This window comes from Fibrobacter sp. (genome assembly GCA_012523595.1).
In the GTDB taxonomy this organism is placed as follows: domain Bacteria; phylum Fibrobacterota; class Chitinivibrionia; order Chitinivibrionales; family Chitinispirillaceae; genus JAAYIG01.
Window position 1 is genome coordinate 1 of the sequence record JAAYIG010000222.1, and the last position, 57,671, is coordinate 57,671.

Consider the following 57,671-nt stretch of genomic DNA (forward strand, 5'->3'; position numbering starts at 1 on the left):
ATGCGGACCGCCTCCCGTTTAAAGGAAGCATCATATTTCTTTCTTGTTTTCTTGGACATGAACACACCCTCCATGAATAAAAATATTTTGGTAATAGGTGTGTCCACCAATTCGGGTACAATTCATCTCGTTGTCTTTATTCCCATCCTCATCGCTTCCTTCATTGCCACTTAGGATTCTACAACCGACCAGGGCTATATTAACAATCAGGGTTAAGATAAGGTAAAAGTTAGCACTTTTTTTCATTTTCCATCCTCCTGCCAGCTTAGAAGTATCTGGTTGTGAATTTGAACAGGCAAGCCGGTTGTTGGTTTCCGGTCATGACTCCATCTGTAATCTTTCCGTTTAAATATTAGTTGTATTCTTAATAATTTTTCCGAAAAAATCAACTCTTAACTTTAGGCATTTTCTATTACCATTCCAAAATAATTCATTGCTATCGATCATATTTTCTTATTCTGAATTTTATTGTAACTACTCAGGATTCTCTTAGTCATTTGTTGGAGGTAAACAGGTTGAAATATCATCTACTAATTCGCTACCTGCCCTTTTCTGTTGCCTTTCGTGTCCCAAAAAGGAATAAACGCATGTGCAAGTATAGCAAATCAACAGTTGCCAAGCGAGGCAGCTATTCTCTTATATCAATGCCCATACGTGCTTGCACGTTCGATCACCCTTCCGCTCAGTCTTATTACCGGCTTATTTCCGGAAAACAGTGAATTATCCGGGTATAAAAGGTGACTACTAACCACCCATCCCGGGTACCACCTCTCCGTTGTCAGTTGCCGTAAGGCTACCATCGGAATACAGTTTGTCCCTGCCGTTACCCATTTATGCTTCGCACTTGCTATTATTTGCATTGCATTGTCTTTGATCAAAGCTGTCTGTGATTCCTGTCTTTTTCCGGCGGTTTATTACACTATCCACGGCTCCACTATTGTCAAATTAAGAAAATACCCTAAGGGTACCTTTCACCGGTTACTCAGCATTAAACTACAGAACACATAACAATCCTCTCAAATGGATTGCCCCGGAGAGCTGATAGCATCATATTATCCTTGCCTGCATAAACCTCTGTCAATCTGTTATCATTTGACAACTCTCAATCGCTCGTATTTCGGGCAAAAGGGATTGTTACCTGAAAGGCTCCAGGGTACAAAAATGAAATGGAGGTTAAGCGGTCCATTTGGAGCACTCATTCCGGTTTTTGAAACGAGGGTTGACGGACCCTATTCGTACCTGAATGAAAACAAGTATCTCAGTTCCGATCCTGCCACGTCTGGCGCCGGGGTATCAATAACTTTCCATGAAAGAGAATAATCATGATGATATGGATTAATGATTTTTCTCAGAGATGGTAAGATCTGCTTTATCATAGAGATTTCAGGTGTAGACCATGAAAGAATGCTTATGGTTATTTATCCGGCGCAGTGAAATTCTCTGTTGCCATGGCCAGTTCTCTTGTATGGCTGTAAAGCTCCTCCAGACTCATCTCCTTTAAATAGACAATCCCCCGTGTCGCCCTGATCAGAGGACTGGGGTGCTCATAAAACCATTCTCGACCAAGACAGGTCTTGACAGCATGGTACTGGTCAACCTGGATCTTCTGTGCCAGATCGCAGAAAGGGCCATCATATTCATAACTGGGAAATGGAGCATCTTTCTGAGAAACAAATGAGTGCATAAACGCCGCTTTCATCACAGCAAACATGTTCAAAGAAACCGGAACGAATTTATTGGCCTCTGACGGGTGAAACCTGTACCAGACATTACGGTACCCCCAGACTTTGATCTCTTTACGCCCGGTTTTTCTGCTATACACCCGCAAGGCATCAGCAACAGCCTGCAGCGCCTTGTAATGGGTATCTGGACCGCTTCCCTCAGGATCGAGAGCGACAGTGACTATATCCGGATTGACCTCTGAGAGGAGTGCCGCAACAGGTGCAACGTCCCGCTCCTGTGTGGGCTGCGGATTGAATATGTCACCTGTGTAGAAACCAAGCCTGAGATGATGCACATTTTTGCTGTTCCATCCGAAATACCCCCAGAGGCATTCTGCTTCCCACTCCCTGCGCATGCCTTTGAGCCTCTGTACCTCCTCAGGATCTCTCTTTCCAGGATATGCGTTCCTGAAGTAACTGATAAGCTCCTGTATACGGGCTTTTACAGAGGCCACATCATAGCTGCCGTAAATTTCCCCGAGATCGCGTATAAGGCGTCTGGATTCGCCCTCTGCCTGCATCTGACAGTCTCCTGAAGTTACTCCGTCAAGGTACTGCCAGATATCCCGGTTACGTGCTTTGCGGTTGCTCCCGGTAAAATATCCTTCATCAGAGAGCATTTTGTACTCAGGCAGATCCATAAATTCAAGAGCTCTGGAGAGCTTCTCAAGCATAAACCGGTTGGTTACCGCTGTAAACCCGCTTGTCAGTGTGGCAAAAACATGTCTGTTGGCGGCACTGCGGACATGACGCACGGCTGCAGGAAGATATCCCAGCATGATATCATCATGATGTGGTTCCGTATGAAGAATGCACACATCCTGAGCAACCTTTGCCCCCGCCTCAACAGCAGATTGAAGCCGATCCTTTACTCCGGAGAGAAGGTCATGAAGATCTTTCCCTGAGCGGTGCAAAACAGCCTCCCCCATGATATCACTCTTCAAGTCATCTTCAGTGAGATCTATCACCCGTTTACAATTACGGAGTGCGCAATCTATAATAACACGCTCTGCAGTTTCCAAACCGATTTCAGGGGATTTTGTGATAACCTGGTACTGGCGTCTCTGCAGAAGCCCGGCAGCTCCTTTTGTCAGATAAAATCTGGCATTTGGCATCGAGTGGAAAGCACTTGCCGGTATATCCACACATTTTTGCCCCTCAATGGCCCGCGCAACCACTTCTGCCTTTGATGCACCGGCAGCAATAATTATCACTGTGCAATCGGGGTTAAAAGTTATGGTCCCAAGCCCGATAGTAATAACAAGCCTGTTTCGGGAGATATCGATTCCACCAAGATCGGCGGCTGCTGCGGCCTGTGTCTCGTAATTTGTACCTGTAAGGCGGGTGGTGCAATGATGATCAGAGCCGCGGATATTAAACCCGATGTGACCATCGGGGCCTATTCCACCAAGAAAAAACCCGATTCCGCCAAGAGCGCGGATTCTGTCCTCATGCTCAAGACACCACTGGTCAACTCTCAGGAGTGCCTCTCTTTGGATAATCTCCAAAGGAGTTTCCGGAGTTCTGAACCGCAGACTGAGATCTACCTTGTTATCCGGCCAGATATCATCAGTGGACTGGTCTGGCCCCATTCCAATCCGTGAGCAATCCATGAAAAGACACTTCGCAGGGTCGAGGCCGAGTCCCTTTATGTAAAATTTGTTTACATAGTAGTTGAAACTGTTTACCTGAAGCGGGTTCATTGGATAGAACTCATCAATCTGCACATAGTAGAGACTTTTCAGATCCGGTTTCCTCGAAGACAACTCATTTCCGGCAAGGAGATCCTGTACGCCTTTAGTGTCCCAGTTGCCCAGAATCCACTGCATCCATTTGATGAAATATTCCGGAGTTTTTCCAGTCGGAAGGCTAATCACACCGCCGGGATTCCCTTGGGCCCACTCTATAAAGCGTAATGCGGCCAGACGACCCAGCGCAGGGATATTATCGACCACTATCGCAGGAAGTTTTTCTTCGGGTAAATATTGAAAATCGAAAGCGGACTCTTTCAGCGCAGCTCTTTCGACCGGAGAAATTACCAACTCTGAGTCTCTTCCCATGTCGCCTCCTTCCCGGGTGCATAAGTCAGGTAAAAGATAGTTTGTGGCAGAACTCTGTGATTTCAGATAACAGAAGGATGATAAAAAAGCAGCGCATCCGGAAGGGAATGAAAACAAAAACGGCCGGTGAGAATTAACCAGCCGATTTAATCCATTCAAGAGAAAGCGTGGTGTTATTTGAGATGTACCGGTAGCGACATTGCCTTGCCCCCTGAAACCTTAATAAAATAGAGCCCGGCAGGCCCCCGAAGATCATCTGCGTTCAGATCGCTGTTTTTTTTTAAAATCTCTCCGGTAATCATTGCCTGCAGAAACTGAGGTGTTGATCTTCCCCAGATTTTTTTGAACGTTACAGGAGAAGCCACAATTTTTCCGGCAGGTAATCCGGTTGAAGAATCAAATGGAACAGTGAATTGCATGGAGAATTCAAATCCAGGGATTTTGTCTTTATCTCCATCACGCGGGAACTCACCCTTGAATTCTCCCTGTCCGGAACCCACAACCGAAACAAGGAATTCATAAGAACACAAAACCTGACCGGCATTAAATAGAAGAATAAGAGCCGCCATCACGATCTTAACAGGTAACCTGCAGGAAAGCATAATACCTCCTTAATTAGGAGTTAAATGTGTTTTAATAAAAACTCAGCAGAACCGATTCCTGAATTGCTAAAGGGTAGTACAATGTTAAATTGTTCTATTTGGAAAGATTTTTACTGCGTATTGACGGAGTGCGGCTCAACATCAGGCTATTCATGACTGTGAACGACATCCAGGTGCATGGTGCGGGTGTACTGGCCAGCAAACCATTTATCAAATGGGAAAAGGACAGGGACAAAGATTTTGATTCAAGGATGACAGGATAACGACTATCATTTGACTCTTGAGGAGAAGCAGGCTGGGATATTACGAGAGCACACATGATGCAGCCACAAACTTCTTCTTCTCAAGGCTGAATAAGGGAACTTACGTTTTTGAATATCCGCTTGTAGTTTCACATGCAGGAGATTTCTCAAATGGTATTACCACGATTCAGTGCATGTATGCACCTGAATTTACAAGCCATTCGGAGTGAGTGAGGGTGGTGGTAGGAGGCAGGTAACGAGTCAGAAGCGATAAGTTGTACGAGCAGGATTGAGAATTTTCTTTCCGGTAAACATGTTTATTTAACAAAAACCTGCTTAGACCATACAACTCGCCCATAACGCCCAAAAGTAACGACATAGATTCCCTGCGGCAGTTTTCTGTGGACAAAACGCTGTATCGATTGAGAAGAAAATACACCGCTGAAGGACCCGACTTTTTGACCCTGAAGAGAATAAACTGTAAGTTCACCGGGAGCAGGACTTAACAAGTGCTGTTTTCTATTTCGGGCGTTTTGTTTATTCAATATAATTTCATCATAAAATTCCATTGCCCCGATATCTATCACAGCGCCGTTAATCCGTCTTTTTCCAAGAAGATCGTACTCCGGCAAACCAAGTCCTGAGGTATCCGGGTCCCCACCATTTATTGACGGGTCACCAACACCAAACAGGCTGAACAACTGGAATCCTTCAACAACTGTGTCCGGAATGCCGGAAAGATGCATAGTAGCGACAAACTTTGTATGGTAAACTCTGCTACCTGTAAATACCCCCTGATAGGGCTTTATCGTGTGGTCATAAACTGTATCATACATTTGACAATATCGGAAAGACGGAGTAACGGCACTGTCAAGGAAAATTCCGCAACCGGCACTGTCACGGGTAAGTCTGGCCAGGGTACCATTCCCTCCCTCGATCGTATTTATAAGAACAGGAGATGAGGCTGAAGAGTCATGTCCGAAAAATATTCCACCGCCATAAAACGAAGAATTATTGACAATGGTGCAATTAATCAGCTTCAATGATGCGTCTGAACAATAAATACCTCCGCCCCTGTCGTGAGATTTACAATCAAAAATTATGCAGTTGCGCAAGGTTACATCAGTCGGCCCGAATATCGCCAACGCACCTCCTCTGATATCTCCAATTGAGGCGTTTATTGAAAGAGTTGTATCGCTGTAAAAAACGCAATTGTTGAATTCAACTTTTGAATTCCTGCCGATCCGAACAGCACCGCCAGTCCTGGCGCTGTTACGTTCAAACCTGCAGTTCTGAACAAAAAGAGTCGCAGATCCTTTTTCGCTGGTCATTATTGCACCACCACCGGAAACAGTACCATTTCTGTTGTTCAGGTTATGCGCGAAATAACAGTCTTCAATATCAACTACTGACCCTGAATCACAGTAAACTGCCCCGCCTATATCACCATATGAATCTGTTATGCTGCAATTCTTCAGCGAAATATAGTTACCCGCTCCGCAATGAAGTGTTGTCCCCTGTGTCTTATACAGCACTTCACTGCTGGAAAAAACAGTATTCCTCAAAACACAGAATCGAAAGAATGATGAATCAAGTTTGCCCGATTCACGGGATCGTGGTACTAAACGGATACCAGTCCAGCTATTGGCAGGGTTTAATCTTGTAATCCGGATAGAATCATCTACGGTACCGCTTGCGGTTATGGTGCCCTTTACAGTAATGAATGAAATGCTTTTATTGAAGATGATATGGGTTCCTGAAGCAATTGTCAGACGCGCTCCCTCCTTTATCTCAATGCCTTCTTTATCGATCAGCACCGTATCCACATCCCAGACAGCATCAGCGGTAAGGTCAGAAGTCACCACAAGTGAAGACGCAAAAAGGTTTATTGTCAACAAAAAGGTGATTAAAAGAGTACCGATCGTTTTCATAATGCCACCTCTCTCTTCAATTCGAGTGTCGCTATACCGCGCGAAACGGTCAAAATTCACCCGAAAAGAGAAGCGTGGGCGCGGTAAGTGTCAGAACAGGGCTCTGATTCTATATGTTAAAATAGAAGCCGCAAGTTGCAAGGTGCAAGATCAGGAATGTGTAATGGATGTTTCTGAGGAGCCTGGTTTAAAGTAAGAAGAAATTGTTCCGGGGATTTATCCGGGAATAGTCCCTGGAGTTATGCAGGAATCAGGTCTGAGATAATAAAGAAAAAAGTAAAATCTCTGGGAATATCCTAACCCTGATTTGACAACTCTTCCCCGGAAATCTCCTCCGGGTTATACTCTGTGGTACTCTGCGATGAACAGTCAGGACACTCCTTGTCTCCTGAGAATCCGGCGGCAAAAACATTACCACACTTCCTGCATAACATAAGACGCATCGTGGGATACTTGCTCTCGTTTATCATCACTCTCCCTGCAAATCTCCAAACATCGCCTCGACATAAGCTTTGGGGTCAAAATCCTGAAGATCATCGATCCCCTCACCTACACCGATTTTTTTGATGGGAATCTTGAATTGCCTTGTCATGGCAATCGCCACCCCTCCCTTTGCAGTACCATCCAGCTTCGTTACAATAAGTCCTGTAAGCCCCAGCGCGTCATTGAAAACCTTTACCTGCTTGAGCGCGTTCTGCCCCGTTGTGGCATCGATTACCAGAAGAATCTCGTTTGGCGCATGAGGAGTATTACGCTTTATGACTCTTACGATCTTGTCAAGCTCGCTCATCAGATTTACTTTTGTATGAAGCCTTCCTGCGGTGTCAAGTATAAGCACATCGATATTTCTGGCTTTGGCTGCCTCTATGGCATCAAATGCCACCGATGCGGCATCAGAGCCCTCCTGCTGCGCCACAAAATCACACCCTGTACGGTCAGCCCATACCCTCAACTGCTCTATCGCACCGGCCCTGAAAGTATCAGCAGCCCCAAGCATCACAGATTTACCCTTCTGCCTCAGCTCATGAGCCATTTTGCCGATAGTAGTGGTTTTACCCACCCCATTTACACCCACCACGAGAATCACCCATGGCCTGGGAGGAAACTCCTCGGGAAGCTTTACAACATTCAGGCTTGATGCAAGCACTCGTTTGAGCTCCTTATAGGCCTCGCGGATATCCCGTATCCCCTCTTCATCGATTCGCCACTTTAAATCATCAATAATCTCCTCAGAGAGTTCCATCCCGATATCCGCAGCAATAAGCGCCTCTTCCAGCGATTCAAAAAACTGCTCATCAAAACGATCCTCACTGCCGACTATCGATATCAGTTGCGAGCGCGTTTTGCTCAAACCATCCTTTAACCGCGAAATAAGGCTCATTGAATCTTCCCATGCTTCGGCATTTCACGCCGGTTTGTGTGTTTTTTTACTTTAAAATAGGTAAATTCGGCACCTGAATCAATGTGGCTGATATAAGGGGGAAACAGCTATTTGATTATATCAAAAAATTCTGATGACTTCTCAAGGCTCTGAGCAAGTGTCTCAGTTACCTTCTGATAATCTGAATCGCCAAATCTCAGCACTTCCCTGGCCTTGTCCCATTCCTCCGGCCGCTCCTCATTATCCCATATCGCATTGCCGGACTCATGTGCCAGAACATCTGCTATATGCACCGTAGTCACCAGATCCACCAGTTTATCTGTTGAAAAGGGATTGTGGTGAAAAACCAGAGGAAGACCCAGATCAGGCGGCAGTTCCCACTTTTCCGCTAATATCATGCCGATTTCAGCATGTGTAATTCCAAGTATCTCTTTTTCCGCACTTAAAAGTGGTATACCGTTATTACGGGCATATTCACAAGCCTTCAGATAATCCTCTGTTAAGTACTCATCAAAAATCAGCTTGCCCAGATCATGAAGAATCCCGGCGCAAAACGCACTCTCCGGATCCATCATACGGATATTGATAAAATGACGAGCCAATAGCCTGGATGCAAGCGCTGTGACAATGGAATGCTTCCAGAAACGATCCCTGTCAAAAGACCTCTTCGTTGTCCCTGGAAAAACCTTCATCAACGCCGCACTTAGAACGATAGAGCGAATCGTGCTGAACCCAAGAATAACCACTGCAGTTGACACGGAAGAAATGCTTCGGGGAATTCCATAAAAGGCACTGTTTGCCAGACGGATAATCTTGCTTGTAAGCGCAGGATCCTTCTCAATCAGCTTTGCAGCATCGTCCGCCGATGAATCAGGTGAGTTGACAACCTCTATAAGCCGGGTCACTATTGCCGGCAGTGACGGAAGATGATCGATATTCTCTATGATACGATTATACCGCTCGATTACCCCGGGATCTGCATTCTGATTCATAAATCTTTCCGGTAAAAAGGTTCTGCTATACAATATCTGTAATTATGCGCTTTTTTCAACAGGACTTCAAGCCAGGAATTTCGCGACGCATTTACCTCAGGCACTTTTACCCGTATGTAATTGGATGTAAGCCCTGATACAGGCTCCAGTGACTCCACTATAATTCTCAAAGGTACCCCCACGCACCTGCTGAGAAACTCACCCCTGCTCTCATCTATTACCCTCCGTAGAGAAGCGCTCCTTTCACTCTTCACACTCTCAGGAATCTTTCCGGACATCGAGAACGCAGCTGTCTGAGGACGAGCGGAAAAGCGGAAGACATGACCGTAAGAAAACCCCAGCAAGCGAACATTTTCAAGGGTAGAGGAAAACATCTCCTCTGTCTCACCCGGAAAACCCACTATAAAATCACCGCCAAGTCCGGCATGAGGATACCTTTGACGGAAAGAGAAGAGCTTGCTGAGAAGATTATCCAGCCCCCCACCATCCCTTTTCATCGCCACAAGCACATCAGCATTGAGACTCTGAACACTGACATGCAGATGATCACAGACCTTAGGCTCCTCCCCTATTATCTGAAGCAACTCATCACTGAGATCACGGGGATCCAGAGAACTGAGTCTTACCCTGAAATCACCATCGATACTGATAATTTTCTTGAGAAGCTCTATAAGTGTCCAACCCTCATCTTTTCCGGCCTGCCCGATATGGGTACCTGTCAGCACGATCTCTTTGAAACCGGCATCCACTGCTTCTCTGCATTTCTCCAGAATTTTCCATCCGGGCACAGATCTTGATGGACCGCGAAGACGGGGTACGATACAATATGTACAACTGTAATCACAGCCCTCCTGAATCTTGATAGAAAACCTTGTGCGAAATTCATCCGCCTGAGACACCTCACCGCAATCATCTTCACATACAAGACCATTTTTCTCAAATGAGGAGTGATACACCCCCCCGCACTCATCCCGAAGTATCGAAACTATACTGTTCTTGAAAGTGTTTCCCACAACCCAGTGTATCCCCGATGATTTCAACTGCTCAGGTTTCTGCTGGGCAAGGCATCCGGTGACTAGAATACGGGCTGATGGAGCCCGGGATAAGAGAGTTCTGATCATTCTGGATGTCTTTGATTCGGTTCCAGAGGTCACGGAGCATGTGTTTACTATTAATATGTCCGCATCCTCGGGATTATCCACCAGAAGATACCCCTCTCTGGACAGGCGCACTCTTAAAGCAGCCATCTCCTCCTGATTTGTCCTGCAGCCGATTGTTTTGATATGAACCCTGCGCTTTGCACAGGAGTCTTTATGCATTGGCGATTTCCCAGGCCTCGAGTGCTTCCTGCCTGGAAGGGAAAAGAGGAATTATGGAGCCTACATTGAGAGTTGAGAAGAGGTCATTGACAATATAATTTACAGAGCATATACTCATGCTTCCTCCGGTTTCCCGGAGAAGGTTATTGACACTTAAAACCGTGCCCAGACTCATACTGTCAAAAAAGGTCAAATCTTCCATGTCAAGCAGTATCTTCCTGAACCCGTCCAGAGAGAGAAGTAACTGCTGTTTGAGATATTCTGAACCGGCCGGATGACTCAGCACGCCGGAGAGTTCGAACACACACACATCATCCAGAATCTCTTTTTTCAGGTCCAGACGGATATCCACCGATGTACCCAGCAGATCAACCTCTGCCGGTCTGATCCCCCCGCCCCTATCAATTGTAAATATTCTATCAAGTCCGATATTCTGGAACAGATCATAAATATATTCGTTTAGATTCTTAAGCACCAGCCCGGTATCCCTGTCTTTTGAATCGCGGGCCAGAGTGACAAGTGATCCTATGCCTGAACTGTCAATAAATTCGGTTTCTGAAAAATCCAAAGTTAAATCGACAGGATTTTCACTCCCGATATGCTCTCTGATTTCAGAAACAGTATTCTTGACTACCGATCCGGCAAAATGACGGACGATCTTTATTTCTACTTTACTTCTGGACATCTATAAACCGCTCCTAACGAAGGAATCTTCTGGAAAGCTCATCGATCGAAATCCTGACCAGTGTAGGCCTCCCGTGTGGACATATATAGGGGTTTTTTGCAGAGAAAAGGCTGTTAAGCAACGCGTTCATCTCCTCCTGAGTCAACTTCTGGCCCGCTTTTATTGCCGCCCCGCAGGCAAATGCAGCCGCAAACCTTTTTTCCGGCTCCAGAAATGCCTGAGGATCTTTACCCTCCAGAAGGTATTTCACTATCCCGGTCACAGTCTCCTTCACTGCCCCGTCTTTGAGAAAAGCAGGAATAGCAGAAATCGATACCGCCTGCCCGCCAAAATCCTCAATTTCAAAGCCGAATGACTGAAGATACTTCCGGGCCGATTCAATGACCGCTTTTTCGGTAGCGGTCAATTCGAGGACAATCGGAAAGAGTAACTGCTGTGATGCGGCACGGCCCCTCTTCAGATCCTCAAGTGCCTGCTCAAAGAGCACCCGCTCATGAGCAGCATGCTGGTCTATGATGAGAATGCCGTTTTTTATGGGGGCCAGCACAAAAAGAGAATGGATCTGGTAACAGGGAATCAGATCCCAGCGCTCATCCCGCTCCTCTGACGTTAATTGTACACCGTTCTGTTGAGGAGGGTCAACTTCTTTCTGAGATGGCTCGTAACTGCTCCCGGGGAATGGAAGAATGGTCTGAGAACTGCCCGGAGTCTCGGGCGGCTGCTCCCGGACTGAGAAAGTGGACATCCCCCCCGATGTTCCTGAAAAACAGGTAAGAGGAGAACTGTCCCAGGCTGGAGGAGGCACAGATGAGGGTGTTTCTCCGGTCAGGAATGAACCAGGCTGCACCATAGTAGAGGTGATACTGCTCTTTACGGTAGAGAAAATAAAACCGAACAGATCCCGCTCATTGTCAAATTTGACTTGCTGTTTAGTAGGATGAACATTGACGTCGATTCTGGATGGATCGATGTCGAGAAAACAGAAGAAAGAGGGTCGAAAAGAGGAGCCCAGAAACTGGGAGAATGCCTCTCTGACAGCGAATGTAACAGAGTCGTTGTCTATGCGGCGCAGATTTACAAACAAAGAATTGAACCTGGGACGCTCCTTCAGATCTTCCGGAGAGGAAACATAGATAAGCGCTTCCATCCCCGGCCTGCTCCCGCGGCACTCTATAAGCCTGCGGGCAAACTGATTTCCAGCCACAGCACCGATTCTCTCCAGAGGAGATGATGCGATCGGAAATTCGAGAACCTTTTTGTTGTCGATAGAAAGAGTAAAATGAACAGAGGGAAAAGGTATTGCTATCTGCTCGAAAAAGCGCATGCATGCAAGTTGTTCACCTCTATGGGTTTTCATGAACTTTTTTCGTGCAGGCACATTGAAAAAAAGATCCCTTACAGAAACGGTAGTACCGCGGTTATGAGGACAGGGTAGAAGCTCATGAACCGCTCCTCCATCGGAACTGATCCTGAAACCGAGTCCGTCCTCCGAAGATGAACTCTCGACCTGAACCCTGCTCACAGCCGCGATGCTCCCCATAGCCTCACCCCTGAACCCCATGGTGGCGACAGCATAGAGATCATCGGCACTGCTGATTTTACTGGTAGCATGAGGAAGAAGGCAGAGACGAAGATCCTCTGAGGACATACCCAGGCCGTTGTCGACAACCTTTATCAGGGAAAACCCGGCATCCTCCAGAAAAACATCGATTCTGGTAGCGGATGCATCGATGGAATTTTCGATCAGTTCTTTCAGTACAGATCCAGGCCGCTCAACGACCTCTCCAGCCGCGATCTTCTCCACAACTGTCTGTGGCAGTACTTTGATAGTGGTTGTATGTTGCATCTGCTTTGAGGCCAAATATTAGGAAGGTTCTCTTACATGTTCTGTCTGAAACCAGCAGAACACGCTCTCAAGCACCTAAAAGCCTGAAATTCTTATGCCAATAATATACTATATGTCTTTCTGTGACGGGGGGAGAGGGTGTGATCAAAATGGAGTAATTATGTGGAAAAAAGATGTGCGGAAGGGGGGACTCGAACCCCCACAGGCTTGCACCCACTAGGTCCTGAACCTAGCGCGTCTACCAGTTCCACCACTTCCGCAAAGAGCAAACAGCTAAATATATAATCTTTTCTCTTTTCATCAAAGAAGAATCTTTTAGTGGAACCGGCGAATTGAAAGATCAGCTCAGGTACGTATGATGCTCCTGCTGGACAATAGCCTTAAAAATGTTACTGTAGTCATTTGCAAACTGATCGAAAGGAATCGGCTTTTTGCTTGTGATCTCTTCCACCAGAGCAGTAACTCTCTCGTTTATTCCGGAACGCTGCATTGCATAAAGCTCAAGCATCCCCTCCACCAGCCATCCAGGCGTACCCAGACTCTCCATGATATGTCTGGCAGTTTCCTGAGGGATATTGATATAACCGATATGACTTCCCACAGCCTCCGTCAGAATGTCCGCAACATCATCCATCGAAAGTGCAAAGGGCCCGGTAAGCTCGTAGGTGTTGCCGAAATGCTCCTTCCCTGCCAGAACCACCTCCGATGCCACAGCGGCAACATCACGCACATCGATATAGCTGACTTTAGCACCATTCATGGGGATATAGATAAGCCCTCCTGATGGCTGAATGAAGCGCAGGAAATTCTGCATATAGATGTTAGAACGCAGGACAGTGAAAGCCACAGAACTTGCCTCCAGATACTTCTCCACCCTCCTGTGCCATCTGCTGAACTGTGTACCCGGTACCTGATCCGCACCCATGATCGACAGATACACAATATGACTCACTCCAAAAAGTGAGGCGTGATCGATCATGCGTTTTGCATACTCGACCTGCTCTCTGGCATAAGGAGTAACCAGAAACAGAGTCTCAATTTCCTGAAGAGCACGGTCGATTGTAGCAAAATCTTCATACTCAAGTTTCGCCAGTTCCACTCCGGTCATCTTTACCAAATCGGATTTATCTTCTTTATGAACCCCCGCACGCACATCTTTGCCGCTCCGCACCAGGTTTCTTATAAGGACCCGCCCTACAGAACCTGTAGCGCCGGAGATAAGAATTTTAGCAGCCATAAAAACCTCCCTGAATCTTTCTCTCTGAAGACAAAGGGTCTCATAAAAACTACGCCCTCAGAAGGGGGCATATTGGAGCGGAATGGATGATTAAGAGATATGTTTCAGGCTGCAAGTCTCCCACGGATCTCTTCTGCATAGTCACGGGCAAAATCGATGAATTGAATCGGTTCCGCACGGGCAACCACCTCCTCGGCAGAACTGATAAGAGATGCCTGTCCCGATGAGAGCAGTTTGAGGTATTCAAGAATCATCCCGACCCTCTCACGGGGATAGATTTTCCTGAAATTCTCTGCGGCAGTACTTTCCGGCACATCGACATAGCCTACCTTTACCCCGCTTACCTCTGAGAGCCTTGAGGCAACCTGATGCATGGAGAGAGCTTCTTTACCGGTGAGATTATAGGTTTTGTAGTAGTGATGAGCTCCAGGGAGAAAGATATCTGCAGCCACAATCGCCACATCCCTGGCATCGATAAGACTCACCTTCGCCTCACCCATGGGCAGATAGATCATGCCGGTAGAGGGCTCAATGAGAGAAAGGAAACTCTGCATGAGACAGTTCGGACGCAGGATAGTATAGGGTATCGATGAGTTACGGATAAGGTCTTCGGCCTGACGATGAAGTTTTATGAGGGGGCCTCCACAGGAGGGATTTTCGCCCCCCAGAAGCGAAACATAAACTACCTGCTTGATTGAGAAATCACGCGCCACTTCCATCGATGATTTAACATTAGAGAAGAGATTCTCATTTTCAGGGGTAAGAAGAAAAAGGGCGCTTACCTGGTTAAATGCCCTCTCTATGGAGAGTTTGTCGCTGAAATCAAACGGTACTCTCTCCACAACAGTGCTGTAGTCGCCGGAATGGAGTCGCTGAGGATTATGACAAGCTGCGCGGCACTTAACCCCCATCTGTCCCAGCCGTTCAACAAGGAAATTACCGACAGTTTTATCGGCTCCCATAATGAGGATCTTCTGCATATTGCTCCTTCTTTTCAGGCACTCCTGGTCACATCGTGCAGGTTATTTCTTTCTGGTGGTAGGGAGGGAATATCGTTGATTTTGGGGATGTCTCTCAGAGAGAGTGAAAGATCGTACTCTTTAAGAAACACATCCTCACAGTCTGCAAGTGAGTATCGGACATGGTCGGGAATTTCGGAACCCACAAGATAGCTTCTTACCGGTTTTCCCTGGGCCAGGTGACGACGAACCCAGTTGCGGTATTTCAAGATCTGCCCGCTGGAGGCATCATGGAAATTGTCCCCCTCAACTTTCACCACTACAAAGGTCCCGTTCTTATCCAGAGCCAGGATATCCACGGGACCGAAATCTGAGGGATAACCCACACCGTCATTACCGAACACATCGACATAAAGCTCGAGTCCCTCTTCTATGAGGTACAGATGTTTTGCGAGATAGGCGCGAAGCTGCCTTGCCTCCAGGTACCCTCCGCCTACACTAAGGGGTTCCTTACGGTCGGATGCAGCCTTTTTCACCTCCCGTACAAAGAGCACCCCCTTTTCATCCTGGGCTATCTCCCACTCCCCATGGATACGGGGATCGTACATCTCGAGCTTGCCGGTTGCAGGACGGAAGAGAAAATCGTAGATGTCACAGCAGCGCCTGGGAGTGCTGTTTTCCTTGTAGTGGACACGGGACTGATGATTCACGGTACAGATTATGATCTGGTTGAGAATCGTATTGACATTTACACCCGGATAATGCTCAAGAACCCAGTCCCGAACCGCCAGATTCGTTGTCCTGTTCCCATGAACCTCCACAGCCTCTTTTATCATCTGCCAAACCAAGGGCTTCGGCTGATTTTCCATCTGTTTAACCCCTTTCCTGCCAGATTCAACTAAGCCCCTCAATCGGAAAGACTCAAGAGAGAGGGCTCCTTGAGAGCAGAAACTTGCAAATAGCAGGCCACGAGTGTTGACTCAGGATAGAGTGTGGCAGACATTTTGCTTTATAAAAAGAGTATGAGTACACAGGAAGAAATTATCCTCAATAAGCAGATCTATATAAAGAGCTCTCCTGAAAACATCTATAAAACCTGGCGGGACTTCTCCAATCTTCCCAAAATTCTCGACTTTCTGGATACGGTGATGTTGCTTGATGAAAGAAATTCCAGATGGGCAGCAATTATAGGAGAGGAAAAAGAGAGGCTGGTCTGGGATATAGAGATCACCGATGACCAGGAGAACCGGTTGATAGAGTGGCACTCCGGCAATAATCCCGATATCTTTCATCGGGGACAGATAAATCTCTCCAACCACCAGGATAAAGGAACACTGCTGAGACTCGAGCTTCATTTCTTCTTTCCCCTCCGTGATGACAGCAGGGAAAACCTTCTCGAGGATGGCTTTGAGGAGAGAATTGAGGAAAATCTAAGAAGATTGAAACTGGCTCTGGAGGCAGGCCGCCCCCCAGGAGGAGTAAAGGAGGGGCAGGAGAGCCTCCCGGAGGGTCTGCCTCTATCGGAGAGCCCAAGTCAGGAGTTTCTCAACACCGACAGCACTAAAAAGCATCCCCCCCACAGCACTTTCAATACCTCTGCCCCGGAGGTCTGATTAACGGCCTGCAATAGCACTGTTGGATTCCTGAGAAACAAGCTCCAGACGGTCCACATCGAAGCCCTGACGACGCGCAGAATCCACCAGCATATCGAATTCAGCCTGTTTCATCTCCGGAGACCTGCTCAGTATCCAGAGAAACTTGTCTGAATCAGTGGTGATAAGAGCATACCTGTAATTATCTCTGTCAAGATCAATTACCCGGTAGTCAATAGAGAAAACAAACATCTTTATCTTCATCTCCCCCGCATTCTCCGGATCCTTCACCCTGACCTCACCCTTGACCGTGGTCTTCCTGCCGCCTCGTGAACCCTTATAACCACTGGTAATCAGCACATATTTGCCATCTCTGGTTCGCTTAAGGGTTGACGTGACCTCAACCATACCTTTCTGGTGTTTGTTAGGAAGCCGGGCGATCTCATACCAGGTACCCTCAAATTGCCTTAGATCAACCCCATCTACAACTTCTCCCCTCTCCTCCGCCCACACCAGAGCGGTGACAAACAGGAAGAGAAGAAAAACACTGCGTCTTTTAACCATCCGCACCTCCTTGAAAAAGAAATGAGAATGAAATTACGCCTGTGTGAAATAATTATTCAATTTTGATTGGCCTGTTTGGATGATAAATATGATTTGAGGATTCCGATACCCGTCGCAAGGGCAGAGTAACAGTTCCAGGGATGGCATATCTTTACAAACCAAAAACTTCTATATACTTGTCCCAGATAAGATCCTGGAAACAGTCGGCATACTGCTCGGCAAACTTCTCACCCCTCGATGCTTCCCGCATTCTTCTGCTGGTGATACGGTCGTAATGATGCCCCAGTTCGTGAAGGAAAATGTGAAGAAGTTGAAAAGCCTTGACAGAAAGGAGATTGAACCTGCAGAGATAAAACATCCCCTGCTTTACACACTGCACTCCCAGACGGAAGAAAACTGTTTTGTGCTCCAGATAATAATCCACCGGAACCTCCCGCCACATGTCACTCTCCCAGGCACTGATAGCCAGTACCTTTCCTGTGTACCATCCGTCACACCCATGCTCACCTCTTGCCAGAATTATCTCATTGAGATCCTGAAACAGAACAGGCCATCCGGGAAGAATCTCTATGAAGGAGCGAAGATCTTTTTTGGTGATGAAATGACGAAAGCCCTTGCCCGGAGGTTCCCTGCTGATAACCGGGAGAAGTGTATCACTGCTCCCGGACCGGGCATGGTTAACCCTCTTTTCTCTGTCGCAGGATTTGGGATTTCTGGAGTATAAAAGCTTCTTTCGCATTTAAGCGAAAAGAAGCAAAAAGCAGACCAGGAGAAATCAAACAGTTCTGTATCTGCACTCTGTCTCAGGCGCCATTTATCCTGATTTTTTCCAGATCCAGAAGAGATTCGCTCTCCTTGCCTGATAGAATTTTTCCCATCAGAAAAACTGCAGCTATGAAGGCAGAGATCGCCAGCACCAGACGAAAAAAAACTGACATGATAAAGTACCTCCTTTTTTGAGGAAGCTTATAATGCTTTTCCATAGTTGTCAAGCAGATTTGAATGAAAAGTCTACTTTTATACAATCTTGTTTTCCCGTTCTCATTTCATTCTCCACATCTATGCCAACTATGTTTTATATTTTTTATCAATCGTTTTACCTGAAAAGCCTATGAAAAAAACTCTCCTGTTTCTTATCTGTCTTGCTGCAGTCTGTACTGAAGCCGGTGTAGGTGAATCTTCAGTTATAACACTTATCTTTCCCTTCGGAGCGCGTTCCTGCGGCATGGGAGAGACCGGAACTGCACTGGCCGATGATGAATCCGCTCTGTTTTTTAACCCGGCAGGATTGGCAATTCAGAACAGGCGATGGCAGGGAGGAGCTCTCAGCCAGTCCTATGGACCGATTCTTCCAGAACTTAAACAACTCGATTTGTGGCACCTGACTTTCTCCTCCTGTTACCAACCTTCAAATGTGAATATCGGAGGTTTTGGCGCATTCTGGAACTATATCAACATGGGAGAAAACACCATAACTGATCACCTGGGAAACATAAGGGACATAGTTAATAGCTGGGAAGCAGTATGGGCTATGGGCTGGGGATTCAATTTCAAGGAATTTGGGGATACCTCCCACAACTACGGAGTAACCTTCAAATATTTATTTTCCGCTCTGGCCCCTGGATATGGTCCTAACGGTGAAGGAACCGCATCCGGATTCTGCTTTGATCTGGGATATCTCTATATAAGCAGGTTTGGTTTAAGGTTCGGATTTACCCTTATGAACATGGGCCCCAATGTTTTCTATGTTGACCATGACAACCCTGATCCCCTGCCCTTCACTGTCAACCTGGCAGCAGGCTATAAAAAGCAGATACTGAAACGCCTTGTAGATCTGGCCTGTGAACTGCGCCTGGATAAGGAACTGGTGGTTAACAATGGTGACAAACCTGAACCGTTCTGGAAAGCGATGCACACTGACTGGGGAGACGAAAACGCTTCCTACGAATTTCAGGATATTAATATTCATCTGGGCTGGGAAGTGGGGTTGATGAACACCGGTTTTTACAGATGTGGTTTAATGCTGGATTTTGCCGGAGAACGGTATGAGTTTACCCAGGGATTTGGAATAAATATTATGGATCATCTGCGGTGCGATTTCTACTATATTCATGCCCCGATATACTACATGAGAGACTTCGCGCAGCGCTTTAAGAGAGAAAGTGTGGGAGCAACCGGCGTGCGACACAGACAGTGGAGATTAAGTTTTACCCTTACAGGTCTTGCAAATTGGAGTGAAAACAACCGGCAGTGGTGGAAAACCTCAGAATAGAATACACTTCAGCAACCACACTCCTCTTCACCTCCGCTTCAGGCACGATATTTGCACCATCTATCATTGGCCGGTATGTCTTTTTTCCCGGCCTTTAAATATCCATGGGAGGTAGTAATGAAATACGTGCAGAAAATCATTGAAACTCATCCTCAAGGCATAAAAGAGCCAAAAAAAGAGGTGCTTATAAACTGCATTCAGTCTCTCTTTAACTGCGGCCAGACCTGTGTAACCTGTTCAGATGCCTGTCTGGGGGAGAGAGAGCCGGAGAAATTCAGGGCAGTTATAAGAGCAACCGCAGACTGTGCAGATATCTGCCTGACAACAGGGAAAGTCCTTTCCCGTTTAAACGATCCTGATTTCACCACAATAAAGTCACAGGTCAATGCCTGCATCGATTCTCTGAAAAGATGCGGCACACTATGTAACGAACACAGGATGCACCATGAGCACTGCGGTGTGTGCGCTGATGTCTGCCGGGAGTGCGAAAACTATTGTTCAGAATATTTGAAGATGCTCTCCTGAGACCATTATGAGGCATGTTCTTCCAGAACGGAGAACATGCCGTTAATTTTTACATATCGTAAACAAAACCGAGAGTGCTGAAAGTGTAAATCGGTTGGCTTTTAATTAGTACTCAGCGCCAACAAATTAACCCATCTTTTGGGATTTCTTCTTAACTTTGCGTCTTCCCTCTGCGTTCTCTGCATTTACTTCCTATCCTGCCCCTCATCCTTCTTCTGATAAATCCCGCACCGGATAGAAACCCCAGAAATGATAGCGCATACACTGCCAATGGCACCCTGGCCAGTTTCATCTGTATACTTCTGTCTCTTGCGCCTTCACCAAACCGGCCTCTTGTACCAGGATCGATATCAAGAGGAGCAAAGAGATTATTTGGTTTTTCCGGATCACTTAAACCATCATGCTGCTGTGCCTCGCAGGCGGTCTTTGCAAGGTAGAAATCCAGCAGTGATGGAAAAAACCTGTTCATCCATACTGCCAGCAAAGAGTTATTCCCCAGAATAAGATCTCTCCTTCTGTGATGAGCAACCCAGTAGATATTCTCTGATATGAGTTCCGGTTCAAATACAGGCGGCAGAGGCCTGGGCATCCGGGGCATGTTGTTTTTACACCAGTTGAACTGTGGTGTGTTTACAGCCGGAAGATATATCTCTGTAATCTCCACTTTGCTTCCCTGATGAATCAATTCGCAGCAAAGAGACTCTGTAAACCCGTGGATTGCGTGTTTTGCCCCGCAGTAAGCTGCCTGAAGCGGGATCGATCTGAATGCCAGAGCGCTTCCAACCTGCACAATTTTCCCCCTGTTACGGGGAGCCATCCTCTTTAAGGCACACCGGGTGCCATACACAACTCCCAGATACGTAACCTCTGTGACCCGACGGAATTCAGAAGGTGTGATATCTTTAAACTCACCAAAAACAGTGGTCATCGCGTTGTTTATCCAGATATCAATATCTCCACAGCTTTTCTCGATAAGAACAGATGCCTCCTCAAGCTGTTCCGCATCTGAAACATCGGCCGCAGCAATAACAGCCTCTCCACCAGCTCTTTCAATCTCTCTGGCAGTACTCTCCAATCCCTTTCTCCCCCGTGCAATTATCCCTATTTTTGCCCCCCTCCTGGCAAAGGCAATTGCAGTTGCCCTCCCTATCCCGGCAGAAGCCCCGGTTATCACCACCACTTCAGACATACTTTTTTATCCCTGGTTTATGTTCTGGTAAAGGGAGAAACCGCTCCCATTTAACCGGTCCACAGTTAAGTATTTCCGTATAGAGGTCTGCAACAACCATGCCTCAGGACAGGTTAAGCGGTTATAAGTATCTCCCGCAGTAACTGCATGATGTAATTTTCAGTGTCAATACTAACATTTTCCTTACTGCCGCAAGGAGATCTCTCTGATGAGAAAGTTGATGAAATTTTTTCTTTTTGTCTCCAGTCTTATCCTTTTCTTTTTGTTCTTCAACTGCTCACAGAAACTCTCCCCGGTAGAAAGTGGTATCCAGACCGGTACTCTTCACTTCGGAAATCAGACCGAGCCCCAGGATCTCGATCCACATATAACCACCGGTGTACCGGAGTTCCATATCCTGGGATCACTCTTTGAAGGGCTGGTAAATTTAGACCCCAAAGACCTCTCCCCTCTTCCGGGAGCGGCACGATCCTGGGAAGTATCCGATGACGGGCTTACGTATACTTTTCATTTAAGAAACGGCGCACGCTGGTCCAACGGCGATCCCCTGAAAGCATCAGACTTTGTTTTCTCTTTTCAGCGAATTCTCTCCCCTGCCCTGGGAGCAGAGTATGCCTATATGCTTTACAGCATTAAAAATGCCCGGGATTTTCACACCTCACAAATCTCCGACTTCTCCCTTGTCGGTGCAAAAGCATCAGATGATTCCACCCTGGTAATAGAGCTTGATAAACCCACCCCCTATTTTCTCTCCCTCACTGCACATCACTCCTTTTTTCCGGTTAATCCGTCAATTATTCTCAAACATGGAAAAATCGACACCAGAGGAACCCCATGGACCAGACCGAGCAATCTGGTGGGCAATGGCCCCTTTAAGTTGACATCATGGGAGATAAACAAGATCGTATCCGTGGAAAAAAATCCCCTGTACTGGGACAGTTCCAGGGTGTCTCTCAACACGATTCATTTCTATCCCATCGAAAACAACATGACAGAGGAAAGAGCGTTCCGTACAGGACAGCTCCATATCACCGCCAATCTTCCTCCGCAGAAAATCTCCTGGTACAGGGAAAACCGTCCTGAAGTACTGCGAATAGATCCGTACCTGGGTACCTATTACTACCTTGTAAACGTAAACAGGAAGCCGCTCGATAATGTAAATGTCAGGCGCGCGCTTTCTCTGGCAATAGACAGAAAAGCTATTACGGAAAACCTCCTCAAAGGAGGACAAAATCCGGCCACATGTTTTACACCTCCTGAGGCCGGGGGTGGGTACAGATGCGATTCCATGGTGATGTTTGACACTACAGAGGCAAAAAGGCTTCTTGCGGAGGCAGGCTATGGCCCAGGCAATCCTCTTCCGCTAATCTCTCTTTTGTATAACACATCTGAAACTCATCACATGACTGCGCAGGCAATCCAGCAGATGTGGAAAAAATATCTTGGTATCGATGTCACACTCGTGAATCAGGAATGGAAAGTTTACCTCTCATCGACTCATGGGAAAAACTACGATATAGCACGCATGGGATGGGTTGGTGATTATGATGACCCCAACTCTTTTCTTGATATGTGGATTACTGATGGCGGGAACAACCGTACAGGATGGTCCAATGCTGCATACGACAGTCTTATCGAGCTTGCCTCCCGGACTGCGGACAAGGATTCCAGATTTGCATTCTTCAGGGAGGCAGAAAAGATCCTCCTCTCCGAGCTTCCGGTCATCCCCCTCTATTTTTATACCAATGTCTACCTCCTGCATCCGTCAGTCAAAGGATGGGATCCGAACCTGCTTAACATCCACAACCTCAAATTCATAAGCCTCAAATAGCATGATCAAATTCATTCTGCGCAGAATCTTTCTCCAGACACTCCCTGCTCTCTTTCTGACAGTGACTGTCGCTTTCTTTCTTATCCGTCTTGCGCCGGGAGGACCCTTTTCATCCGAGAAAAACATCTCCCCTGAGGTAATCAAACAGCTAAACTCCCATTACGGCCTGGATAAGCCTTTACTGATACAGTATTTTGACTACCTTAAAAATATCTGCAGAGGAGATCTTGGTCCCTCGTTTAAATATCCGGGACGAACTGTTGCGGAGCTTATCGCCGAGGGATTTCCGGTTTCTGTGGAACTTGGCACCTATGCGCTTCTCTTTTCACTTCTGGCTGGAATCCTTGCCGGCCTCCTCGCGGCTTCCAAACCAGGATCCGCAAGAGACTTCGTCTCGATGATTCTCAGCACAAGCGGTATCTGCATTCCCTCCTTTGTACTTGGCCCTTTACTTGTGCTTCTGTTCGGATTGAAACTGGGTCTTGTAAATGTCTCCGGATGGAACAGCATGTCAGATCGCCTGCTGCCATCATTTACCCTCGGGATGGTCTATGTGGCATACATCGCCCGTCTTACCAGAGCAGGGCTTCTGGAGACAATGGTTCAGGATTATATCCGCACTGCCAGAGCCAAGGGTATCCCCGAAAGAGTGGTCATGCTAAGGCACGCCCTCCGGGGTGCACTTCTTCCTGTTGTCTCATTTCTGGGTCCCGCAGCAGCAGGCCTTATCACAGGATCGTTCGTTGTGGAGACAATCTTCTCCATCCCGGGTCTGGGTCGATTTTTCATCACTGCAGCCTTCAACCGTGACTACACGATGATAATGGGAACTGTGGTGTTTTATGCCGCAGTGATAATCTTTTTCAATACCATTGTCGATATAACCCTGGCGATTCTTGACCCCAGACTCAGGAGCAGACTCAATGAAAAAACCTGAGAAAGTGGAAACTGTAAACGGAAACTCCCTCTGGAGAGATGCACTCCGCAGGTTTTTGAGAAATAAACCGGCGATGATCGGGTTGATCGTTCTCTCTGTTCTATTGACATTGTGTATACTTGCCCCTCTTATCGCCCCTTACTCTGTCGATGCCCAGGACCTCTCTCTTGGAGCCTCTCCTCCCGGCCGCAGCCATTTTTTAGGCAGCGATATTCTGGGAAGGGATCTTTTCAGCCGCATCCTTTACGGGGGACAAATCTCCTTTGCCGTGGGCCTTTGCGCCACACTGGTATCTGTTCTGATTGGGGTAAGCTGGGGGGCAATCGCAGGATGGGTCGGGGGACGGACAGATGTTGTCATGATGAGAATAGTGGATATAGCTTACGCCTTTCCCTTTACGATTTTTGTAATCATCCTGATGGTCTTTTTTGAGCGCAGCCTGCTTCTTCTCTTTGCCGCAATCGGGGCTGTGGAGTGGCTCACCATGGCCAGGATTGTAAGGGGGCAGGTGATGGCTTTGAAAAACCAGGAGTTTATCGATGCAGCAATCGGGCTTGGACTCTCGAATTTCAGGATTATTACACGTCATATTCTTCCGAATATTACCGGACCGATCATAGTGTATGCCACATTGACCATTCCGGCAGTGATGCTTCTTGAGGCGTTTCTGAGTTTTCTGGGTCTGGGTGTTCAGCCGCCCGCCAGTTCATGGGGAATTCTGATCCGTGAAGGAGCAGAGTCGATGGAGGAGTATCCATGGCTGCTTATCTTTCCCGGTGCAGTACTCTCGGCCACACTTTTCGCACTGAATTTTATCGGGGATGGGCTCCGTGATGCACTTGACCCCCGCTCATCAAAGGAGTAGATGGTGCTGCTCGATGTAAGAAACCTGCGGACATCTTTCAAACTCAGGGGGACTACTCTGAATGCGGTAAACGGTGTCTCTTTTTCCCTGACAAGAGGAGAGACTCTGGGTATAGTTGGCGAGTCCGGGTCAGGGAAAACAGTTCTCTGCCATTCAATAATGGGACTTCTTCAGAAACCTCCGGCACATATAAGCGGTTCCGCCATCTTTGGAACTCTGGATCTTGTATCATGCAGTGACAAAGAGATCCGGAAAGTGAGAGGAGACCGTATAAGCATGATTTTCCAGGATCCCCAGGCAGCATTCAATCCCTACCTGAGGATTTGTGACCAGTTGATCGAGCCGCTGCTTTATCACAGAAAGCTGAGCCGTAAAAGTGCCATGAACCACGCCCTCTCCATGCTTGACAAGACCGGAATCCCCGACCCTTCGTCACGAATCCGCTCTTACCCCCATGAGTTTTCAGGCGGGATGCTCCAGAGAGCGATGATCGCCATGGCTCTTGTAACGCATCCGGAAATTCTTATCGCTGATGAGCCCACGACTGCGCTGGATGTAACAGTACAGATGCAGATTCTTCAACTGCTGAAAGATCTTCAGAAACAGCTTTCGATGTCTGTCATTTTCATAACCCACAATCTGGGAATAGTGGCTGGTTTCTGTGACAGGGTGCTTGTGATGTACGCAGGAAGGATTCTGGAGTCGGCACCAGGTGATGAACTCTTTCTTAACACAGCACATCCCTACACAAAGGCTCTTATCCGCAGTGTGCCCTCTCTGGGAGAGAGCTCCACAGAGCTACTCAGTATCGAGGGAACTCCGCCTGACCTTACAAAAGAGATTATCGGTTGTCCCTTTGCCCAGAGATGTCCCTGCAGGGCGGAAATCTGCACGGAAGGAGACATGGAGCTTTACCCGGCAGGAGATTCCCATTTCACCTCATGTATTCGCTTTCTGAAAGGAGAGATAACGCTGTGACAGGAGAAACTCTTCTTGAGGTGAAAAATCTCACCGTTTCTTTTCCATCAGAGAAAAGAGGCATAAAAACACTGGCCGTAGACAACGTCTCACTCTGTATTTATAAAGGAGAAACACTGGGACTTGTGGGAGAATCCGGCTGTGGAAAGACCACTCTTGGCAGGGCAGTTTGCCTTCTGAGAAAAGCTGACAGAGGCAGCATAATCTTTGACAACAAAGATTTTCTGAAACTCAGGGGAGACAAGCTTAAAAAAGAACGCAGACGGATACAGATGATATTTCAGAACCCGTATTCATCACTCAACCCCCGCATGACCGTTCTGGATATACTTTCCGAGGCACTTGTTGCTGGTAAGGGTATCCCTCCTGTAGAGTGCTCAGAGGCAGCCGCCTCTCTTATGAGACAGACCGGACTGGATCCTGCTGTGATCCGCAAATTTCCCCATGAGTTTTCAGGTGGACAGCGTCAGAGAATCGCCATCGCCAGAGCACTTGCAGCGGGTCCATCGCTTGTTATCGCCGATGAACCTGTGTCCTCACTCGATGTCTCCGTTGCAGCGCAGATTCTTACTCTTCTGCGCAGATTAAGAGAGAGCATGGGTCTTACAATGCTTTTTATCTCTCACGACCTCTCGATTGTCAGGTATATGTCACAGAGAACCGCGGTGATGTTCAAGGGAAGAATTGTGGAGAGCGGGAGCACAGATCTTCTCTTCAGAAACCCTGCGCACCCTTACACAAGGATGCTGCTCGATTCTGTTCCAGTCCCGGATCCGTCAAAGAAAATTCTCTCCAGATTCTCGGTACCGCAGCATTCAACTTCTCTCATGAGTACAGGCGGCTGTCCGTTCCGTCCCAGGTGTTCAATCTCTTTTGAGCGATGTGCTCTTGAAGTGCCGGAACTGGCACCGGTTGGCGATGGTCATCTGTGTGCGTGTTTCAGAGCACATGGAGAGGCTTGATTGTCAATTCATTTGTAAAGGTCACAAAAAAACACTCTGTTAATTATGGAAATTACAGATCAATCCAGTAGATATTGATAAATTTTTCCATCATGTCGTCAATATGATAAACCTGGTTATCCAAGTATTTTTTTGTTTCTGTGAGAATGCCTCCGCATTTTTCTATAGTTCTGGCAGAGGGCAGGTTATCTGAAAAACACCCCAGCATCACCTTTTTGATGCCCAGAGATTTTGCGTATAATAATCCCATTCTTAATATTTCTGTTCCGTAACCCTTTTTCCTTTCACATGGACGAACCGAAAAGCCGATATGGCCGCCATACTGAGCTAAAAACTCATTATTCAGATTGTGACGGATATCGATCATCCCCACAATTTTCTGATCATGTTTTCTGACAGCAAAAAAAGTGGTTGCAGGCACCCAATTGGAATCAGCAGTACTTGATTGCCGGTTTTTTGTGTTAATCTCCAGCCATTGCCCGTATTCCATCTGATCAAACAGTGCGCTTCCGTTAATGACAGTCTCACCATTTTTTAAAAATTCATCCTTGAAATCATTGGCTGCCGCTTTATGCTCTAAAGCCGGTAACTGTAATTCTAACATATCCATAATGAATTTCTTAATCTTATATCTGATGAACTGGAATACTTATGTAATGAATTTAGTATCTCTTTTTACTATAGTAAATTCATCAATTCTTCTCTAATCATCTTAATCAGTCTAATCAGCTTAATCAGTGGTCCCCTTTCCACCGCCAGTTAACCTTCCTCTCATCGAGGTAATCCTCCAGTTCCTTCACATTCGTAAACAATTTCCGGTAGGGCTTCATCTCTGTTTTCCGTTCACAGATCTCGTCTTCTGCCGGGTATTCCCTGCAGATTCTGGGGCGGTTAGGGTAGTCTGAGCAGCGGTTCCCTTTGATATTGATACAATCGGTGCGGAACTCAAGCAGCCAGTCTCCGTCAAGGTCGATAGAGATCCAGATATTTTTGTGGAGCAAATACCAGCGGAGCTGATCGTAATCCCTCTTGCAGACCGGTTTATCGATTGTCAGGGCCACATGACGGCAGCAGAATGCATCACATCCCCCGCAATCCTTGACAATTTTTGACTTTGTCCTTCTTTTGATGGTATTTACCTGTTTTCCATGCATATCTTTTGAATCCTCTTTATCATTTTCTCGTGATGACTTCCTTCCCAGTAAATCCTGCCGCAACTTGCACATCTGGCAAATTTGTTAAAATACTTTACTGTTTTTTCCTCCAGTAAGCTTTCTATCTCCTGTTTCTGTACCGGTTCCAGTTTCCCGTTGCATTCCATGCAGATTGTAAACGGATGTTTCCTTTTACAAAGACCGAATCTCCCTGCCACCTCCCTTAACTGCTCCTGCGGCTCAAAGGATCTGACATAGTAACCATGAGATACAAGACGGTATTTCAGCAAGCCTCTATCTCTGGTGAGGATAATTCTATTCTGTTCATGCGCAAGAGTAACTATCTCCCTGTCGGCAAAATCGTTTCTGTACAGGGAATCAAAGCCCATCATCCGTAAATAATGCGTCAGTTTGCCAAGGTGTACATCTAGGATAAACGCGGGGTTTTGCGGAATCGGGGGCTGAAGATGAATTAAAGGGGTAACATTAGGAAAGCAGGAGAAAGGAAATGCCTCGATACTCTCCCCATCGCGCAGTTTTTTTGAAAAGTCCACCGACACCCCATCCACCAGCAGAACATCTATTTCCGGGTGAGGAATCCCTGAGGATTCTATTACGTCCTTTATTGAAGCACCTTCATCAAAGAACAGTATACGACAGGGATCTTTCCGTTTCCGGGGCAGAAAATCAGTAAGTTCGCCATGAAGGCAGAGTCTGGCGCTGCTTCTCATTTTTTTCACCATCCAGACCCCAAAATACAAACGGCGGTAAACCGACAAAACGAATAAAGCGAGGCGACTTATGAGGGAACACTCTCTGTCCACCCTTTCCCCCCCTTAATCCCCCTTAATAAAGGGGGCGGGGATTCTTCACAACAGAACGGATACAAGCGGCGCATTATTTGCAGAAGAATTCAAAGAGAGGCAAAAAATAGGCCGGATTTCAGAGATTCCTCCCCAAAAGAGAGAATTCTGCCTTCCGGTATTCTGTTTCCCGGAAAAATGGGAGGAATTGATGGAAAACCAGGATAGCTTTCATAACTACTTTGAAGATGCATTGAAGATCCACGCGATCTGTGCTGATATAGATCTGAATGAAAATGATGCCCGCCTGTTGACCTACATGCACGCCAAGGCCTCAGAGAGTGGAAAAGGGATCGAGTACTTTTTAAACCCTGCTGCCGAGGATTCTGAGGCGCTGGAGATCATGCTTGGATGCTGCAAGAAAACTATCAGGCTGCCGGCTGTGATGAGCCTGGATGAGAAGGGGCAGGAGGCACTGGAACTGATACTGACAATAGCCGATAAAATCTCCAATCTCGATACCCTGCTGGCAAGAGAGTGCGGTCTTGAGAACCGTCTCTCCGGGGAACTGCGTATAAGGCTGAAACTTTACCAGGATGAGGCTTTTCGTGATAAGATGATCGAGATTTACAAAAGCAAGATCCAGCCCATGCTTCCATTTTACGACAAGGAAAAAATCGAACGCGCGTTCTCAAATCTCAGGGCACAGCAGCAGAAAAAAGAAGAGGAACTCAAGGAGATAATGGCAAGTATCAACCATGATTTACGTGATTAAAGGATTTTCTGATTATTAAACAGAGAAAAAGACTTTATTATCCAGGCTGCTCTTTAAGCTCCTCAAGATAGGACGCCAGTTTACCGGAATCGGAAAAAAGAAGTTTTTGGGAATCTAAAAGCAACCTCCCCAGATCTACTTGGTAGACATCCCAGGCCCCTGCCCTGATCTCCTCTTCAAGCTGCCCCGGTCCCCACCCCGAGTAGCCGAGAAACAGATGTGTCGATGAGGGATCAGTCTCGATCATCTGAATAATACTCTCCCAATTCCCGCCCATGTAAACCCGAGGCTTTATCGCAAAAGCCCCCTCCATCGGCTCATCTGTAACCTGCACTACCTGAAGCTGCTCCTGCTGGACCGGGCCCCCGATAAAAATCTCCCTCTTAAGATCCAGCCCCTTGAAACCATCAAAGATCTCAGAAAGAGGCATGTAGGATGGACGGTTGAGGACAAGCCCGTATGCACCCTCTTTGCTGTGAAGGCAAATAAGCACTGTGCTGGATTCAAAATTGGGGTCCTGAAGAATATCCCTGGCAAGAAGCACAGCACCCTGGGAAAGCCTGCTGACCCTCTCTTCTGCTGCTAAATCTCCGGTCTGGCCCGGAAAAAACTGATTCATACATTAAAAATACTATCGGGAAACACCTTTTTCACTACCCTGTAATTCAAACCTGCAGCCATTTCTTTCATGTAACTACGGACGATTTTATTGCCCGGACAAAAGCTTTCAACTATCTTTTCCCTTTTTAACCTGGATTTTATACCGCTTACATTTCTTCTGCAAACGTTATGAAAACAGAGCGCTTTACAGTTCACTACAGCATTGATGCCCCGGATATAAATACCGCTGAGCAGATCGCAAGCGATATCACAGTTGAACAAACGGTGGAAATTCCCTTTGTTTGTATTCCTCAAAAACATTTCGAAGAGGGCCTGATCGGGAGAATTGAATCCCTGGAAGCTGGAGAAAAGTGTTACCATGCCGGCATAAGTTTCCGCAGTGACATTACTTCATTTCAGGTAACTCAATTCCTCAATGTTCTTTACGGAAACATCTCACTTAAAACCGGTATTAAGGTTGTGGATATTACATTTTCCCCCTCTTTCTACTCCCGTTTCAGGGGGCCGGCACTGGGTATCAAAGGACTGCGGAAACTTACCGGCATTTACAACCGTCCTCTTGCCTGTACAGCTCTGAAGCCGATGGGTTTGTCAATTGACGGACTGGTATCGATGGCGGAGAGCTTTACTGCGGGAGGAATCGATCTGATCAAGGATGACCACGGGATTACAGACCAGGAGTTTCATTGCTTTGAGGAACGGGTTACGCACTGCGCTGATGCTGTGGAGAGAGTAAACAGTTCCACCGGCGGAAACACGCTCTACTTTCCGTGTGTGAGCGGAACCTTTGACACAGTAGAAAGGCAGGTACAGTTTGCTGTGTCCAGAGGTATCAAAGGGATCCTCATAGCGCCCATGCTTTCCGGTCCGGACACAGTCCGTTACCTCTCCGAAAAGTACCGGATAACAATCATGGCCCACCCCGCCTTCACCGGCTCCTTCTTTGCCAACAGACTCAGCGGTATCGCTCCATCTGTACTTCTGGGAAAAGTTTTCCGCCTAATCGGTGCAGATATCTCTGTTTTTCCCAACTGGGGAGGGAGATTCCCTCTTAGTAAAGATGATTGTACGGGTATTGCAGAAGCATTAAGGGAGGAGTCCGGATGGAGAGGAGCATTTCCCTGCCCTGCGGGCGGAATGAATCTAAGCAGACTCCCGGAGATGATCAGTGTATACGGGAAAGAAACAGTTCTTCTGATTGGAGGCGCGCTGATGCAGGATAACAGAGGGATAGAGAAGAGCACATCCGATTTTATGGAGAGAATCAGAAATATCCGGTAATTTTTACATCTCAGAAGCCATGTGTTCTCTAGGGATCGAACTTCTGATCAGTTCATCACCGGTATCAATAAATCTCTTCAGATCACCACCTTTCACTACCCTCTCTCCATATTCATCAACGAATCCGTTCAACCCCCGTCTGTGCATCTCCTGGTTTGACGCCACAATGCAGGCACCCTGATATGAGAGTTTTTTCAGTTCATCATCGAAAGCCTGATTACCCCTGCACACAGGCACAAAGGATCCGTACTCAAAAGTGTTGCATCCTGTACCGAATGTAACACAGAAACCTTTCTGATGAAAATAAAGGGCATACTCTTTCATCAGGTCAATTGACATCCGATGCGGGATGAATTCTATGGCGTAAATTCCCATTTCTGTGAGTCTTCTGGCCAGACCTGAAACCGATTTTTCACACTCTGTAAGCCCCGCCTTCTCATCAGCCTGCATCAGGTAGCAAGGGATACCCCCGGCTTCAAGAATTATCCTTTTAGCCTCCTGCACACAAAGTAACCCTTCATGCTTTTTCTCTACAAAGGCAACTTTTCCGTTTACAAGGAGCCTTTTGTGTATCTCATTCTGCATCGCTACCGCGTCGGAGGTATCGGCTGAAAAAGAGGTATCGTTAAAGAGCCTCTTGAAAGCAATATGGAGTTTCAGGGGATCACTCCATTTCCGGATCAGAGTCATGTAAAGAGCTCTGGCAATGTGACGGCCCCGCACAGAGTTTCTGGCATACAGCCTGCGAATTTCATTATAGGTCAGGTCAATATCCAGACCCTGAACTCTAAGGTATTCATTAAGAAGCGAGAGCACCTTCCAGATCCTGTCCTGGGTTCCTTTCCAGATGGAACTCATCAGGTTTCTGGTATCAGTGGAAAGAGAGGGATTCCTGTTAAGGCCTTTGCCGCAGAGATAGATTTTTCCGGGATAATAGAGATCATTCCAGCGATACCCCCTCATCTGGTCATCGATGGAGAGTGTCTCAAATTCCACATTGAAGAGGGGAAAGATGCCCTGTCCCTGACAAGCCGCTTCAAACTCATCGAACCCATCCATGGTTCCGGTGTCACTTATTCCCAGAACCGAAATCATCTCCTCTCTGGCAGATTTTACAACCTGCTCAATTGAGTCAAATGAACTGAAGGAGTAAGGGGAGTTGATGTGTGTATTGACACTCAGCACGCTGGACCCTGATTTACTTGATTAAGGGATTACCTGGCATTAACCAGGAAAAGGATTCTTTTTTCTATAAAAGAACTGAAAGACTAAAAAGAAAAGATATAATCTGCCCCTTATCATGGGAAATACTTGTTGGCAGAGTCAGATTATAGGGATCCCTGGCACTCGAATAGTATTTTAACATTTCACAGCAGAACTCAACTGTTTCCCGGGACAGGAAATGTTTCCTCTTCGCGATGAAAACCCGACACTGAGAGCCTCATTAGTAACTTATCTGATAATCCTTGTAAATATTCTTGTCTGGGTATTCATTCAGGGGATGGGTTCCGAACCATCCCTGATCAACTCAGTCTGTAAACTGGGTCTTATTCCGGGAGAACTTCTTGGCAAGGTAAGTGAAGGACACAGGGTTCCCCTTGGTCGTAATCTGGTATGTATTCTTGATGGTAAAGCTGACTGGTACACACTTGTCAGCCACATGTTTGCTCATGGTGGCTGGTTTCATATTATTGGCAATCTCTGGTTTCTTGCGATTTTCGGGGACAATGTCGAAGATTCCATGGGACGCATAAAATTCCTGTTCTTTTATCTTCTTTGCGGACTGGCTGCAGCAGCCACTCAGATCTGGACAAATCCCTCTAGCACAATACCCATGGTGGGCGCATCAGGAGCTATCGGCGGGGTAATGGGAGCATACGCGGTTCTTTATCCAAGAAGTCCTGTGCACATGCTGGTAATTTTCGGTATTTTTATCGACCGGGTAATAGTACCGGCTTACTTTATGCTGGCATACTGGTTTCTAATCCAGCTTCTTAGCGCTATTCCGACACTTGGGGGAGCCGAGGGAGGAGTGGCGTTCTGGGCACATGTGGGCGGTTTTTTGGCAGGAGTAATTCTTATTCCATTTTTCAAAGACAAAAAGAGAGTAGAAGCACACAGAAAGGTGGTTTTCCGGCGCTGGGGCAGATAATTTCCTCAGGAAGTTACTTCCGCTTTTCTGTACCTGCCTCTTTGCCTCTATGTCTCCTTTACACAATTATTTACCGCCACAAATAAAACCGTCAAATTCATCATACACCTCTACTCTGCCTGCCTGATCAATACCCTGTCTCCGATTTATTCGTTGGCGTTTCCCTTTAAAACACTTATTTTAGTCCTTTGCTAAAACTAATTCCAGAAGGAGGCACTTATCTCCACTGCAACTTCCAGACCGCGTGACATTCAGGCGATTATAAGTTCTCTGAACCGCTATCCATCAAAGATGCCAAAGGATGACTTTTATCCGGTTGCCTATTATTATATGTACCTTTCCAGGACAATGGACTGCAGATTCAAAGAGCTCTTCAGGAAAGGACATGTAAAGGGAACCGTTATTCTCTGCAATGGAAATGAAGCCACAGCTGTCGGGGCTGCAATGCCTTTCCGTCCGGGTAAAGATATCATATCAATATTACACCGGGATCTTGGAGCCCACCTTGTATCCGGGGCTTCTCCTTTTTCCCTGATGTGTCAATACATGGCCAATGAAAAGAGTCCCACTCACGGCAGAGAGGGAAATGTTCATCATGGTGATGCCGCAAACAGACGGTTTCCCATGATAAGTCATCTTGGCAGCATGCTTGCCCCTGCGGTTGGAGGAGTATGGGCAGCAAGAAGAAACGGAGAGGATGTATTCGGCTTAACCACTATTGGTGATGGGGGCAGCAGCACCGGAGAATTTCATGAATCCCTGAACCTGGCATCTGTACAGAGAGTTCCCATTCTCTTTGTCATCGAAAACAATCATTACGCATTTTCCACTCCGACATGCCTCCAGTACAACTGCACTCAGCTCTCTGACAGGGCGAAAGCTTACGGCATAGAGGGAAAGACAATTGACGGAACAGATGCCTGGGAAGTTTACAATGCGGTTTTTGACTTCCTGGAGGGAATGAAAGAGGATTCTCTTCCAAGAATTCTTGAATGCATGACACTGCGTCTGGAGGGTCATGCGGTTTACGATAATGCGGAATATGTCACCGATGAGGAGCGTCAGGAGTGGTTAAAGAGGGACCCTCTAAAAAAGGCTCGTTTATCTCTGCTTCAGTGCGGGTATACAGAAAAAGATGTCCTATCGCTCGAAGAGAGTATCGAGAAGGAATTGGAGAGTGTAATCGAAGATGCACTGGCTACTCCGCGTCCCAGTGTATCTACACAGAACTTTGATGTTTACGCTCCGGAAACCGTATCAAAAGTAAAACCTTTCAGGATGCCGAATGCGCGCAACCTGAACGCGGTAAATGCAGCTCTTGAATACCTGCTTTCCGAAAACAAAAACGCCTTTATCTGTGGACAGGATATCGGTAAATACGGTTCTGCTTTTAAAACCTGTAAAGGTCTGATTGACAAATTCGGACCTGAAAGGATAATAAACACACCTATCTGCGAGTCTGCAACTGCCGGTTTTTGCCTCGGCGCCTCCCAGACCGGATCTCTGCCTGTGATGGAGTTTCAATTTGCCGATTTCTCCACAGAAGCGGTCACTCAACTGGGGTTCAATGCAGGCACCTGGTTTTTCAGAGCGGGAGTTCCTGCACCGATTCTCTTCCGCTTGCCCTGTGGAGGTGGAATCACCCTGGGAGCATTCCATTCCGGAGAATTTGACGGGCTCTGGACCAGATTTCCCGGGTTAAAGATATTTTACCCTGTAACACCTCAGGAAACCTTCGAAGCTCTTCTGGCGGGATTCTATGATCCAAATCCATGTATCGTTCTGGAACACAAACTTCTTTACTGGGGGCGGCAGGAAGAGATCTCTTTCGATGGTGATCTTGGAAAAATCGCCCGTCCCAGAAAGTACACTGAAGGATCGCAGTTAACAGTAGTTGCCCTGGGAGCGATGGCTGAATCTGCTGCTTCTGTCGTGAAAAATCATAATTATTCCGCTGAGGTATGGAATCCATTTATATTAAAACCTTCGGTTCTTGATCCCATAATCGAATCGGTAAACAATACCGGTAAACTACTGGTTGTACAGGAGAGCGGTTCCACGGCAGGCCTGGGGGACAGGATAATATCTATTATCTGCAGAGAATGTTTTTCAAATCTGAAATGCGCACCGGCTCTGTTGAGCGCACCTGACATGCCGGTCCCTTTTGCAAAAGAACTGGAAAGCATTTATATTCCTAGTCAAGAAAAGATTCGTGAAAGTATAGAATCGATGATTGGAGAGAGGTGTGAATAGAGTGCCATTTAAAACGGTGCTGTACCTGCCATCTCAGGCAGCAGCGGAAACGGAAGCCACTGTCACAAGGTGGCATGTAAAACCGGGAGAGAATTTTAACAAGGGCCAGATATTTGCCGAGGTGGAGAGCGCAAAGTCCACATTCGAATTCGAAGCTCCTTGTGATGGCAAAGTCATCTCCATCCTCTGCCAGGAAGGTAACTCAACATCCTTTGATTCTCCCGTCATTGAAATAGAAACCAGCGACACATCACTGAAAAAAACCATTCCCACCGCAGGAAACAAGGCTCCGGAATTTCCCCAGATGGAAATCACGGCTGTCGAGAAGCTGCATGAACCGCAGATACGCACAATCTCCATGCTGGGTATAGGAACCTATCTTCCTGAAAGGATTGTAGCCAACAGTGAAATCCTGGTCGATCATCCGGACATCACTGAGGATTATATCTTTGGAGTAACCGGCATAAGGGAGCGCCGCTGGGCAAAGAAGGATGAAAAGCCCTCTGATATGGCCTATGCAGCATCACTGCAGGCAATCCGGAATTCAAATCTCACTCCTCAGGAGATAGATGCTATCGTAGTGTCAACTACCACTCCTGATGTAATGATGCCATCGACAGCCTGCATACTGCAGGGAAAACTGGGAATAAGAGGCGTGCCGTCATTCGACATAAACGCTGCATGCTCAGGATGGCTCTACGGGATTTCTGTAGCTAAAGGACTGATATTATCCGGAATGGCACAGAACGTCCTCGTTACAGCAGTTGACATGCAATCAAGACTTCTCGATAAAAAAGACAGAAACACCTACTTTCTCTTCGGTGATGGAGCCGGAGCAACGGTAATTTCAGGCAACCAGCCCGGACACACAATTAAGTGTGAAATTCTCACCGCCGATGCCGGCGGACTGCACATGGCCAGAAGAGAATACAAAGGCTACGAGGTACCTGCAAATACCACAGATTCCGACCCCTGGATCCGCCTTGACGGAAAGGCGCTGTTCAGGTTTGCAACCGAAAGCTTCTCATCACTGGTCAGGGAACTGATCATAAAGAGTGGATGGCAGCCTTCGGACATACGATGGATCGTACCGCATCAGGCCAACAGCAGAATCCTTAAAGCTGCGGCACAGAGAAGCGGCGTCCCATTCGACAGATTCTATCTGAATATCGACAGAGTCGGAAATACATCAAGTGCAAGTATCCCGATTGCCCTTTCTGAAATAGAGCGCGGACTGCAGAAAAACGACAAAATCATCTTCTGCACAGTCGGCGCGGGAATCACCGCCGGCGGTTTGTCAGTCGAGTGGTGATCAGTTTACATAGTTTTTTCCGCTGTCACTGTTTATCCGGATCGGCTCCATGCTGAACACGACCGGATAAACGGTTTTTATTCTTTTCTTTCCTGAACCAGTTTTCTCGTGTGTAAAAAGTACTCTCTCAGGACCAACATTAAAGAGAGAAGAAAACATGGAAACCTCAACCGGGGAAGATTTACCCTCTCTGCAGGCACCTTCGAGTGCTGCCGGACACAGGATGCGGCTGCTGGAGCGCTTCATATCCTCCGGTATCACCGCTTTTCACCCCCATGAAATACTGGAACTGCTGTTAACCTATGCTATTCCCAGGCAGGATACAAAGACTCTGGCCAAAGCCCTTATCTCAAGATTCAGAAGTATCGGTGGAGTGATAAACGCATCACCTGAGGAGCTCATCGAGGTAAAAGGAATCACCCGCCGAACCGCATTCCTCTTCCCTCTCCTTAAGGACATCATGGGAATCTGTCTCAGGGAGAGATACGAAAAGCAGGAGATCATTTCTCACAGGAGAGATGTTGAGGAGTATCTGAGGTTTTATTTCGGGCAGCGCAGAGATGAGTATGTTGCTTCTCTTTTTCTTGATAATGCCAACCACATCATCAAAACAGAAATCGTTTCTGAGGGTATTGTTAATCAGTGTGCTGTTTACCCCCGGGCCATAGTGGAGAAGGCACTTGGCTGCGGAGCCGCATCTGTGCTTCTTGCCCACAACCATCCTGGCGGCGGACTCAATCCCTCCGAAGCCGACTGGCTTCTGACCGAAAGGATTTTTCAAATTGGCAAACTGCTGGAATTACCGCTTCTTGACCATATAATTATCTCCAGCAATAAGGTAGTCAGCCTCAGAGACCTGCCCCGCTGGCCTCATTGAAATATTAACAAATACAAGCATTTTCAGGTACTCAATAAGCGCGCTGCCAGAGTGAGCCGGAAACAGACCCCGATATAATCTTTTCTTTGCAGGTTTTCGATTCCGATACCGATTCCGATACCGATTCCGATACCGATGCCGATACCGATGCCGGTTTAAGATAGATATTACAAAACACTGTTCAATAGTGTATTTTCTTCTCATGCATCCGTGTTTCCGTTTTCACAGTTTCTCAATAGCTTTACTTTACATCTTGCTACTGATCTCCCAGTCATTCGCTGGAAAAATTGTTGGGAATGTGAAAAATGCCCAGACCGGAAAGCCTCTCTCCGGAGTGATGGTTGAAATAGAGGGCAGTGATATTTCTACGCTCACAGATTCCACCGGTTTCTTCAGGTTTGAATCGGTTCCCTCAGGCTCCTTCAACCTCCTCTTTTTTCATGAAAAATCTGAGCCTTTGTCAATAACCGATATCTTTGTGCCAGGTGATGGAGAGAAGAGGATTGACGCAGAGATGAATCCGGTTATTGCCAATCTGGAGAAGATGGTTGTGACCGGGCATGCATTTCGCCGCGCTCCTGACATGTCATCATCCACAAAGATGATGAACTTTGATGAAATCCTGCGCTCTCCCGGAGCACTGGTTGACGTTCAGAGAGCTGTTCAGGACCTCCCCAGCGTCTCATCGGCTGCAGATAATACCAACGAGATCATTGTCAGAGGGGGAAATCCGGGAGAAAACCTTCTTATAATGGATAATATTGAAATTCCCAATCCAAATCATTTTGCAGACCAGGGTTCCGGAGGCGGTGTCATCTCCCTTATCAATCCTCTTCTTGTAAAAGGCCTCACCTTTAACGCCGGAGCACCCCCGGCCCAGTACGGAGGGAAAGCGTCATCGGTATTGGATGTCAAGCTACGGGAAGGGAACGATAAAATTGTGCTTGGAGGAGTGGACCTGGGGATGGCAGGAGTGGGATTTCATGCAGAAGGTCCTCTCTGGAGAGGTGCCAATTTCATGGCTTCTGCCACAAAAAGCTACCTCGACCTCTTCTCAAAATTTGCCGATGCTACAGCGATTCCTGAATACTGGGGTTTACAGGGGAAAGTCGCACAGAATATCGGCAGCCAGAAACTTTACGCCAACTTCATATATGGTGACAACGCAATAGAGATCGCGGATGCCAGCGGGCAGATAGGTACCGACGGGGATGAGATCGAGGCCGGAGGAAAGGTTTATGCAGCAGGTGTAAGCTGGGAGGGAAACTGGGGGGAAAGATTCTCGACACTGGTAACACTCTCAGGAACCGGAAACAGTTTTGAAAGGCTTGAATACTCAATTAACCCCGATGACACCCGTGATACATTCTTTACCAATACATCGATGGAACAGGAACAGACCATCAAGGTACAGGGTTCACTCGATCTGCCCAGAAACACCCGGATTCAGGCCGGAATTCTGGCCAGACGATGCGATTTTGATATCGATATCTGGGAGCGTCCCGACACTATCAACGACTCTGTATACCACAGAGCAGCGAAATCCGGCCAGATCGCTTACAAGTACGGTGGATTTATCTCCGGGATTTTCTATCCTCTCGATCAGCTGAGATTCATTCCCGGTATACGCGTCGATGGGTTTACATACAATCAAAACCGCTATATCTCTCCCAGATTGGGACTTGTATATTCTTTCCCCTCAGGAATAGATCTGACCGGTTCTTTCGGGATACAATATCAGGACCCGGACTACGCCGATCTTGTGGCAACGAAACAGAACAAAAATCTCAAGCCACGGAAAGCCACCACAGGTATCCTGGGTGCAGAGTATCTACTTAAGAAGATTTCCGCCAAAACGGTGGTTGAGACATACTATAAGCAATATGATGATCTTCCGGTGGAAGAAGCACTGATGACCCCGGACAGCCTCGATAAATCAGACGTTCTCCTCTCGGTGGGTAAAGGCAGAAGTTATGGAATAGAGTTTTTCATCCAGAAAAAATTGACACGCAATTTCTTCTTCACTGCTGCCTACTCACTCTCCAGGTCTGAATACCTTGACCCCAGACCAGGCCGGGAAAACCAGTGGTACCGTGGTGACTTTGACTTCCGCAATGCCCTGACTGTTACCGGCGGCTGTAAAATCGATCTTATAGAGAAAGAATGGTATAAAAAGGTCCATGATTCCTGGTGGCTCATCGCCCTCTCCCCTGTCATCCCCATCGCAGACCGGGTCGAGCTTTCGGCAAAATGGAGATACCTCGGAGGACGCCCCAGAACTCAGCCTGTCTGGAACAAAGAATACGAGCGATGGGTGTTAAATCAGCATGACCTGAACTCTTCACAATACCCTGATTACCACAGGCTGGATCTGCGATTTGAGCGGCGCTACGGCTTTGGATTTCTGCATATGATTTACTATTTTGATCTTCAGAATATTTATAACAAGAAAAATATCTGGAACTACATGTATTCTAACCATCACGCAAGTGAAACACCCATTTATCAATTTCAGTTTTTTCCGGCAGGAGGGGTGATCATTGGATTTTAAACCTGAATATTCATGGGAATTTTTATCACAAGATGAGATACAGGCAAAAACGCTGCGGGCATTGCGTAACCATATCAGACACGCTAAGGAAGTATCTACTTACTACAAAGAAATGTTGTGGGACATTGCACCTGAGGACATAAAATCTTTCGAGGATTTTCAGCGTGTCCCCTTTACAGGAAAAACTTCCCTTGCTGAACACAATTCCCGTTTTCTGGGATGTGATCCCGGATCGGTCGTGGAGACAGTTGTAACAAGCGGTTCTACCGGAAAACCGGTTCATTTCGCACTTACATCAAATGATCTGGAACGGCTCGCTTTTAACGAAGCGCTCTCATTCCACAGCATCGGGATTCATCCCGGCGACACTGCTCAGATCCTTGTCAGCCTCGACAGGCTCTTTATCGCCGGAATGGCCTACTACAGAGGATTGACACTGCTTGGAGCCAATACCATGCGTATCGGCGTGCTGCCAATTGAGATGCAGAAACACTATATCGAGACATTCTCACCAACAGTTCTGATAGGTGTGCCTTCTTTTATCAAAAAACTTGGGCTTGAGCTTTCCAAAACCTCTTTCGATACAGTAAACAGCTCGGTGAAGAAAATTATCTGCATCGGTGAATCTCTGCGCACCCAGGACATGGAGCTTAACTCCGTCGGCAGATCCATTCAGGAAATTTGGGGAGCAAAGGTATTTTCCACCTACGCTTCCACAGAGATGTCCGTTTCCTACTGCGAATGCTCGGAACAACTGGGCGGTCATGCTCACCCGGAACTGGTTTACACAGAGATTGTCGATGAATCGGGGAAACCAGTTCCTGATGGTACTCCGGGAGAGCTGGTAGCTACCCCTCTGGGGATAGAAGGGATGCCGCTGATCAGATACAGAACCGGAGATATCACATTCTCTATCACGCAACCCTGTACCTGCGGGAGAAATTCGATACGTATCGGTCCGATCCTGGGACGTAAATCACAGATGATAAAACTGAAAGGGACCACGGTGTATCCGCTGGCCATCACAAATGCCCTGGATGAGATCGAGGAGATTAAAGACTATATCATTATTCTTGAGAATGATGATTCCCTCTCGGACAGGGTGGCTATTCATGTGGCTACAACACCGGCTTCGGTCGAGAAAATTTCCAACCGGCTCAGAGCTGTTGCAAGGGTAAATTTTCCGGTTCTGGTTTCAAATATCGCTACCATTCAATCACTTCGCGGCGCATCACGCAAGAAGATACGCATACTTGACTGGCGCCAGCAGGTCCTTGGCAAATCGACGAGCCTTAAATGAAAGATACCCTGGAGTCATTACGGACTGTCGTCATAGTCCCAACCTACAATAATGTCCTCACTGTCTCCGGTGTTATCGCCGGCATTAAAAAGCATGTACGGGATATTATAGTTGTCAATGACGGTTCCACGGATGGCACAGCAGAGATTCTCCGTAGTGAAGAGGGAATATCCCTGATAGAGTTTCCCTCCAACCGCGGCAAGGGAGCTGCTTTGAAAGAAGCATTCAAGTTCGCTGTGGAAAAAGGATTTACACATGCTATAACCGTAGATGCTGACGGACAGCACATAAACGATGACATCCCGCTTTTTCTGCAGGCAATTGAAAGAGAACCTGGAACTCTCTGGATCGGCGATCGCATCACTCCAGTTGAAGGCGGGCTGCCTCAACCGGCAAAATCCCGGTTCGGACGACGGTTCGGCGCATTCTGGTACAAGTTCTATACCGGTATTTATATCCGGGACACACAATCAGGATTCAGGGCCTATCCTCTGAGGGAGATCTCCTCTATCAACTGCAGAGGTGAACGTTATGAATATGAAATCGAGATCCTGATCTGCACCGCCTGGAGACACATACCTGTCAAGAGTATCCCGGTTCACATTCTCTATCATGAAGAAAGAGTGTCGCATTTTCACCCTGTGCGGGACTTTATGCGCATAAGTAAAATCAACTCCAGGGCGGCAATCTCCAGAATTTTCTTTCCCCGGAAATACCTTGAATCCGGAGGTCTGGAGATAAGAGAAAAAATTCTTTCCCTGATTGTCAATGAGTTACGCTCGAATGCCACTCCGTCCAGAGCCGCGTTTTCCCTTGCATTCGGAGTATTCATGGGAGTAACTCCCATTCATGGTTTCCAGGTGATAACACTTCTTGCCCTGGCCATAGTACTCCGCCTCAATAAACCACTTGCCATGCTGGGAGTAAGTGTATCCTCTGCACCACTGCTTCCATTCTGGATCGCCGCCGGTATCTGGACAGGAAAAGTGATACTTCCCCAAAACCTCTTATCACCTGCATTATCTCTAATCAGATTACCGCAGGACAGCGCATTGCTGATCGGCTTTATTCATTTTGTAATCGGAAGTTTTGTGCTGGCAGTAGTCTGCGGTATAGCGGTGTTTTTCATCAGCCTGCCTGTCTTCCGCTCAATCCGCGGAAGAAGAAAGTTCCTGTTGAGAAGTCCCTTTGTAAAGGCTGTTGAAAGTATCCCTGAGAAGTGACATTATGGAGACAGCATTCCTGTATTCATCCTTGCTGTCTTTTTCCAGAAGACAATAGCAGTAGTCATAGAGGTAAAAAAGACCCTGCGAGAGATCATCGTCGATTACAAGCACCCTTTCCAGTTCCGCGAGAATATTCTGAGCACGGTCAAGAAGAAGCCTGTCTGCCGGAGAATCGGTTTCTACGACTTTCTGTATGAGGTTAACGCACTTTTCATGGAGCATGCAGATCACTCTGGAATTGGAAGCTGTCTGGATCTGCATGCTGGCGTATTTCCTGGCAGTATTGTAAAGAGAATTCATACCGGGAGTAAGGTCTCAGGCATCAGCCCAAAAGCCCCATAATGTGATTCTGGGTAATCTGATTGAATCTGCTGAACGCCTTTATTCCACCCTCCTGAAGTAATCTTTCTCTGGTTAACTCCGCAAGGCCTGCCGCCATATCCTGGTCACGTAAAACCGATTCTGCAGCCTGGGTATTAACCATTGCTACAGAAAGGTTATTGATAGCGGATTCCAGCCTGTTGAATGCCGCCCCTACAGTACTCCTCTGCGCATTGACCGAATTCAGAGCATTGTCGATTGCTGAAATCGCAGCTTCAGCATCACTGGATGTAGCAATCGATGTTAAAGCCAGATCCTGAGCAGCAGCTCCGAAATTCACCTCCGGAAAGGTTATCTGGTCACTTATCTCAGGCCCAGCCTGGATAATCGCATCGCCTGATGCCAGTTCCTCTCCGCCGCTTACCCCTTGTCTGTTGAACTGAGCTGATGTGGAAATACGGTTGATTTCGGCTGTAATCTGCTGATACTCGACATCTAAAGTCTGCCTGTCCTTGTCGGTCAGAGTATCATTGCGGGCTTGAATCGCCAGATTTCTTTGACGTTGAAGCAGACTGGAGATCTGCGTTGCGGCACCATCGGCAATGTTGAGAGCAGACATGGAGTCCTCCACATTGCGCGAAGCCATCTTGAAGCCTCTGATACGGGTATCGAGTTGCTCGGCTATTGCCAACCCCGCCGCATCATCACTTGCCCGGTTAATCTTTTTGGCAGTGGAAAGTCGCTCCAGAATCTTCTTGAGTTCCCTGCTTGTTTTCTTCAGCACCCGTTCGGTACTGCGCCCATTTACGGCAAACTGCGGTCCTGTACCTTGGACTTGCATTGGACACCTCCCTGTAAAATTCTCTTAAAAAACAGCTTCCCCTTATATTTATCGGCAGATTTTTCTCAAACTTTAGCCTTTTTTGCAAATTTTATCCTGATTTTGAAAAAAATGCCATAGAGAAATGCCTTTAGGAGATCTTTTCGATGGGATTACAGGTATTACCTGCAATGCAGCAAGAATTGTACCGAGAGCTAAATCACAAATTCACCTTTGAGGTGAAATCGTGACTTAATCCCTTAAATCAAAAATTCACCTTCAAGATGATTTCCCACTCACTCACAAGCAATTCTTCTCTTAAGCAGCCCCTCGTATATCTCCTGGTCCCTCCCGGAAAAACAAGCAAATGTAATCCTGATCTTATTCCCGTTTTCTTTTATAAAAGAAGAACACGTATCTACCGCTATAACAGCCGCCCCTTCAGGCGGGTAACGGTAAATACCTGTACTGATACAGGGGAAAGCTATACTTTGACATTTATACTTCATGGCAAGGAGAAGTGAGTTTTTGTAACAACTCTCCAGTAACTGCGGTTCACCCTCAGCACCTCCTCTCCAGACCGGACCAACAGTATGGATTACATATTTTGAAGGCAAGTTATAAGCTGATGTTATCTTCGCGCTGCCCACATCACAGCCGCCCAGTTTCCTGCACTCCTCCAAAAGTTCCGGGCCTGCTGCACGATGAATCGCACCATCTACACCTCCTCCCCCAAGAAGGGTCCTGTTGGCGGCATTTACTATCGCATCAGTATCCAGTTTTGTTATGTCTGCCAGAACCACAGACATACCAGATATGCCTTCGTTCATGATTTTACCCCTTCCCTGTAATCTCTTTCTTCCTCTCCTTTTGCCTTATTCTCCTCCTGCTCTGCCAGCACTTCCCGCAATATCGCCCTTATCTCCTCTCTGCTTACAGAGTAGCCATCAAACTTCAGTGAAACCGGCTTGCTGGCCTCACCAAAGTAAACACTTGTATGCGGAACCGGGATCTCGATTCCCTTCTCGTCAAATCGCTTCTTTATAAGACGGTTCATCTCCCTCCCTACCACCCACTGCTTTATGGGGAGAGTCTTTACACGCGCTTTTATTATCACCGCTGAATCCGCAAACGAGTCCAACCCCAGGATCTCCAGAGGCTCAAGAATTCCCTCTTTACAGATTTTATTTTCCATCGCCTCTCTTCCGACCTCCTGAAGCACAGAGACCACCCTGTCGATATCCTCCTTAAGAGCAACTCTGATATTGAAAACATAATATGAAAATTTGTGTGTCATATTGGAAAGACTCGTGATAGAACCATTGGGGAATACATGCACCGTACCATCAAAGCTTCTAAGTACCGATGTGCGGAGATTGACCTGTTCCACAAGCCCCGCCGTGCCGTTAATGATGGCTACATCTCCCACCCTTATGCGGTTCTCAAAGATGACAAACAGTCCGCTTATCACATCACGCACCAGATTCTGTGCCCCGAAACCAATAGCCACACCTACTACGCCAAGTCCGGTCAGAAGCGCTTTTATGTCAAAACCCAGTTCATCTATTATCATCATCGCTGCTATCAACAGAGCAGATATCAGAACGATTCTCTTGAAAATACTGCCCAAAGTAGAAACCCGCTTCTCTACCTCCATAGGGCTGCTTTTATCCGATGAAATCATCCTTGTCGCAGCCTCTTTCTGAAACTTCATTATTATGATGTTAAGCACCTGAACCGCTGCGAAGGCAATGGCAATGATAGTAATGATGTGAATTGCTGTTCGCCAAAAGGGGAGATCGGTTTTAAAGATGTACATGAAGTCTGTTCCCCAGATATTGACAAGGCCAAACAAACCCGACAGCAGAATCAGGCAGTGCCCTCCCTTCCCAAGAATCTGTCTGGCACGGACATCATAAATACCCAGGTAAGGATTGCCTGAGATAAATGAGGTGATTCTCCTGTAAATAAAATTCCAGATAAACAGCGAAACTGCTATCCCTGAAAACAGAATCAGTGTTTTTACTGTTGACTGAAGAAGATATGAATAGAGTTTTTGCTTGTTAAATATTGAGGCTGTACTGAGTGCTGCCATGAGTAAAAACAGGACTAGGTAGAACCTGGAGAGAATAAACTTCACAGTTGAACCGGTTTTGGAAGAGAGAAAACCATGCCTGAGGGCATAATCTACTACAGATGATGAACAGGCTTTTCTGAATTTGTATATAAATGCCGGGATCAGGATTGTTATTGTAATCAAATAGAGATTGAAAAGTACGGAAGAGAGAGTCTTCCATTGAAGTATCAGAAATAGATTATATGCGATATAGACAAAAAGAGAATAGCGCAGGGAAAAGACAGCTCCTCCTGTAAAGACCGTACTGGTGGAGTCACTCCAAGGGATAACCCGGAACCGGGGAAAACGGGGAGATAAGAGTAACTGGATCAGTGCAACCGATAAACCGTAAATGGCTGCAGCCGCTGCAAATTTCATCAGCAGTGATGATACCGGCTCACCCCAGGGAATCACCAGTAAACACAATACGCCCACAGCCAGAGAAAACGGGAATGATACCCTGCTGAAAAATACGTAACCCGCCCGGCAAGCCGTCCGGAATTTCCAGGCTCTTTACCCGACAGAGTCTTGAGAAATCTTCCGGTTTTCCACAGCAGGATGCCGCATGCTACAGCAGCTCCTATGCAAATTGCCACCATTATAAGCAGAGAAAAAAACCTTTCCCGGTAATCATCATCACCAAGCCTCACTTTAAACTCTGCGAAACTATTCGAAAGTGAGGTAATCTCTCTTTTTGAATTGTCAATACTCTCATTGAGTTTGTGAACCAGATTATCCCTGATCCGGAATAAATTTATAGATAAGAGTTCCCTCCTGTTCTTTTCTTTTTCCGCTTTATCAATGGAACTCTGGAACCCGCTGACAGAAGTCACAACACCGGGAATAGCACTTTTCTGCTGACTTTCTGCTGCTGCGGGAAGAGAATCTCTTTTCAGTTCAAGGCTGTCCTGAGAAAAAGAGAAGGAAAAAGCTGCTACGATGATTAAAGGCAAAACCGGAGCTGAAAAATTCATCAATAACTCCAAATCGGGAAAAGGGGTCAGTATCGGTACTGCGAAACAAAGGTCCAGCAGGAAATAATTAAAATAAATATATTGGCGACATAAATGCCGTGTAGATTGCGGCGGCGGCATAAATGCCACCACAACGAAAGAGAACCCCGGTGAACCGGGATGGAATAGCCCGGTTCACCGGGCTTTATTTGGCTAGAGGCGGCATTGATGCCGCCGACCGACGATCACGCCGCTGCTTTGTGCCATCCCGTCTCCGATACCCATGTCTCAAAAGTCTTCAGGCCCGGATACAGTTTACGACATTGAGCAATATCCGCTGAAAATCCCTGAATATTGAGCCAGTCAAAAAGCATGGCGAAATCAGCACCCTGCTCTCTGACTTTGTCAATATCTGTCTGCTGAAACTCCACTTTCCTGCCTGTGCTTCTGCTCAGGATTTCAGCCATCTGGTTACCGGTGATCTCATCACCAGCAATCTCCAGCGCTTCTCCCATAAATTTATCGGGATCCTTAAAAGCAAGCGCCACTAATGCCCCGATATCATCGACACAGATAAGCTGCAGGGGCATCTCAGAGTCAAGTGCCATTGGAAGCACTCCATTGTACACTGAATCCCTGATCTCAGGCTCAAGCAGATTATCCATAAAGAAAACCGGTCTGAAAATTGTATAGTTCAATCCAAGTTTTCGAATATGCTCCTCTATCTCCCATTTACTGTCAATAAAAGGAACACCCGGCTGCAGATCAGCTGCCCCATAACTGCTGTACACAAAGTGCTTTACTCCAGCACTCTTTGCGGCATCTGCCAGGGCTTTCCCTTCCTTTATCTCCCGATCCACCCCGTTGTCAAGCGGCTGCTGCACGCTGAATACACCATAAACCCCCTTCAGAGCTTCATCGAGTGTTGATGGCACATCGAAGTCACCCTTAACCACCTCTACCCCGGAATTCTCGAGCGCACGCGCCTCAGCATGATCAGGATGTCTGGTCAATGCCCGCACCTTCCATCCATCAGCCAGAAGATGCTTTACCACGGCTCCCCCCTGTTTTCCGGTAGCACCTGTCACAAGTATAATCTTGTCTGCAGTTTCCATAATGCGCACTCCTTATGCAGTACTGCCATTCCGTTTAATCTGTCAGCGCAATCTCAATTGCACATTTGAGGTATCTGAAAAAATTACGGGGAGTCCTGTCTTTATGTTGCCCGGGACAGAGAGCAAGCATATGTAAAGCGTTTAAAAAGTGAAGGTGGTGCTCTCACTGAAAAAAATCTGTGCAGAGCCGGTACTTCAGGCTGTCTGTTTTATCTTTAACCAGTTGTATGGTATGCGATGTGTCACCACTTAAACGAATATTGCGGCTGGATTGAAATGAAATATCGAAAAAGTCGTAATAAAGGAAAGACGAACCTCCCGTTCCAGCATTCGGATTCTCTTTTGCATAGAAAGTGATACAATCCGATGCGCTCCGGTTCAGACGAACCACATAAGCTGCAGTTCTGATTCTTTTCATCTGGGCCATATCAGTGATACCCCTTTTCTCCATCTCAGAGATCACTCCCAGTTTTACAGAGTTAAGCAGACCCATCAACTGTGAAACCCCGGGAAGTGAAAACAGGACCTCCTCATCTCCGGATGTCCTTTCCACATCCCTCCTGCTGTTCAGGAATGCATTTACAAACAGTATAGGAGGAGTAGCAGAGTAATCTATTTTGATCACGGCCGGAAAACGCATACCGTTTACATTCAAAAGTTCCGGCTTCTTCTGCTCCAGAATCTCACTGAAAAGCCTCTCCACGTTTTCGGAAAGCCCCAGAACATTGATGGCCAGATCAGCCTGATCAGCATTTACGAATAAAGGATGATCTTTGTTGAACTGCTCCTCAGCTTTCACAATCCTGTTAAGTGAGTCCAGCACTGCCTTGACACTGTCAACTCTGGAATCCTTTTTCCTGAATCTCTTCCCTGAATACCTTTTAAGATAATCCTCAAGCAGATCTATCCTTGCAGAGCTCATAATCTCCGCATACCGGATCTTCATCGAGTCCACAGCAGTAAGTTTTTTCTTAACCGGCTGGGATGGAGGCGCTGTTTCCACCTGGTCATCCACATCCGCACAGGCAGGATTCAGTGCCAGACGTACCCTGCCGCACCATTGTTTTTCAATCTGATAGTAATCACAATCCGTAAGGAAATTCCTGAGCGCCATCGAATCCCCGGACTCAACTGCTCTGTTGTAATAGAACTTGTTCTTATAGTTGAAATCATCCCTCTGCTGGTCATAAATGACCTTGAAGAGACTGTCCACCCTGTCGAGGCCCAGGACAGCACGCTGAAACCCGTGTTCCAAGTCGGTCACACGGTCGGGATAACGCTGCATCATGCTGTCGATTCTCTGCCTGCACCGGCCGGTCAAAGCGATTACCCTGTGACGATCGGCTTCCGCAAGTTCGTCAGGCCCTGAAGGCAGCAGTCCTGTTAATGAATCCAGCAGAAAAGTCTCAGATCTTATACTGTGAAGAAACTCGCACCTGGAAATTGACTCATTTATTGAATCTATACTTGTACACTGTGAGGATCTCTTTCTTTTATGACAGTAGTGGCTGTATTGATCCCACAACGGCAGGGCGCTTTTCAGCCTGGACGCACACTGGTCATATTTATCCTCTGCAAAGAGAATGCGTGAGCTGTCGATAATCGAGCTCACTGCCGCGATTACTGAATCCCCGTGCTGACGATCCCTTTTTATGCCGCGTACAATAAAAAAAGTAGCCACAGCAGTTCCTGCTGCAGCTACAGGAATACTTATGGAGGCGGCTACAACCCCTCTTTTGTCTGGTTCACTGCCCGATGCACCTGAATTGACAAGAATAACCGCAGCAAGCAGAACGGCAATACGGTCTGAAAATCTGCTTCTGAAACAGATACGGCAAATCTCAGTAAGCTTTTGCAAAAATGACTCTCCTGGAAGATGGTTCTCCGCTAATCACACACCTTCCCTCCTCTTTTGGAGAATCCAGTGGAATGCACCTTATTGTCACGTTAAGATCGTTTTTAACCTTCTGCTCCACCTCTTCAGAACCATTCCAGTGACTGAATGCGAATCCGCCATGGATCTCCGGCTTCTCCGGATTTGCAGGTGTAAAGAACTCGTAAAACTCATCCCTGCTGTCGATCCGCCTGATGTGGCTGTCCCGGTAAGCCCTTGCCCTCTGAAAAAGATTGTCCTGTATTTCCTGAAGAAGAGATGAAATCCCTGCAACAAATTCACTGCGTTTCTGAGAATATCTCTCTTTCCGGCTCTTATCACGCCTTCCCACAAAAACCGAATCGGATGCGATATCTCTGGGTCCGATTTCAAGATAAAGCGGAATACCTTTCTTTATCCATGACCAGACTTTCTCTCCTCCCCTGCCTTCCCGTTTATCTACTTCCACCACGATCCTGCGTCCGTCAAACAGAACATCGCGCAGTTCCGCTGCCAGACTCTCACAATATTCTATCACATTTCCTGCGGTAGATTCATCATGTATCATTGGAAGAATTACCAAATGAGATGGTGCCAGCTTTGGAGGAACAATCAGACCATCATCGTCACCATGGGTCATTATAAGTCCCCCGATCAACCGTGTGGAGACTCCCCACGATGTGGTCCAGGCATACTCCTCTTTACCGGTGGAATCAAGGAACTTTATATCCGATGCTTTGGAGAAATTCTGCCCCAGGAAATGGGATGTCCCAGCCTGAAGCGCTTTCCTGTCCTGCATCATTGCCTCGATACAGTAGGTAGAAACAGCACCTGGGAAACGCTCTCCCTCTGTTTTTTCTCCTTTGATCACAGGCATAGCCATATAGTTTTCTGCGAAATCCGCGTATATATCAAGCATTCTCATGGTCTCCTCCACCGCTTCCTGCGATGTAGAGTGAGCCGTATGCCCCTCCTGCCATAAAAACTCGGCAGTCCTCAGAAAAAGTCTTGTACGCATCTCCCACCTGACCACATTTGCCCACTGATTTATCAGCAGGGGCAGGTCACGATAGGATTGTACCCATTTGGCGAACATCTCACCAATGATAGTCTCGGATGTGGGACGGACAATCAGAGGCTCTTCCAGCTCTCCAGCAGGAATAAGCTTGCCCTCAGGACCAGCCTCGAGGCGGTGATGAGTCACAACCGCACACTCTTTGGCAAAACCCTCAACGTGTTGTGCCTCTTTTTCAAGAAAACTCTTGGGTATAAACAGGGGAAAATAGGCATTTTTATGCCCGGTTTCCTTGAACTTGGCATCCAGGACATTTTGAATATTCTCCCAGATACTGTAACCCCAGGGTTTTATAACCATACAGCCCCTCACAGGGGAATTTTCCGCCAGATCCGCCGCACGTATTACCTGCTGGTACCACTCAGGATAATCCTGCTCCCTTGTGGGAGAAATCGCATTCTGAACTTTTTTATCAGCCATAAGCCTCCATTAACCAGATCCGTAAAATTCCAGTTTACAATAAATCCTGACCGGAATTCAGGTGTAAAGTTTCAATATCAAAGAAAAAGTCCCGGATGGATCAGTGATGAAAGAGTCTGATATTACTGAACGCCATTACCATCCCGTACTCATTACAGGCCTCTATCACAATGTCATCCCTTTTAGAGCCTCCGGGCTGAACAACATATTTCACGCCGCTCTGCTGTGCTCTGTCAATAGAATCCCTGAACGGAAAAAACGCATCAGATGCAAGCGATATTCCGTTCATCAGATTGAGCCACTCTCTTTTCTCCTCACTTGACATCCGATTCGCCGGCACTTCGAAATTATTCTGCCATGTATACTGTTCAGCCGGGGTAAGATTCTCCTCCAAAAACTGATCTATGGCATTATCCCTCTCCGGTCTGCCAATCTTCTCTTTGAACTTGAGTGCAAGCACAATAGGATGCTGTCTCAGGAACCAGCGGTCCGCTTTGGATGCGGCAAGTCTTGTGCAGTGAATTCTTGACTGTTGCCCGGCTCCTATTCCTATAGCCTGCCCCCCATAAGCGAAACAGACTGAATTAGACTGGGTGTATTTAAGCGTGATCTGTGCCAGTATAAGATCCCGCTTTGCATCCTCAGGCAGTTCCTTGTTCTCTGTTACCATGTTCTGAAGAGAATTACCGGTAATCTCTATTGTGTTGCGTTTCTGTTCAAAGCTTATTCCGAAAACCTCTCTGGTTTCCATCTCCGGCGGCTGATATGAGGGATCTATCTCCAGAACCACATAAGCGCCTTTTTTCTTTTCTTTAAGGATGTCAATAACTCCGGGTTCATACCCGGGAGCAATCACACCGTCAGATACTTCACATCTAAGGAGCCGTGCGGTAGCCAGATCAACAGGATCGCTCAGCGCGGCAAAATCCCCGAAGCTCGATACCCTGTCCGCGCCTCTTGCCCTGGCGTAAGCCGAAGCGAGGGAAGAGAGTTCCATATCCTCCACAAAAAAGGCTTTCTTGAGTTCTTTTGTCAATGGCAGTCCAATAGCTGCACCGGCCGGACTGACATGCTTGAAAGAAGCAGCCGCAGACAGCCCGGTAGCTTTGCGCAGCTCTGCTACAAGCTGCCATGAGTTTAACGCATCCAGCAGATTTATATATCCGGGGCTTCCGTTAAGCACTTTGAGCGGAAGATTTCCTCTGCCCGAAAAAATCCGGGCTGATGCCTGATGAGGGTTGGCGCCATACCTTAGCAGCAGTTCATTTGACATTATGAGTCCCTTTATGTGGCTTGAAATTCCGGAAGTCCCGCCAGGTCAAGAGTCGCGAAATAATCATCGACTGTCTCTGCCCGCCTGATCTGAACCACCTCTCCGTTCTCCCGGAGCAGCAGTTCCGCAGAGCGAAGCTTCCCGTTATAGTTGAATCCCATCGAATGACCATGCGCGCCGGTGTCGTGTATGACAACCAGATCACCCGGGTCCAGCGACGGCAGCATACGGTCAATAGCGAATTTGTCGTTGTTTTCACACAGAGACCCGGTCACATCGTATTTGCATGCGGCATCCAGATTCTCTTTACCTATTACAGTGATATGATGATATGCACCATAGAGTGCAGGACGCATAAGGTTTGCCATACACGAGTCAAGGCCGGCATAGGTTTTATAGGTCTTCTTGATATGAAGAACTCTTGACACGAGGTACCCATGAGGTCCGGTAATCACCCTTCCGCACTCCATCTGCAGTTTTAAAGGATGTAAACCGGAACCGGCGATTATGCGCTCGTAGGCTTCCTTTACCCCGTCAGAGACCACCTTCAGATCAACCGGCTTCTGATCAGGACGGTAAGGGATTCCCACTCCTCCGCCCATATTGACAAACTCAAATCTTATACCTTCCGCATTGTAAATTTCAACCGCAAGCTCGAAGAGCATCACCGCAGTGTCCACAAAATACTGGGGATTAAGCTCGTTTGAAGCCACCATCGTATGAAGTCCAAAACGACGCACCCCCTTCTCCTTAAGCAGCCGATACCCCTGATGAAGCTGCTCACGGGTAAAACCGTATTTCGCCTCACTGGGATTACCGATGATGGAATTGCCGGTTCTTGAGGGCCCGGGATTGTATCGCAGACAGATCAGTTCAGGAATCCCTGCATACTTCTCCAGAAACGGAATATGAGTTATATCATCCAGATTGATTATAGCCCCCATCTCGCGGGCCTTTTTAAATTCCTGCGCCGGTGTGTCATTGGAAGAAAATATCACTTCCTCACCGGTAATTCCGGCTTTCTGTGCCAGAATAAGCTCAGGCAGAGAACTGCAGTCCGCTCCACCTCCTCCCTTCTTGATAATCTTGAGCAGATAAGGATTAGGCGCGGCTTTGACCGCGAAAAACTCCCTGAAACCCTCAGACCAACTGAATGCATCAATAAGTGTCCTGAGACTCTCTTTAATCCCACGCTCATCATATATATGAAAAGGAGTCGGATACTTTTCAATAATTTTTTTTATCTGTTCCGCAGTAAATGGAACCTTTTTCACACTCATATTCACCCTTTAAAACCAGTTAAAGAATATTGCTGTGCTTTAAACACAAGAATCGGAAAAATAAGATTTTTCCTGTAAGTTGTCACTACTTTCAGCCAAGCTGGCTAATAATCCTCTCCCACTCCTGATCAGGGGGAGCTTCTATTGTCCTGCGGTTTCCTGAGAGAGTAAAGGTAATCCGATAGGCATGGAGCATCAGCCTGGTAATTCCTCCTACTGGACGACAATAGCCATAGAGCCTGTCCCCAAGAACCGGATGTCCTATGGAGTAGAGATGAACTCTTATCTGATGCTTTCTGCCGGTTTGCGGCCTGACCTCAAGAAGTGTTGAATTACGCAGATTGCAAAGTACTCTGTAGCAGGTTAGAGATTCTTTCCCCCTTGAATCCACCCCCATCCGTCCCGATCCGAACTGATACAGCGGCTTATCGATCACCCCCTCACCATCCATCATCCCTTCTGCAACAGCCAGATAAACCTTGTTGATCTCTCTTTTTTCAAACTGAAGATTCAGTTCCCGATGAGTCGATGCATCCCTGGCAAAAAGAACTACCCCGCTGGTTTCTCGATCCAGCCTGTGCACAACAAATATCTTTCCCCCACAGTAATCCTCCAGCCTCCTTACCAGAGTGTCTGAATCACTGACTCCTCTTCCGGGAATGACAATCGTCCCGGGCTCCTTGTTCAAGGCAATAAGATGACTGTCCTCATAGAGTATCTGTAAACGCGTGGACTGTAAAGGCATCTACTTCAAATCTTCCCTGCTGCCGCCGAAATGCTCCCAATGCACTATCTGGTCCAGTTCTTTTCGCTTTTTAGTGGATCGCTCGATGGATGGATATCCCAGAGGAGTAAAAGCCACGGGCTCAACATTATCAGGAAGCCTCAACACCCTGCATGCCTCCGGATAATTGAAAGCACCTACCCAGCATGTACCCAGACCCATTTCCGCGGCAGCAAGGGTCAGATGATCCAATGCTATGGCAATATCAACATCTCCATATTCCTTCCCATCGGTTCTCTTCCAGGATATGTTTCTGTCACAACATGCTGCAATTATAACCGGCGCAGCCAGAAACCATGGTCTGTTGTAAACCGCCTCAAGTCTCAGTTTAAACTCCGTGCTACGAATCACTATAAAATTCCAGGGCTGATTGTTGCAGGCCGATGGAGCCCATCTTGCCGCTTCCAGCACCTTCAACACCAGTTCATCACTTACAGGCCTTTCCTGAAAGCCGCGCACAGAGTATCTCTTCTTTATCAGTTCGATAAAATCCATATCCCTCCTCACTTCTCTTCCTCTTAACTTCGGATAAACTCTGATTTATGGATTGTTTGTACTCAAAGGGGACTTAAAAAGAATTCGCCGCTATACTGATAGTATGGCGGCGAATAACTCTCAGTACCGATTCAACAGGTTATTCCTGATTCTGCAGTTTTTCCATCTCTCTCTTCAGCTTCTCGATCTCAGCATCGATCTGCTTCTGCTCCTCCTCCATCTGCTGCTGTACTTTTTCTATACCGGACTGGCCAACGATCTTCTGTACCGTTGCCAGGGCGTAATCGATATCATCCCGTACAGCATCGATCGACCGGGCAAAGAAAGCTGCACGGCCAAATTCGCGTGAGAATGTGAAGTATTCGTTGAATTTAGCAATATATTTATCCTGCTCGCTGCGGAGGCTGTCTGCCTGAGTACCCATGGTGGCAGTCTGTCCCACCATAGAGATGTTATCGACTTTATCAGCCATGAAATTGTGAGACATACGATTGCTTTCATACTGCATCCGTGAGTAGTTAAGAGAATCCTCACTTGGTGTAGAAAAAGTTCTTATCTTCTCCGAAGCTGTTTTCAGAAGCGCGAGTGATTGCGCATACTGTTTCTGCAGGAGATGGCCATAAGCCTGAATCAGCATACCTTCACACTGCAGAATACCCTTCTGGGATGTTTTGCTGAGCAACTGTCCTGTAGAGATACAGTCGGTCCACTGTCTGGCTTTAAGCGCTGTCCACCCCTGCCCAAGTAATGCATCCTCAGCGTAGTAACTGGTGGTAGGAACCATTCTAAGAGCCACAACTGCTTTGGACAGAGTGTTCTCTTCATAGAAGATATATCCCAGGAAGAGATAAGATCTGTTAACGACTTCCTTCTGTGCAGGTGTCTCAGCTTTGGCCCCGACACAATTCTCCAGAGCCATTACAATCTCGCTCATATCTGAATCCAGACGGGCCCGTGCGATGGCAATTGCGTGCTGAGCGAAGATGTAGTCAGGATGTTCCTCAGGAACGATAGAGAGGACCTGAATTGCTTTCTGCAGGTCGTTTGTCTGCAGATGGGTCTGCCCCATCAGATAAGCGCCATGAAAACGGAGCGAATCGGGAACATTGGGTTTACTCAATTCAATGAACTGATTTGTCACATTTGAAAAATCGCCGTTTCGGTAGAAAACTCTCATCAGACCCAGATCAGCATGAGGAACAGCAGTACTGAGCGGAAACTCCTTCCTGGTGTTCTCGTAGTTCTTTACTGCCATCTCTCTCATGTCCAGCTCTTCCTGACAACTGGCGCGATAGTACTGCACCCAGTCGTTCTTGAAGAAATCGGGGAATTCAACGAGGATACGGCTGAAAACGAAGAAGGCATCCCAGTATTTCTTTTCGGAATACAGACGACGGGCCCTGTTGTAGAGTTCGTTTGGAGACAGGCTTGCAAGACGAGCCATCCTTCTGGCAAAAGCCTCTTCCCTGTGCTTCCCGAAATCCATCCGGCCGTAAATAGTATGACCCGTAGCATCATTCTGTGCCTCTGTCATGATATTGTACTGGTAAAGAAGCTCCAGGTCGCGGCCTGAATTGACAGAGGGAAGATTGATTCCAAATGCCATTCCCCAGTAATCAATAGCATCCTCATCAAAACCGAACTGAAGGTAGAGTTTGAACATGCGCAGAAGCCATGCACCCAGTTTCAGATTGATGTCCCATTCGATCTTTTTTGCCAGGCTCACTCCTCCATCACTGAGCCTGAATTCATCCTTGGCAGCCCAGAAATCTTTAATATCGATATCAAGCGCGCTCTCAAGCCTTCTTTCCCAGTAGTTGGCAATCCATGACAACTTGATATCTCTTGAATATTGGCCGGTACTTTTAAAATCCGGCATATAGGATTTTCCCATAGTGGGAGCAATAAGGTTTATGGTTGAAAGCCCAAGCACATGATCCCCGAGTAAAGCATGGCGAAGCAGACGGTAGGTAATCCCGATATCAATTCCTGTACCTCTCCTGGAGTCACCGAAATTACTGGAATAAGCTAAGTTAAAATTAATACCGGCTGAGAGTTTATCCCAGAAATGCCACGCATAGGAAAACATGACAAATGCATTCAGGTTAGATAAAGAGGACTCTCCCGGGACAATCTGACCTGACTCTGTAT

General features: G+C 47.0%; 55 protein-coding genes and 1 tRNA gene (1 of these 56 running past the window's edge). 20 read left to right on the forward strand and 36 right to left on the reverse strand.

Annotated features, from left to right (window positions below; all coding sequences use genetic code 11):
- Positions 1 to 30: 30 nt before the first annotated feature.
- Positions 31 to 246: a hypothetical protein gene (locus GX089_15480; GenBank protein ID NLP03895.1), complete on the reverse strand. Its 216-nt coding sequence runs from the start codon at positions 244 to 246 to the stop codon at positions 31 to 33.
- A 915-nt stretch (positions 247 to 1,161) separates the two neighbouring features.
- Between GX089_15480 and GX089_15485 the strand changes: the two genes are divergently transcribed.
- On the forward strand, positions 1,162 to 1,320 hold the full coding sequence (locus GX089_15485) for a hypothetical protein (protein NLP03896.1): 159 nt from the start codon (positions 1,162 to 1,164) through the stop codon (positions 1,318 to 1,320).
- A gap of 94 nt (positions 1,321 to 1,414) precedes the next feature.
- On the opposite strand, the gene GX089_15490 is transcribed toward GX089_15485, so the two are convergent.
- Both GX089_15490 and GX089_15495 read right to left on the reverse strand, forming a co-directional pair.
- Complete coding sequence (locus GX089_15490) at positions 1,415 to 3,781, reverse strand: glucosamine-6-phosphate deaminase (GenBank protein NLP03897.1); 2,367 nt, start codon at positions 3,779 to 3,781, stop codon at positions 1,415 to 1,417.
- 173 nt (positions 3,782 to 3,954) lie between these two features.
- Complete coding sequence (locus GX089_15495) at positions 3,955 to 4,383, reverse strand: hypothetical protein (protein ID NLP03898.1); 429 nt, start codon at positions 4,381 to 4,383, stop codon at positions 3,955 to 3,957.
- Positions 4,384 to 4,481: 98 nt separating this feature from the next.
- Here GX089_15495 and GX089_15500 point away from each other — a divergent pair, with 98 nt between their 5' ends.
- The gene (locus GX089_15500) at positions 4,482 to 4,646 is read left to right on the forward strand and encodes a hypothetical protein (protein ID NLP03899.1); all 165 of its coding nucleotides are present in this window, start codon (positions 4,482 to 4,484) and stop codon (positions 4,644 to 4,646) included.
- A gap of 17 nt (positions 4,647 to 4,663) precedes the next feature.
- Positions 4,664 to 4,855, forward strand: a complete 192-nt coding sequence (locus GX089_15505) for a hypothetical protein (protein ID NLP03900.1) — start codon at positions 4,664 to 4,666, stop codon at positions 4,853 to 4,855.
- An 87-nt stretch (positions 4,856 to 4,942) separates the two neighbouring features.
- Here GX089_15505 and GX089_15510 read toward each other — a convergent pair whose 3' ends face one another.
- From GX089_15510 to GX089_15560, 11 genes are all read right to left on the reverse strand, one after another.
- On the reverse strand, positions 4,943 to 6,556 hold the full coding sequence (locus tag GX089_15510) for a right-handed parallel beta-helix repeat-containing protein (GenBank protein NLP03901.1): 1,614 nt from the start codon (positions 6,554 to 6,556) through the stop codon (positions 4,943 to 4,945).
- A gap of 296 nt (positions 6,557 to 6,852) precedes the next feature.
- Positions 6,853 to 7,026 (reverse strand): hypothetical protein, encoded by a 174-nt coding sequence (locus GX089_15515; GenBank protein ID NLP03902.1) that lies wholly within the window; start codon positions 7,024 to 7,026, stop codon positions 6,853 to 6,855.
- Positions 7,026 to 7,937, reverse strand: coding sequence for a signal recognition particle-docking protein FtsY (gene ftsY, locus GX089_15520; protein ID NLP03903.1), 912 nt, complete (start codon positions 7,935 to 7,937; stop codon positions 7,026 to 7,028). Before ftsY ends, GX089_15515 begins: the two co-directional genes overlap by 1 nt.
- A gap of 107 nt (positions 7,938 to 8,044) precedes the next feature.
- On the reverse strand, positions 8,045 to 8,929 hold the full coding sequence (locus GX089_15525) for an HDOD domain-containing protein (protein NLP03904.1): 885 nt from the start codon (positions 8,927 to 8,929) through the stop codon (positions 8,045 to 8,047).
- Positions 8,926 to 10,248, reverse strand: coding sequence for a tRNA (N(6)-L-threonylcarbamoyladenosine(37)-C(2))-methylthiotransferase MtaB (gene mtaB, locus GX089_15530; protein ID NLP03905.1), 1,323 nt, complete (start codon positions 10,246 to 10,248; stop codon positions 8,926 to 8,928). Before mtaB ends, GX089_15525 begins: the two co-directional genes overlap by 4 nt.
- Positions 10,241 to 10,933, reverse strand: coding sequence for an STAS domain-containing protein (locus GX089_15535; GenBank protein ID NLP03906.1), 693 nt, complete (start codon positions 10,931 to 10,933; stop codon positions 10,241 to 10,243). The genes mtaB and GX089_15535 overlap by 8 nt, the downstream gene beginning before the upstream one ends.
- 13 nt (positions 10,934 to 10,946) lie before the next feature.
- Positions 10,947 to 12,779, reverse strand: coding sequence for a DNA mismatch repair endonuclease MutL (gene mutL, locus GX089_15540; protein ID NLP03907.1), 1,833 nt, complete (start codon positions 12,777 to 12,779; stop codon positions 10,947 to 10,949).
- A 176-nt stretch (positions 12,780 to 12,955) separates the two neighbouring features.
- Positions 12,956 to 13,039, reverse strand: a tRNA-Leu gene (locus GX089_15545).
- 80 nt (positions 13,040 to 13,119) lie between these two features.
- Complete coding sequence (locus tag GX089_15550) at positions 13,120 to 14,016, reverse strand: SDR family oxidoreductase (protein NLP03908.1); 897 nt, start codon at positions 14,014 to 14,016, stop codon at positions 13,120 to 13,122.
- Between the two features lie 104 nt (positions 14,017 to 14,120).
- On the reverse strand, positions 14,121 to 14,996 hold the full coding sequence (locus GX089_15555; protein NLP03909.1) for an NmrA family NAD(P)-binding protein: 876 nt from the start codon (positions 14,994 to 14,996) through the stop codon (positions 14,121 to 14,123).
- A gap of 14 nt (positions 14,997 to 15,010) precedes the next feature.
- Positions 15,011 to 15,844 (reverse strand): hypothetical protein, encoded by an 834-nt coding sequence (locus tag GX089_15560; GenBank protein ID NLP03910.1) that lies wholly within the window; start codon positions 15,842 to 15,844, stop codon positions 15,011 to 15,013.
- Positions 15,845 to 15,967: 123 nt separating this feature from the next.
- Between GX089_15560 and GX089_15565 the strand changes: the two genes are divergently transcribed.
- Complete coding sequence (locus GX089_15565; protein ID NLP03911.1) at positions 15,968 to 16,588, forward strand: hypothetical protein; 621 nt, start codon at positions 15,968 to 15,970, stop codon at positions 16,586 to 16,588.
- Here the strand turns inward: GX089_15565 and GX089_15570 are convergent, their stop codons facing one another.
- Positions 16,589 to 17,131 carry a lipocalin family protein gene (locus tag GX089_15570; protein ID NLP03912.1) on the reverse strand — a complete coding sequence of 181 codons (543 nt, stop codon included), beginning with the start codon at positions 17,129 to 17,131 and terminating at the stop codon, positions 16,589 to 16,591.
- Positions 17,132 to 17,282: 151 nt separating this feature from the next.
- Positions 17,283 to 17,870 carry a hypothetical protein gene (locus GX089_15575; GenBank protein ID NLP03913.1) on the reverse strand — a complete coding sequence of 196 codons (588 nt, stop codon included), beginning with the start codon at positions 17,868 to 17,870 and terminating at the stop codon, positions 17,283 to 17,285.
- A gap of 372 nt (positions 17,871 to 18,242) precedes the next feature.
- Between GX089_15575 and GX089_15580 the strand changes: the two genes are divergently transcribed.
- A complete protein-coding gene (locus GX089_15580; protein NLP03914.1) occupies positions 18,243 to 19,403 on the forward strand; it encodes a PorV/PorQ family protein in 1,161 nt (386 codons plus the stop codon).
- A 117-nt stretch (positions 19,404 to 19,520) separates the two neighbouring features.
- A complete protein-coding gene (locus GX089_15585; GenBank protein ID NLP03915.1) occupies positions 19,521 to 19,928 on the forward strand; it encodes a four-helix bundle copper-binding protein in 408 nt (135 codons plus the stop codon).
- A gap of 151 nt (positions 19,929 to 20,079) precedes the next feature.
- Here GX089_15585 and GX089_15590 read toward each other — a convergent pair whose 3' ends face one another.
- Positions 20,080 to 21,117, reverse strand: coding sequence for an SDR family oxidoreductase (locus tag GX089_15590; protein ID NLP03916.1), 1,038 nt, complete (start codon positions 21,115 to 21,117; stop codon positions 20,080 to 20,082).
- A 208-nt stretch (positions 21,118 to 21,325) separates the two neighbouring features.
- On the opposite strand from GX089_15590, the gene GX089_15595 reads away from it, so the two are divergent.
- From GX089_15595 to GX089_15615, 5 genes are read left to right on the forward strand one after another with little or no spacing between them, the layout of a single operon-like run.
- Entirely contained in the window at positions 21,326 to 22,948 is a 1,623-nt protein-coding gene (locus GX089_15595) for a peptide ABC transporter substrate-binding protein (protein NLP03917.1), read from the forward strand.
- A 1-nt stretch (position 22,949) separates the two neighbouring features.
- Positions 22,950 to 23,885 (forward strand): ABC transporter permease subunit, encoded by a 936-nt coding sequence (locus GX089_15600; GenBank protein NLP03918.1) that lies wholly within the window; start codon positions 22,950 to 22,952, stop codon positions 23,883 to 23,885.
- Positions 23,872 to 24,750, forward strand: coding sequence for an ABC transporter permease subunit (locus GX089_15605; protein NLP03919.1), 879 nt, complete (start codon positions 23,872 to 23,874; stop codon positions 24,748 to 24,750). The genes GX089_15600 and GX089_15605 overlap by 14 nt, the downstream gene beginning before the upstream one ends.
- Entirely contained in the window at positions 24,751 to 25,728 is a 978-nt protein-coding gene (locus GX089_15610) for an ABC transporter ATP-binding protein (GenBank protein ID NLP03920.1), read from the forward strand.
- On the forward strand, positions 25,692 to 26,690 hold the full coding sequence (locus GX089_15615) for an ABC transporter ATP-binding protein (GenBank protein ID NLP03921.1): 999 nt from the start codon (positions 25,692 to 25,694) through the stop codon (positions 26,688 to 26,690). The genes GX089_15610 and GX089_15615 overlap by 37 nt, the downstream gene beginning before the upstream one ends.
- Positions 26,691 to 26,742: 52 nt before the next feature.
- Here GX089_15615 and GX089_15620 read toward each other — a convergent pair whose 3' ends face one another.
- The 3 genes from GX089_15620 to GX089_15630 form a co-directional block, all read right to left on the reverse strand.
- Positions 26,743 to 27,300, reverse strand: a complete 558-nt coding sequence (locus GX089_15620) for a GNAT family N-acetyltransferase (GenBank protein ID NLP03922.1) — start codon at positions 27,298 to 27,300, stop codon at positions 26,743 to 26,745.
- 124 nt (positions 27,301 to 27,424) lie between these two features.
- Positions 27,425 to 27,844 carry a hypothetical protein gene (locus tag GX089_15625; GenBank protein ID NLP03923.1) on the reverse strand — a complete coding sequence of 140 codons (420 nt, stop codon included), beginning with the start codon at positions 27,842 to 27,844 and terminating at the stop codon, positions 27,425 to 27,427.
- Positions 27,826 to 28,587: a twitching motility protein PilT gene (locus GX089_15630; protein NLP03924.1), complete on the reverse strand. Its 762-nt coding sequence runs from the start codon at positions 28,585 to 28,587 to the stop codon at positions 27,826 to 27,828. Before GX089_15630 ends, GX089_15625 begins: the two co-directional genes overlap by 19 nt.
- A 271-nt stretch (positions 28,588 to 28,858) precedes the next feature.
- Here GX089_15630 and GX089_15635 point away from each other — a divergent pair, with 271 nt between their 5' ends.
- Positions 28,859 to 29,422: a hypothetical protein gene (locus GX089_15635; GenBank protein ID NLP03925.1), complete on the forward strand. Its 564-nt coding sequence runs from the start codon at positions 28,859 to 28,861 to the stop codon at positions 29,420 to 29,422.
- A gap of 37 nt (positions 29,423 to 29,459) precedes the next feature.
- Here GX089_15635 and GX089_15640 read toward each other — a convergent pair whose 3' ends face one another.
- Positions 29,460 to 30,041 (reverse strand): YqgE/AlgH family protein, encoded by a 582-nt coding sequence (locus GX089_15640; protein NLP03926.1) that lies wholly within the window; start codon positions 30,039 to 30,041, stop codon positions 29,460 to 29,462.
- A 170-nt stretch (positions 30,042 to 30,211) separates the two neighbouring features.
- On the opposite strand from GX089_15640, the gene GX089_15645 reads away from it, so the two are divergent.
- Positions 30,212 to 31,324, forward strand: a complete 1,113-nt coding sequence (locus GX089_15645) for a ribulose 1,5-bisphosphate carboxylase large subunit (GenBank protein NLP03927.1) — start codon at positions 30,212 to 30,214, stop codon at positions 31,322 to 31,324.
- A gap of 3 nt (positions 31,325 to 31,327) precedes the next feature.
- On the opposite strand, the gene GX089_15650 is transcribed toward GX089_15645, so the two are convergent.
- The gene (locus tag GX089_15650; protein ID NLP03928.1) at positions 31,328 to 32,509 is read right to left on the reverse strand and encodes a PHP domain-containing protein; all 1,182 of its coding nucleotides are present in this window, start codon (positions 32,507 to 32,509) and stop codon (positions 31,328 to 31,330) included.
- A 217-nt stretch (positions 32,510 to 32,726) separates the two neighbouring features.
- Between GX089_15650 and GX089_15655 the strand changes: the two genes are divergently transcribed.
- From GX089_15655 to GX089_15665, 3 genes are all read left to right on the forward strand, one after another.
- Positions 32,727 to 33,476, forward strand: a complete 750-nt coding sequence (locus tag GX089_15655) for a rhomboid family intramembrane serine protease (protein NLP03929.1) — start codon at positions 32,727 to 32,729, stop codon at positions 33,474 to 33,476.
- Positions 33,477 to 33,824: 348 nt separating this feature from the next.
- A complete protein-coding gene (locus GX089_15660) occupies positions 33,825 to 35,729 on the forward strand; it encodes a transketolase (GenBank protein NLP03930.1) in 1,905 nt (634 codons plus the stop codon).
- Positions 35,722 to 37,041, forward strand: coding sequence for a beta-ketoacyl-ACP synthase 3 (locus tag GX089_15665; protein NLP03931.1), 1,320 nt, complete (start codon positions 35,722 to 35,724; stop codon positions 37,039 to 37,041). Before GX089_15660 ends, GX089_15665 begins: the two co-directional genes overlap by 8 nt.
- Here GX089_15665 and GX089_15670 read toward each other — a convergent pair whose 3' ends face one another.
- Positions 37,042 to 37,287 carry a hypothetical protein gene (locus GX089_15670; protein NLP03932.1) on the reverse strand — a complete coding sequence of 82 codons (246 nt, stop codon included), beginning with the start codon at positions 37,285 to 37,287 and terminating at the stop codon, positions 37,042 to 37,044.
- On the opposite strand from GX089_15670, the gene radC reads away from it, so the two are divergent.
- The 4 genes from radC to GX089_15690 all read left to right on the forward strand — a co-directional run bounded on the left by radC (position 37,265) and on the right by GX089_15690 (position 42,992).
- On the forward strand, positions 37,265 to 37,918 hold the full coding sequence (radC, locus tag GX089_15675) for a DNA repair protein RadC (GenBank protein ID NLP03933.1): 654 nt from the start codon (positions 37,265 to 37,267) through the stop codon (positions 37,916 to 37,918). The genes GX089_15670 and radC overlap by 23 nt on opposite strands.
- A gap of 298 nt (positions 37,919 to 38,216) precedes the next feature.
- Positions 38,217 to 40,469, forward strand: coding sequence for a TonB-dependent receptor (locus GX089_15680; GenBank protein NLP03934.1), 2,253 nt, complete (start codon positions 38,217 to 38,219; stop codon positions 40,467 to 40,469).
- The gene (locus GX089_15685; protein NLP03935.1) at positions 40,459 to 41,769 is read left to right on the forward strand and encodes a phenylacetate--CoA ligase; all 1,311 of its coding nucleotides are present in this window, start codon (positions 40,459 to 40,461) and stop codon (positions 41,767 to 41,769) included. Before GX089_15680 ends, GX089_15685 begins: the two co-directional genes overlap by 11 nt.
- Positions 41,766 to 42,992, forward strand: a complete 1,227-nt coding sequence (locus GX089_15690) for a DUF2062 domain-containing protein (protein ID NLP03936.1) — start codon at positions 41,766 to 41,768, stop codon at positions 42,990 to 42,992. The genes GX089_15685 and GX089_15690 overlap by 4 nt, the downstream gene beginning before the upstream one ends.
- On the opposite strand, the gene GX089_15695 is transcribed toward GX089_15690, so the two are convergent.
- The 13 genes from GX089_15695 to GX089_15755 all read right to left on the reverse strand — a co-directional run.
- Positions 42,918 to 43,295, reverse strand: coding sequence for a flagellar protein FliS (locus GX089_15695; GenBank protein ID NLP03937.1), 378 nt, complete (start codon positions 43,293 to 43,295; stop codon positions 42,918 to 42,920). The two genes, GX089_15690 and GX089_15695, sit on opposite strands and share 75 nt — an antisense overlap.
- A gap of 22 nt (positions 43,296 to 43,317) precedes the next feature.
- Entirely contained in the window at positions 43,318 to 44,157 is an 840-nt protein-coding gene (locus GX089_15700; protein NLP03938.1) for a flagellin, read from the reverse strand.
- 275 nt (positions 44,158 to 44,432) lie between these two features.
- The gene (locus tag GX089_15705) at positions 44,433 to 44,954 is read right to left on the reverse strand and encodes an O-acetyl-ADP-ribose deacetylase (protein NLP03939.1); all 522 of its coding nucleotides are present in this window, start codon (positions 44,952 to 44,954) and stop codon (positions 44,433 to 44,435) included.
- 8 nt (positions 44,955 to 44,962) lie between these two features.
- On the reverse strand, positions 44,963 to 46,630 hold the full coding sequence (locus GX089_15710; protein ID NLP03940.1) for a mechanosensitive ion channel family protein: 1,668 nt from the start codon (positions 46,628 to 46,630) through the stop codon (positions 44,963 to 44,965).
- Between the two features lie 32 nt (positions 46,631 to 46,662).
- The gene (locus GX089_15715) at positions 46,663 to 47,226 is read right to left on the reverse strand and encodes a hypothetical protein (GenBank protein ID NLP03941.1); all 564 of its coding nucleotides are present in this window, start codon (positions 47,224 to 47,226) and stop codon (positions 46,663 to 46,665) included.
- Between the two features lie 224 nt (positions 47,227 to 47,450).
- A complete protein-coding gene (locus GX089_15720; protein NLP03942.1) occupies positions 47,451 to 48,320 on the reverse strand; it encodes an NmrA/HSCARG family protein in 870 nt (289 codons plus the stop codon).
- A 163-nt stretch (positions 48,321 to 48,483) separates the two neighbouring features.
- Complete coding sequence (locus GX089_15725) at positions 48,484 to 50,178, reverse strand: hypothetical protein (protein ID NLP03943.1); 1,695 nt, start codon at positions 50,176 to 50,178, stop codon at positions 48,484 to 48,486.
- A complete protein-coding gene (locus GX089_15730; protein NLP03944.1) occupies positions 50,162 to 51,688 on the reverse strand; it encodes a proline--tRNA ligase in 1,527 nt (508 codons plus the stop codon). Before GX089_15730 ends, GX089_15725 begins: the two co-directional genes overlap by 17 nt.
- A 100-nt stretch (positions 51,689 to 51,788) precedes the next feature.
- Positions 51,789 to 52,964 (reverse strand): phosphoribosylaminoimidazolecarboxamide formyltransferase, encoded by a 1,176-nt coding sequence (locus GX089_15735; protein NLP03945.1) that lies wholly within the window; start codon positions 52,962 to 52,964, stop codon positions 51,789 to 51,791.
- Positions 52,965 to 52,972: 8 nt separating this feature from the next.
- Positions 52,973 to 54,241: a diaminopimelate decarboxylase gene (locus GX089_15740; GenBank protein NLP03946.1), complete on the reverse strand. Its 1,269-nt coding sequence runs from the start codon at positions 54,239 to 54,241 to the stop codon at positions 52,973 to 52,975.
- A gap of 91 nt (positions 54,242 to 54,332) precedes the next feature.
- Positions 54,333 to 54,986 (reverse strand): RluA family pseudouridine synthase, encoded by a 654-nt coding sequence (locus GX089_15745; protein NLP03947.1) that lies wholly within the window; start codon positions 54,984 to 54,986, stop codon positions 54,333 to 54,335.
- Positions 54,987 to 55,520, reverse strand: a complete 534-nt coding sequence (locus GX089_15750; GenBank protein NLP03948.1) for a nitroreductase — start codon at positions 55,518 to 55,520, stop codon at positions 54,987 to 54,989. It abuts the gene before it with no gap.
- 139 nt (positions 55,521 to 55,659) lie between these two features.
- A protein-coding gene (locus GX089_15755; GenBank protein ID NLP03949.1) for a hypothetical protein crosses the window boundary here: on the reverse strand, positions 55,660 to 57,671 show its 3' portion. It continues 325 nt past the right edge of the window; only the last 2,012 of its 2,337 coding nucleotides appear in the window; the start codon falls outside the window, past its right edge; it ends in the stop codon at positions 55,660 to 55,662.

Excerpts from the sequence above, each read along its gene's own strand:
- GX089_15480 (NLP03895.1), bottom strand. The coding sequence starts at position 246 with ATGAAAAAAAGTGCTAACTTTTACCTTATCTTAACCCTGATTGTTAAT.
- GX089_15485 (NLP03896.1), top strand. The coding sequence starts at position 1,162 with ATGAAATGGAGGTTAAGCGGTCCATTTGGAGCACTCATTCCGGTTTTT.
- GX089_15490 (NLP03897.1), bottom strand. The coding sequence starts at position 3,781 with ATGGGAAGAGACTCAGAGTTGGTAATTTCTCCGGTCGAAAGAGCTGCG.
- GX089_15495 (NLP03898.1), bottom strand. The coding sequence starts at position 4,383 with ATGCTTTCCTGCAGGTTACCTGTTAAGATCGTGATGGCGGCTCTTATT.
- GX089_15510 (NLP03901.1), bottom strand. The coding sequence starts at position 6,556 with ATGAAAACGATCGGTACTCTTTTAATCACCTTTTTGTTGACAATAAAC.
- GX089_15515 (NLP03902.1), bottom strand. The coding sequence starts at position 7,026 with ATGATAAACGAGAGCAAGTATCCCACGATGCGTCTTATGTTATGCAGG.
- ftsY (NLP03903.1), bottom strand. The coding sequence starts at position 7,937 with ATGAGCCTTATTTCGCGGTTAAAGGATGGTTTGAGCAAAACGCGCTCG.
- GX089_15525 (NLP03904.1), bottom strand. The coding sequence starts at position 8,929 with ATGAATCAGAATGCAGATCCCGGGGTAATCGAGCGGTATAATCGTATC.
- mtaB (NLP03905.1), bottom strand. The coding sequence starts at position 10,248 with ATGCATAAAGACTCCTGTGCAAAGCGCAGGGTTCATATCAAAACAATC.
- GX089_15535 (NLP03906.1), bottom strand. The coding sequence starts at position 10,933 with ATGTCCAGAAGTAAAGTAGAAATAAAGATCGTCCGTCATTTTGCCGGA.
- mutL (NLP03907.1), bottom strand. The coding sequence starts at position 12,779 with ATGCAACATACAACCACTATCAAAGTACTGCCACAGACAGTTGTGGAG.
- GX089_15550 (NLP03908.1), bottom strand. The coding sequence starts at position 14,016 with ATGGCTGCTAAAATTCTTATCTCCGGCGCTACAGGTTCTGTAGGGCGG.
- GX089_15555 (NLP03909.1), bottom strand. The coding sequence starts at position 14,996 with ATGCAGAAGATCCTCATTATGGGAGCCGATAAAACTGTCGGTAATTTC.
- GX089_15560 (NLP03910.1), bottom strand. The coding sequence starts at position 15,844 with ATGGAAAATCAGCCGAAGCCCTTGGTTTGGCAGATGATAAAAGAGGCT.
- GX089_15570 (NLP03912.1), bottom strand. The coding sequence starts at position 17,131 with ATGGTTAAAAGACGCAGTGTTTTTCTTCTCTTCCTGTTTGTCACCGCT.
- GX089_15575 (NLP03913.1), bottom strand. The coding sequence starts at position 17,870 with ATGCGAAAGAAGCTTTTATACTCCAGAAATCCCAAATCCTGCGACAGA.
- GX089_15580 (NLP03914.1), top strand. The coding sequence starts at position 18,243 with ATGAAAAAAACTCTCCTGTTTCTTATCTGTCTTGCTGCAGTCTGTACT.
- GX089_15585 (NLP03915.1), top strand. The coding sequence starts at position 19,521 with ATGAAATACGTGCAGAAAATCATTGAAACTCATCCTCAAGGCATAAAA.
- GX089_15590 (NLP03916.1), bottom strand. The coding sequence starts at position 21,117 with ATGTCTGAAGTGGTGGTGATAACCGGGGCTTCTGCCGGGATAGGGAGG.
- GX089_15595 (NLP03917.1), top strand. The coding sequence starts at position 21,326 with ATGAGAAAGTTGATGAAATTTTTTCTTTTTGTCTCCAGTCTTATCCTT.
- GX089_15600 (NLP03918.1), top strand. The coding sequence starts at position 22,950 with ATGATCAAATTCATTCTGCGCAGAATCTTTCTCCAGACACTCCCTGCT.
- GX089_15605 (NLP03919.1), top strand. The coding sequence starts at position 23,872 with ATGAAAAAACCTGAGAAAGTGGAAACTGTAAACGGAAACTCCCTCTGG.
- GX089_15610 (NLP03920.1), top strand. The coding sequence starts at position 24,751 with ATGGTGCTGCTCGATGTAAGAAACCTGCGGACATCTTTCAAACTCAGG.
- GX089_15615 (NLP03921.1), top strand. The coding sequence starts at position 25,692 with ATGTATTCGCTTTCTGAAAGGAGAGATAACGCTGTGACAGGAGAAACT.
- GX089_15620 (NLP03922.1), bottom strand. The coding sequence starts at position 27,300 with ATGGATATGTTAGAATTACAGTTACCGGCTTTAGAGCATAAAGCGGCA.
- GX089_15625 (NLP03923.1), bottom strand. The coding sequence starts at position 27,844 with ATGCATGGAAAACAGGTAAATACCATCAAAAGAAGGACAAAGTCAAAA.
- GX089_15630 (NLP03924.1), bottom strand. The coding sequence starts at position 28,587 with ATGGTGAAAAAAATGAGAAGCAGCGCCAGACTCTGCCTTCATGGCGAA.
- GX089_15635 (NLP03925.1), top strand. The coding sequence starts at position 28,859 with ATGGAAAACCAGGATAGCTTTCATAACTACTTTGAAGATGCATTGAAG.
- GX089_15640 (NLP03926.1), bottom strand. The coding sequence starts at position 30,041 with ATGAATCAGTTTTTTCCGGGCCAGACCGGAGATTTAGCAGCAGAAGAG.
- GX089_15645 (NLP03927.1), top strand. The coding sequence starts at position 30,212 with ATGAAAACAGAGCGCTTTACAGTTCACTACAGCATTGATGCCCCGGAT.
- GX089_15655 (NLP03929.1), top strand. The coding sequence starts at position 32,727 with ATGTTTCCTCTTCGCGATGAAAACCCGACACTGAGAGCCTCATTAGTA.
- GX089_15660 (NLP03930.1), top strand. The coding sequence starts at position 33,825 with ATGGACTGCAGATTCAAAGAGCTCTTCAGGAAAGGACATGTAAAGGGA.
- radC (NLP03933.1), top strand. The coding sequence starts at position 37,265 with ATGCGGCTGCTGGAGCGCTTCATATCCTCCGGTATCACCGCTTTTCAC.
- GX089_15670 (NLP03932.1), bottom strand. The coding sequence starts at position 37,287 with ATGAAGCGCTCCAGCAGCCGCATCCTGTGTCCGGCAGCACTCGAAGGT.
- GX089_15690 (NLP03936.1), top strand. The coding sequence starts at position 41,766 with ATGAAAGATACCCTGGAGTCATTACGGACTGTCGTCATAGTCCCAACC.
- GX089_15695 (NLP03937.1), bottom strand. The coding sequence starts at position 43,295 with ATGAATTCTCTTTACAATACTGCCAGGAAATACGCCAGCATGCAGATC.
- GX089_15700 (NLP03938.1), bottom strand. The coding sequence starts at position 44,157 with ATGCAAGTCCAAGGTACAGGACCGCAGTTTGCCGTAAATGGGCGCAGT.
- GX089_15710 (NLP03940.1), bottom strand. The coding sequence starts at position 46,630 with ATGAAATTTGCAGCGGCTGCAGCCATTTACGGTTTATCGGTTGCACTG.
- GX089_15715 (NLP03941.1), bottom strand. The coding sequence starts at position 47,226 with ATGAATTTTTCAGCTCCGGTTTTGCCTTTAATCATCGTAGCAGCTTTT.
- GX089_15720 (NLP03942.1), bottom strand. The coding sequence starts at position 48,320 with ATGGAAACTGCAGACAAGATTATACTTGTGACAGGTGCTACCGGAAAA.
- GX089_15730 (NLP03944.1), bottom strand. The coding sequence starts at position 51,688 with ATGGCTGATAAAAAAGTTCAGAATGCGATTTCTCCCACAAGGGAGCAG.
- GX089_15740 (NLP03946.1), bottom strand. The coding sequence starts at position 54,241 with ATGAGTGTGAAAAAGGTTCCATTTACTGCGGAACAGATAAAAAAAATT.
- GX089_15745 (NLP03947.1), bottom strand. The coding sequence starts at position 54,986 with ATGCCTTTACAGTCCACGCGTTTACAGATACTCTATGAGGACAGTCAT.
- GX089_15750 (NLP03948.1), bottom strand. The coding sequence starts at position 55,520 with ATGGATTTTATCGAACTGATAAAGAAGAGATACTCTGTGCGCGGCTTT.